Source organism: Polynucleobacter sp. (genome assembly GCF_040400325.1).
In the GTDB taxonomy this organism is placed as follows: Bacteria; Pseudomonadota; Gammaproteobacteria; order Burkholderiales; family Burkholderiaceae; genus Polynucleobacter.
The window spans coordinates 57,672-110,414 of record NZ_JBBAQK010000008.1; the positions used below are offsets into that span (position 1 = coordinate 57,672).

At 43.8% G+C, this 52,743-nt stretch carries 55 protein-coding genes and 1 tRNA gene (1 of these 56 cut by a window edge); 31 read left to right on the plus strand and 25 right to left on the minus strand.

Translation table 11 applies throughout. The annotated features are described in order from the left end of the window. Positions 1 to 169: the 5' portion of an N-acetylmuramate alpha-1-phosphate uridylyltransferase MurU gene (murU, locus tag ABWP14_RS07570; protein WP_353202368.1), read on the minus strand. Its footprint begins 554 nt before the window's first position; 169 of the gene's 723 nt are visible here — the first part of the coding sequence; its start codon is at positions 167 to 169; its stop codon lies beyond the left edge, outside the window. Between the two features lies 1 nt (position 170). Then, positions 171 to 1,166: an aminoglycoside phosphotransferase family protein gene (locus ABWP14_RS07575; protein ID WP_353202369.1), complete on the minus strand. Its 996-nt coding sequence runs from the start codon at positions 1,164 to 1,166 to the stop codon at positions 171 to 173. A gap of 33 nt (positions 1,167 to 1,199) precedes the next feature. On the opposite strand from ABWP14_RS07575, the gene ABWP14_RS07580 reads away from it, so the two are divergent. Genes ABWP14_RS07580 through rsmA form a run of 4 tightly spaced genes read left to right on the plus strand, consistent with a single transcriptional unit; the run spans position 1,200 to position 6,961 of the window. Then, on the plus strand, positions 1,200 to 3,704 hold the full coding sequence (locus ABWP14_RS07580) for an LPS-assembly protein LptD (RefSeq protein ID WP_353202370.1): 2,505 nt from the start codon (positions 1,200 to 1,202) through the stop codon (positions 3,702 to 3,704). Next, the gene (locus tag ABWP14_RS07585; protein ID WP_353202371.1) at positions 3,701 to 5,200 is read left to right on the plus strand and encodes a peptidylprolyl isomerase; all 1,500 of its coding nucleotides are present in this window, start codon (positions 3,701 to 3,703) and stop codon (positions 5,198 to 5,200) included. The genes ABWP14_RS07580 and ABWP14_RS07585 overlap by 4 nt, the downstream gene beginning before the upstream one ends. Further along, positions 5,178 to 6,185 carry a 4-hydroxythreonine-4-phosphate dehydrogenase PdxA gene (pdxA, locus tag ABWP14_RS07590; RefSeq protein WP_353202372.1) on the plus strand — a complete coding sequence of 336 codons (1,008 nt, stop codon included), beginning with the start codon at positions 5,178 to 5,180 and terminating at the stop codon, positions 6,183 to 6,185. Before ABWP14_RS07585 ends, pdxA begins: the two co-directional genes overlap by 23 nt. Next, entirely contained in the window at positions 6,185 to 6,961 is a 777-nt protein-coding gene (gene rsmA / locus ABWP14_RS07595; protein WP_353202373.1) for a 16S rRNA (adenine(1518)-N(6)/adenine(1519)-N(6))-dimethyltransferase RsmA, read from the plus strand. Before pdxA ends, rsmA begins: the two co-directional genes overlap by 1 nt. Before the next feature lie 16 nt (positions 6,962 to 6,977). On the opposite strand, the gene ABWP14_RS07600 is transcribed toward rsmA, so the two are convergent. The 9 genes from ABWP14_RS07600 to ABWP14_RS07640 are packed head-to-tail and all read right to left on the minus strand — an operon-like array spanning position 6,978 to position 16,936. Further along, on the minus strand, positions 6,978 to 7,712 hold the full coding sequence (locus tag ABWP14_RS07600) for a lysophospholipid acyltransferase family protein (protein ID WP_353202374.1): 735 nt from the start codon (positions 7,710 to 7,712) through the stop codon (positions 6,978 to 6,980). Between the two features lie 4 nt (positions 7,713 to 7,716). Next, positions 7,717 to 8,289, minus strand: a complete 573-nt coding sequence (gmhB, locus tag ABWP14_RS07605; RefSeq protein ID WP_353202375.1) for a D-glycero-beta-D-manno-heptose 1,7-bisphosphate 7-phosphatase — start codon at positions 8,287 to 8,289, stop codon at positions 7,717 to 7,719. Beyond that, positions 8,286 to 10,424 (minus strand): glycine--tRNA ligase subunit beta, encoded by a 2,139-nt coding sequence (gene glyS, locus ABWP14_RS07610; RefSeq protein WP_353202376.1) that lies wholly within the window; start codon positions 10,422 to 10,424, stop codon positions 8,286 to 8,288. The genes gmhB and glyS overlap by 4 nt, the downstream gene beginning before the upstream one ends. Before the next feature lie 13 nt (positions 10,425 to 10,437). Next, positions 10,438 to 11,322 (minus strand): glycine--tRNA ligase subunit alpha, encoded by an 885-nt coding sequence (glyQ, locus tag ABWP14_RS07615; protein WP_353202377.1) that lies wholly within the window; start codon positions 11,320 to 11,322, stop codon positions 10,438 to 10,440. 60 nt (positions 11,323 to 11,382) lie between these two features. Then, entirely contained in the window at positions 11,383 to 12,906 is a 1,524-nt protein-coding gene (lnt, locus tag ABWP14_RS07620) for an apolipoprotein N-acyltransferase (RefSeq protein WP_353202378.1), read from the minus strand. Positions 12,907 to 12,914: 8 nt separating this feature from the next. Then, complete coding sequence (locus tag ABWP14_RS07625; protein WP_353202379.1) at positions 12,915 to 13,754, minus strand: CorC family transporter; 840 nt, start codon at positions 13,752 to 13,754, stop codon at positions 12,915 to 12,917. A gap of 56 nt (positions 13,755 to 13,810) precedes the next feature. Then, positions 13,811 to 14,281 (minus strand): rRNA maturation RNase YbeY, encoded by a 471-nt coding sequence (ybeY, locus tag ABWP14_RS07630; protein WP_353202380.1) that lies wholly within the window; start codon positions 14,279 to 14,281, stop codon positions 13,811 to 13,813. Further along, a complete protein-coding gene (gene miaB / locus ABWP14_RS07635; RefSeq protein ID WP_353202381.1) occupies positions 14,265 to 15,617 on the minus strand; it encodes a tRNA (N6-isopentenyl adenosine(37)-C2)-methylthiotransferase MiaB in 1,353 nt (450 codons plus the stop codon). The genes ybeY and miaB overlap by 17 nt, the downstream gene beginning before the upstream one ends. A 56-nt stretch (positions 15,618 to 15,673) precedes the next feature. Next, positions 15,674 to 16,936: a putative Na+/H+ antiporter gene (locus tag ABWP14_RS07640; protein ID WP_353202382.1), complete on the minus strand. Its 1,263-nt coding sequence runs from the start codon at positions 16,934 to 16,936 to the stop codon at positions 15,674 to 15,676. Positions 16,937 to 16,994: 58 nt separating this feature from the next. Here ABWP14_RS07640 and ABWP14_RS07645 point away from each other — a divergent pair, with 58 nt between their 5' ends. Next, a complete protein-coding gene (locus ABWP14_RS07645; protein WP_353202383.1) occupies positions 16,995 to 17,402 on the plus strand; it encodes a rhodanese-like domain-containing protein in 408 nt (135 codons plus the stop codon). A gap of 60 nt (positions 17,403 to 17,462) precedes the next feature. Next, positions 17,463 to 17,852, plus strand: coding sequence for an OsmC family protein (locus ABWP14_RS07650; RefSeq protein ID WP_353202384.1), 390 nt, complete (start codon positions 17,463 to 17,465; stop codon positions 17,850 to 17,852). A 62-nt stretch (positions 17,853 to 17,914) separates the two neighbouring features. On the opposite strand, the gene ABWP14_RS07655 is transcribed toward ABWP14_RS07650, so the two are convergent. Then, a complete protein-coding gene (locus ABWP14_RS07655; protein ID WP_353202385.1) occupies positions 17,915 to 18,202 on the minus strand; it encodes a YMGG-like glycine zipper-containing protein in 288 nt (95 codons plus the stop codon). A gap of 47 nt (positions 18,203 to 18,249) precedes the next feature. Next, entirely contained in the window at positions 18,250 to 18,612 is a 363-nt protein-coding gene (locus ABWP14_RS07660; protein ID WP_353202386.1) for a Rap1a/Tai family immunity protein, read from the minus strand. A 135-nt stretch (positions 18,613 to 18,747) separates the two neighbouring features. Between ABWP14_RS07660 and ABWP14_RS07665 the strand changes: the two genes are divergently transcribed. From ABWP14_RS07665 to ABWP14_RS07675, 3 genes are read left to right on the plus strand one after another with little or no spacing between them, the layout of a single operon-like run. Then, positions 18,748 to 19,950, plus strand: coding sequence for an ammonium transporter (locus ABWP14_RS07665; protein WP_353202387.1), 1,203 nt, complete (start codon positions 18,748 to 18,750; stop codon positions 19,948 to 19,950). A 43-nt stretch (positions 19,951 to 19,993) separates the two neighbouring features. Continuing rightward, positions 19,994 to 20,527 (plus strand): gamma carbonic anhydrase family protein, encoded by a 534-nt coding sequence (locus ABWP14_RS07670; RefSeq protein ID WP_353202388.1) that lies wholly within the window; start codon positions 19,994 to 19,996, stop codon positions 20,525 to 20,527. Continuing rightward, entirely contained in the window at positions 20,527 to 21,867 is a 1,341-nt protein-coding gene (locus tag ABWP14_RS07675) for an NAD(P)H-dependent oxidoreductase (RefSeq protein ID WP_353202389.1), read from the plus strand. Before ABWP14_RS07670 ends, ABWP14_RS07675 begins: the two co-directional genes overlap by 1 nt. Here the strand turns inward: ABWP14_RS07675 and ABWP14_RS07680 are convergent. Both ABWP14_RS07680 and ABWP14_RS07685 read right to left on the minus strand, forming a co-directional pair. Then, complete coding sequence (locus ABWP14_RS07680; protein WP_353202390.1) at positions 21,853 to 22,722, minus strand: DMT family transporter; 870 nt, start codon at positions 22,720 to 22,722, stop codon at positions 21,853 to 21,855. The genes ABWP14_RS07675 and ABWP14_RS07680 overlap by 15 nt on opposite strands. Then, positions 22,722 to 23,615 carry a LysR substrate-binding domain-containing protein gene (locus tag ABWP14_RS07685; protein ID WP_353202391.1) on the minus strand — a complete coding sequence of 298 codons (894 nt, stop codon included), beginning with the start codon at positions 23,613 to 23,615 and terminating at the stop codon, positions 22,722 to 22,724. The genes ABWP14_RS07680 and ABWP14_RS07685 overlap by 1 nt, the downstream gene beginning before the upstream one ends. 113 nt (positions 23,616 to 23,728) lie before the next feature. Here ABWP14_RS07685 and ABWP14_RS07690 point away from each other — a divergent pair, with 113 nt between their 5' ends. Further along, positions 23,729 to 24,568, plus strand: a complete 840-nt coding sequence (locus ABWP14_RS07690) for a class II aldolase/adducin family protein (RefSeq protein ID WP_353202392.1) — start codon at positions 23,729 to 23,731, stop codon at positions 24,566 to 24,568. 62 nt (positions 24,569 to 24,630) lie between these two features. Here ABWP14_RS07690 and ABWP14_RS07695 read toward each other — a convergent pair whose 3' ends face one another. Next, positions 24,631 to 25,296: a GntR family transcriptional regulator gene (locus tag ABWP14_RS07695; protein ID WP_353202393.1), complete on the minus strand. Its 666-nt coding sequence runs from the start codon at positions 25,294 to 25,296 to the stop codon at positions 24,631 to 24,633. A 126-nt stretch (positions 25,297 to 25,422) separates the two neighbouring features. On the opposite strand from ABWP14_RS07695, the gene ABWP14_RS07700 reads away from it, so the two are divergent. The 3 genes from ABWP14_RS07700 to ABWP14_RS07710 all read left to right on the plus strand — a co-directional run bounded on the left by ABWP14_RS07700 (position 25,423) and on the right by ABWP14_RS07710 (position 28,296). Further along, positions 25,423 to 26,982, plus strand: a complete 1,560-nt coding sequence (locus ABWP14_RS07700; RefSeq protein ID WP_353202394.1) for a Rieske 2Fe-2S domain-containing protein — start codon at positions 25,423 to 25,425, stop codon at positions 26,980 to 26,982. A gap of 64 nt (positions 26,983 to 27,046) precedes the next feature. Beyond that, positions 27,047 to 27,334 (plus strand): 2Fe-2S iron-sulfur cluster-binding protein, encoded by a 288-nt coding sequence (locus ABWP14_RS07705; protein ID WP_353202395.1) that lies wholly within the window; start codon positions 27,047 to 27,049, stop codon positions 27,332 to 27,334. 29 nt (positions 27,335 to 27,363) lie between these two features. Next, positions 27,364 to 28,296 carry a ketopantoate reductase family protein gene (locus ABWP14_RS07710; RefSeq protein ID WP_353202396.1) on the plus strand — a complete coding sequence of 311 codons (933 nt, stop codon included), beginning with the start codon at positions 27,364 to 27,366 and terminating at the stop codon, positions 28,294 to 28,296. Here the strand turns inward: ABWP14_RS07710 and maiA are convergent. Next, entirely contained in the window at positions 28,289 to 28,957 is a 669-nt protein-coding gene (gene maiA, locus ABWP14_RS07715) for a maleylacetoacetate isomerase (RefSeq protein ID WP_353202397.1), read from the minus strand. The genes ABWP14_RS07710 and maiA overlap by 8 nt on opposite strands. A 68-nt stretch (positions 28,958 to 29,025) precedes the next feature. Between maiA and ABWP14_RS07720 the strand changes: the two genes are divergently transcribed. Further along, positions 29,026 to 29,655, plus strand: a complete 630-nt coding sequence (locus ABWP14_RS07720; RefSeq protein ID WP_353202398.1) for a trimeric intracellular cation channel family protein — start codon at positions 29,026 to 29,028, stop codon at positions 29,653 to 29,655. On the opposite strand, the gene ggt is transcribed toward ABWP14_RS07720, so the two are convergent. From ggt to ABWP14_RS07740, 4 genes are read right to left on the minus strand one after another with little or no spacing between them, the layout of a single operon-like run. After that, positions 29,642 to 31,240: a gamma-glutamyltransferase gene (ggt, locus tag ABWP14_RS07725; protein WP_353202399.1), complete on the minus strand. Its 1,599-nt coding sequence runs from the start codon at positions 31,238 to 31,240 to the stop codon at positions 29,642 to 29,644. The two genes, ABWP14_RS07720 and ggt, sit on opposite strands and share 14 nt — an antisense overlap. A 38-nt stretch (positions 31,241 to 31,278) precedes the next feature. Then, positions 31,279 to 32,724: a TRAP transporter large permease gene (locus ABWP14_RS07730; RefSeq protein WP_353202400.1), complete on the minus strand. Its 1,446-nt coding sequence runs from the start codon at positions 32,722 to 32,724 to the stop codon at positions 31,279 to 31,281. Further along, positions 32,721 to 33,263 carry a TRAP transporter small permease subunit gene (locus ABWP14_RS07735; RefSeq protein ID WP_353202401.1) on the minus strand — a complete coding sequence of 181 codons (543 nt, stop codon included), beginning with the start codon at positions 33,261 to 33,263 and terminating at the stop codon, positions 32,721 to 32,723. Before ABWP14_RS07735 ends, ABWP14_RS07730 begins: the two co-directional genes overlap by 4 nt. Positions 33,264 to 33,281: 18 nt before the next feature. After that, the gene (locus tag ABWP14_RS07740) at positions 33,282 to 34,367 is read right to left on the minus strand and encodes a TRAP transporter substrate-binding protein (protein WP_353202402.1); all 1,086 of its coding nucleotides are present in this window, start codon (positions 34,365 to 34,367) and stop codon (positions 33,282 to 33,284) included. A 285-nt stretch (positions 34,368 to 34,652) separates the two neighbouring features. On the opposite strand from ABWP14_RS07740, the gene ABWP14_RS07745 reads away from it, so the two are divergent. Further along, positions 34,653 to 36,329: an MFS transporter gene (locus tag ABWP14_RS07745; RefSeq protein WP_353202403.1), complete on the plus strand. Its 1,677-nt coding sequence runs from the start codon at positions 34,653 to 34,655 to the stop codon at positions 36,327 to 36,329. A gap of 53 nt (positions 36,330 to 36,382) precedes the next feature. Here the strand turns inward: ABWP14_RS07745 and ABWP14_RS07750 are convergent, their stop codons facing one another. Both ABWP14_RS07750 and ABWP14_RS07755 read right to left on the minus strand, forming a co-directional pair. Continuing rightward, positions 36,383 to 36,994 carry an MOSC domain-containing protein gene (locus ABWP14_RS07750; RefSeq protein WP_353202404.1) on the minus strand — a complete coding sequence of 204 codons (612 nt, stop codon included), beginning with the start codon at positions 36,992 to 36,994 and terminating at the stop codon, positions 36,383 to 36,385. A gap of 25 nt (positions 36,995 to 37,019) precedes the next feature. Next, positions 37,020 to 37,799, minus strand: a complete 780-nt coding sequence (locus ABWP14_RS07755) for a transporter substrate-binding domain-containing protein (RefSeq protein ID WP_353202405.1) — start codon at positions 37,797 to 37,799, stop codon at positions 37,020 to 37,022. Between the two features lie 205 nt (positions 37,800 to 38,004). Here ABWP14_RS07755 and ABWP14_RS07760 point away from each other — a divergent pair, with 205 nt between their 5' ends. From ABWP14_RS07760 to ABWP14_RS07825, 14 genes are all read left to right on the plus strand, one after another. Next, the gene (locus ABWP14_RS07760) at positions 38,005 to 38,658 is read left to right on the plus strand and encodes a VTT domain-containing protein (protein ID WP_353202406.1); all 654 of its coding nucleotides are present in this window, start codon (positions 38,005 to 38,007) and stop codon (positions 38,656 to 38,658) included. 50 nt (positions 38,659 to 38,708) lie between these two features. After that, positions 38,709 to 38,785: transfer RNA gene (locus tag ABWP14_RS07765), tRNA-Met, on the plus strand. 162 nt (positions 38,786 to 38,947) lie between these two features. Continuing rightward, positions 38,948 to 39,244 carry a hypothetical protein gene (locus ABWP14_RS07770; protein ID WP_353202407.1) on the plus strand — a complete coding sequence of 99 codons (297 nt, stop codon included), beginning with the start codon at positions 38,948 to 38,950 and terminating at the stop codon, positions 39,242 to 39,244. After that, positions 39,235 to 39,810, plus strand: coding sequence for a tetratricopeptide repeat protein (locus ABWP14_RS07775; protein WP_353202408.1), 576 nt, complete (start codon positions 39,235 to 39,237; stop codon positions 39,808 to 39,810). Before ABWP14_RS07770 ends, ABWP14_RS07775 begins: the two co-directional genes overlap by 10 nt. 59 nt (positions 39,811 to 39,869) lie before the next feature. After that, the gene (locus ABWP14_RS07780) at positions 39,870 to 40,133 is read left to right on the plus strand and encodes a DUF4212 domain-containing protein (protein WP_353202409.1); all 264 of its coding nucleotides are present in this window, start codon (positions 39,870 to 39,872) and stop codon (positions 40,131 to 40,133) included. Positions 40,134 to 40,135: 2 nt separating this feature from the next. After that, the gene (locus tag ABWP14_RS07785) at positions 40,136 to 42,280 is read left to right on the plus strand and encodes a sodium:solute symporter family protein (protein ID WP_502930157.1); all 2,145 of its coding nucleotides are present in this window, start codon (positions 40,136 to 40,138) and stop codon (positions 42,278 to 42,280) included. 128 nt (positions 42,281 to 42,408) lie between these two features. Further along, positions 42,409 to 43,668, plus strand: a complete 1,260-nt coding sequence (locus tag ABWP14_RS07790; protein ID WP_353202410.1) for a putative Na+/H+ antiporter — start codon at positions 42,409 to 42,411, stop codon at positions 43,666 to 43,668. A 73-nt stretch (positions 43,669 to 43,741) separates the two neighbouring features. Next, a complete protein-coding gene (locus ABWP14_RS07795; RefSeq protein ID WP_353202411.1) occupies positions 43,742 to 44,275 on the plus strand; it encodes a DUF2878 domain-containing protein in 534 nt (177 codons plus the stop codon). Positions 44,276 to 44,399: 124 nt separating this feature from the next. Next, entirely contained in the window at positions 44,400 to 45,485 is a 1,086-nt protein-coding gene (recA, locus tag ABWP14_RS07800) for a recombinase RecA (protein ID WP_502930158.1), read from the plus strand. Between the two features lie 4 nt (positions 45,486 to 45,489). Then, a complete protein-coding gene (locus ABWP14_RS07805; RefSeq protein ID WP_353202413.1) occupies positions 45,490 to 46,044 on the plus strand; it encodes a RecX family transcriptional regulator in 555 nt (184 codons plus the stop codon). A 188-nt stretch (positions 46,045 to 46,232) separates the two neighbouring features. Next, on the plus strand, positions 46,233 to 47,402 hold the full coding sequence (gene sucC / locus ABWP14_RS07810) for an ADP-forming succinate--CoA ligase subunit beta (RefSeq protein WP_353202414.1): 1,170 nt from the start codon (positions 46,233 to 46,235) through the stop codon (positions 47,400 to 47,402). A 15-nt stretch (positions 47,403 to 47,417) separates the two neighbouring features. After that, positions 47,418 to 48,311, plus strand: a complete 894-nt coding sequence (sucD, locus tag ABWP14_RS07815; protein ID WP_028818728.1) for a succinate--CoA ligase subunit alpha — start codon at positions 47,418 to 47,420, stop codon at positions 48,309 to 48,311. 82 nt (positions 48,312 to 48,393) lie between these two features. Then, positions 48,394 to 49,092, plus strand: coding sequence for a TerC family protein (locus tag ABWP14_RS07820; protein ID WP_353202415.1), 699 nt, complete (start codon positions 48,394 to 48,396; stop codon positions 49,090 to 49,092). Between the two features lie 117 nt (positions 49,093 to 49,209). Continuing rightward, positions 49,210 to 49,722 carry a pilin gene (locus ABWP14_RS07825; RefSeq protein WP_353202416.1) on the plus strand — a complete coding sequence of 171 codons (513 nt, stop codon included), beginning with the start codon at positions 49,210 to 49,212 and terminating at the stop codon, positions 49,720 to 49,722. Positions 49,723 to 49,751: 29 nt separating this feature from the next. On the opposite strand, the gene ABWP14_RS07830 is transcribed toward ABWP14_RS07825, so the two are convergent. Beyond that, positions 49,752 to 50,654 (minus strand): hypothetical protein, encoded by a 903-nt coding sequence (locus ABWP14_RS07830; RefSeq protein WP_353202417.1) that lies wholly within the window; start codon positions 50,652 to 50,654, stop codon positions 49,752 to 49,754. A 145-nt stretch (positions 50,655 to 50,799) separates the two neighbouring features. On the opposite strand from ABWP14_RS07830, the gene ABWP14_RS07835 reads away from it, so the two are divergent. Further along, positions 50,800 to 51,039: a hypothetical protein gene (locus ABWP14_RS07835; protein WP_353202418.1), complete on the plus strand. Its 240-nt coding sequence runs from the start codon at positions 50,800 to 50,802 to the stop codon at positions 51,037 to 51,039. A 12-nt stretch (positions 51,040 to 51,051) separates the two neighbouring features. Here ABWP14_RS07835 and ABWP14_RS07840 read toward each other — a convergent pair whose 3' ends face one another. Then, entirely contained in the window at positions 51,052 to 51,726 is a 675-nt protein-coding gene (locus ABWP14_RS07840) for a Dph6-related ATP pyrophosphatase (RefSeq protein ID WP_353202419.1), read from the minus strand. Positions 51,727 to 51,774: 48 nt separating this feature from the next. On the opposite strand from ABWP14_RS07840, the gene ABWP14_RS07845 reads away from it, so the two are divergent. Then, positions 51,775 to 52,743, plus strand: a 969-nt coding sequence (locus ABWP14_RS07845; RefSeq protein ID WP_353202420.1) for an acyltransferase family protein, incomplete at its 3' end; no start/stop codon positions are given.

Consider the following 52,743-nt stretch of genomic DNA (forward strand, 5'->3'; position numbering starts at 1 on the left):
CTTTTGGAATACCTGCTTTAGCAAGAGACTCTAGGTGCCACGCTAATAGAGATTTATTTTGAATAGTGAGTAAGGGTTTTGGCAAATCATCAGTCAAGGGACGCATTCGCTCGCCTCTGCCGGCGGCTAATATAAAACAAGGGATGATATTGGTAGTTTCTTTAGCCATTTTAAATTGGACGAGTCGCTTCTAAAATACGCGCTAATGGTTTTAATTCAATATAACGATTGGCAGTGGCAATTGCATATTCAAGTACAAGCGGAATATCTTTAAGGTAAGCATCCTTGCCATCGCGATGAAATAGTCTTGCAAAAATACCAAGAACCTTGAGATGGCGCTGTAAACCCATCCATTCAAAATCGCGGTAGAACTGTCCAAAATCACTGGGCATTGGCAAGCCAGCTTTACGACCTTCTTCCCAAAATGTAATGACCCAGTCAATCACTTTTTCTTCTGGCCATGCGATATAGGCATCTTTCCATAAAGAGGATGCATCGTAAGTAATGGGTCCATACACAGCATCCTGAAAATCGATCACCCCAGGATTATTCATTTCAGTTACCATCAAATTACGCGAATGATAGTCACGATGGACATACACTTTTGCTTGCGCTAAATTATTTTGAATAATGAGTTCAAAAGACTTTTTGAGTTGGGCTCGCTGTACTTCACTCAGATCAATCCCTAGATGTTTTTTTAAATACCAATCAGGAAATAAATCTAGTTCACGTTGCAGGAGGGTCTCATCATAGTTTGGCAATACATTGGGTTTGCTGGCCAATTGCATTTGCACTAAAGCATGTACTGCATCTTGATACAGATGATCTGCCGTCTCCCCATTAAGCTCTGCTAAATACGTTTTAGTGCCAAGATCATTTAATAAAAGAAAGCCTTCATTAATATTTTTTTCGAGAATTTTAGGTACGTTTAGACCTGCTTCTGAGAGCAATAAATCGACCTGAATAAAGGCGTCTAATGGCTCATGCTGAGGAGGGGCATCCATCACAATGAACGTAGTAAATTGAGGGTTTTTACTCTTAATTCGGAAATATCGGCGAAAGCTTGCATCAGCAGAAGCGGGGCATAGAGAGCCAAGATCCAATTGCCAGCTAGGCTCAAGGCCTTTTAGCCATTGAATAAGGGTGTTTAAGCGTGCGTCAATCATGGTCGATTCGTATAATAAGACGGGTCTGGAACTATGAGTCATTATCGCCGTTGCGCTGGTCTTTGCGCCCCTCTTTTTATAGCTGTAACCCTGCGCGCAATGTTGGGGTTGGCGTTGCTCCAATTTACATTCTTGGCAAGCGCTCAAACACCCCCACCATTGCCATTCTCGTCCAGGTCAGCAGAGGCTGCACCAATCTTGCCAGATCGTGGCAATGTGACGATTTTGAAGTTAGATGACCAGCTTAGAGTTGGCCAGCCTATTGAAGATAGCAAGGCTCTTACTTTTACTTCTAGCGATTCAATTGAAGGAGTTGTAGATCGCGAAATGCGATTAAAAGATCGTGCCCAAATTCGACGCAATGGCACAGTTGCTAAAGGCAATGAAATTATTTATAACCCAGACACTGATGTTGCTAGATTAATTGGTAATGCAGAGCTGATTAAAGGTAATGCTAATTTCAAAGGCCCCAATGCACGTTTAACAGTTGATGCTCGTGAAGGGGAAATGGAAAGCCCTGTTTATGAAATTGGCGATAGTCGTGCCAGTGGAAAAGCAAAAAAACTGACTATTGAAAGTGGTGATGTGTTTGTTTTTGATAAAGCAACCTATACCACTTGTACTTCTGAAAATTTAGACTGGTATTTCACTGCTAGTAAAATTGAGATTGATAACGAGCGGAAAGAAATGACGGGAAAGGATGGGGTAATGCATCTTTTTGATGTGCCTATCGCATATGTTCCCTACTTTAGTTTGCCCACTGGAAGAGAGAGGCGCTCAGGTATTCTTCCTCCGATTGCTGGATATAACTCCAAGAATGGTATTGATATTACCCAGCCTTACTATGTCAATATTGCCCCTAATCGTGACTTAACAATCATGCCGCGTTACATGAGTCAACGCGGAGTGCAACTGGGTGTCGGCTATCGATTTATTGATACCACCTATAACGGCAACGTGATGGGTGACTATTTGCCAAGCGATCAAAAGGCAGGCGGAATTAGTCGTTGGCGTTATGACTGGCAGCAACGCCAAACTTTGTTGGGATCACCAATGGGCGGTCCGGGTTCAGTTAATGCTTATATCAATGCCGCTAAAGTTTCAGATAATGCCTATCCAACTGACTTTTCGCAAACGGTGGCAGGTGCTGTGACAAGTCAGTTCCGCCAAGAGCTTGGTGCAGTATCGCAACTTCCAGATAGATTGAGTAATTGGACGGTTTCTGCTAAAGCATTAAATTTCCAGACGCTGCAACCCAACTTACCTAGTACAGTTGGGGCGCCATATAACGTTCTGCCTCAAGTGACAGCAATCTATCGTAGCAATTTGGTGCCACCAGCTTCAGGGACTGATGGACGCTATATCACTTTGCCTACTGGCCCTACTTCGATGGTATCAACTGATTTCTCGCGGTTTTCATACAACATTGCAAGTAGTATTCCGAATACGGCGCCTGGTATTTTTAGTCAAGCAGATCGCACCGTAGTGAAAGGTGTTTTGGAGTATCCGACAGTAACGCCTGGTTACTATATCCGCCCTAAGTTAAGTCTTCAGTCCAATAACTATAGTGCAACGGCTTATCAGCCTGGGTATTTGCCAGCCCAAGGCTTCTTAATACCGACCGTTAGTTTGGATACTGGTTTGGCATTCGAAAGGGATGCTTTTGAGATGGGTAGTTTTTTCGGCCAGAATATGTTGCTTAGTCTTGAGCCACGTGCCTTGTACGTATATACGCCTTATGTAAACCAAGCAAATACCCCTTTATTTGATACGGCAGATCAGGGATTTGGTATTGGACAAATTTATAGTGAAAACACTTTTATTGGTAACGACCGTGTCTCAGATAGCAATAAGGTAACCGTTGGTCTGACTAGTCGAATTACAGAATCGAATACGGGCGCAGAAAGGGCAGTTATCACTCTTGCTCAGCAACAACAGTTCACGGCACAGCAAGTTGGGTTGACTGGCAATATCGCTAGCCCAACAGCCTATTCCGACACCTTAGCTGCTGCATCGGTGCGTTTTATGGGTAATTTCAATGCCGATGTTTTTGGCCAATACAACACCCAACTAAATCGCTTTGTACAGACAACCGTTGGTGGTAGTTGGCGCCCAACTCCTGGCCGTAGTCTTAATTTCGGTTATCGCAATGTTTGGCAGCCACCTATCCAGCCATCTCCATTTAATCCTGTTGGAACACCAGGCGGAACAACGACGGATCAATATAATATTTCTGGTCAATGGCCGGTTACAAGAGAGATTTCTTTAGTTGGCCGTTGGGGGTATGATTCGCTTACAACCAAGACTTTGAATACCTTATTAGCAGTTGAGTATATCCGTGACTGTATTGTTTTCCGCAGCGCATATTCTCAATTACTATTAAATAACAATACGACAACCCAAATCTTGTTTCAAATTGAATTCAGAGGTCTTGGTGTTGCGGGAGATAACCCTGTAGATTTGATGAAGTTAAATGTTCCTGGTTACTTACCTACACCTAAGCCATTGCCCGCCTCAACTTATGAGAAATACCAATGATCTTTTGTAAGAAACATCTACGGCGCTATGTTGCTTGCGCTTTTTTGCTGATCAGCTCAGCATTAGTGGGCTCGTCTTATGCTCAAGATGCGAGTCGTAAAACTGCATCTCCTACTCCTACTACTATACCTGCGCCGGCCGCTGCTCCTGCAGATAACAAGATTCGGAATATTGATGGTGTCGCAGCAGTAGTCAATACCGGTTTCATTACTCGTAGGGAAATTGATGATCGCGTTGCCGCTTTGCAAAAGCAGGGTACTAAAATGCCTGATGCTACTGAATTTAGAAAAGCAGTATTAGAGCGCCTAATTGTTGAAAAAATTCAGTTGCAAAGCGCTGAGCAGGAAGGCATCAGAGTCACTAATAAAGAATTAGAAAAAATTATTGATGATATTGCTGCAAAAAATCAATTAAGTCTCGCAGAATTCAAGACTAGAGTAGTTGCATCTGGTCTCGCATTTGAGCGATATCAAGAAAATTTACGAGTAGATGTCGTTCTTACTCGTTTTCGTGAGCGCGAGGTCGATGCTCGAATTAAAATTTCTGACGCTGAGGTTGATAATTTTATTGCGGAGCGTGCGCGTGCCATTGGAGTACAAGGAGTTAAGCCGAGTTCACCAGCACCTGTATCTAGCACTGGACCAGAAGAAATTAATTTAGCTCAGATCTTCATTCCTGTTGATACTGGTGCAGGCCTTAGTGCACAGGCAGAAGCCAAAAAGAAAGCTGATGCCCTTCTAGCCTCTGCTAGAGGTGATGGAGACTTTATGCAGATAGGTAGTGCTGCCGCGAAAGAAAACCCGAAGATCAAATTTCAGGAGCTTGGTTATCGTACCTCAGATCGGCTGCCACAATTGTTCTATGATGCCGTTCGTAATATAGGTAGTGGCCAAACTGCTAAAGCGGTTGTGAAAAGCCCAGCAGGATTTCATATCCTTAAGGTGTTGGACCGTAGAACTTTGGTGGAGATGGCGCCTGTGCAAGAAGCTCCTCCCCCAGAGATTGTTTTAACTCCACCTAAAGCTATCTCCATTACCCAAACTATGTCACGGCACATACTGCTTCGCACTCGTACTGGATTGACTGATCAGGATGCTGAAAGACGCTTACAAGGCTTCCGAGATCAAGTGCGCGCCAAGACCACTGATTTTGCTGATTTAGCCAAGAAATTTTCAGAAGATGGTTCGGCAGCTAATGGTGGCGAGCTCGGCTGGATGAGTCCAGGTGATTTGGTTCCTGAGTTTGAGCAGGCCATGAATCGCCTCCAAATTGGTGAGGTTAGTGATCCTGTTAAATCAGAGTTTGGCTGGCACTTAATCCAGGTGATGGAGCGTCGCGAAGGGCAGCTTACCGTCGAAAAGCAAAGACAGTTTGCCCGCGCTAATATTCGTGAACGTAAATATGAACAGGCATACATGGATTGGATTCGTGAATTACGTGATAGTGCTACGGTGAAAATTCTGAACTCAGAAGATGCCGCATCCAGCGCCCCTTAATCTCGTCATTACTACTGGCGAGCCAGCTGGAATTGGGCCAGAAGTTTCTTTAAGTGCTGCCGCCACTTTCTTAGCTGAGCAAGAAGATGCCGAGATTACTTTACTTGGCGCTTCTGATTTGTTTTCTATGCCAAAGCAATTGAATCCAAATGTATTGGCACGTCTGAAGTTTGAGATTGTAGAACTGCAAAGCCCCGTTCAAGTTGGAATACTCAATTCAGATAATGCAGCTTATGTCATCAAGTTATTAGATCTAGCGCTAGAGGGCTGTAAACAGCAGCGCTTTGATGCCATGGTGACTGCTCCTGTTCAAAAAAGTGTGATCAATGATGCGGGTATTCCATTTACTGGACATACCGAATATTTGGCACAAGCTTGTGGTGTAGGGCAGGTAGTGATGATGCTCTGTGCTCCATTACCTAAAGGTTTCTTGGGCATCAAGCAGCCAAGAGATCTTCGCGTTGCCTTAGTGACAACTCATATTCCTTTGCAGGCAGTTGCAGCCACCCTCAATCGAAGTTTGATTTTAAGTGCCATCCAAATTGTTGCTAAAGATTTACAAGACCGCTTTGGGATTACAAACCCAATGATCCGTATGGCAGGTTTGAATCCGCATGCAGGCGAATCTGGTTATTTAGGACGCGAGGAAATTGAAGTAATTGCTCCTGCGATTAAAGAGGCTCAGAGTTTAGGTATCGCAGTATCAGGGCCTTATCCCGGTGACACCATGTTTGATCCAACAGCTTTAGAGAGAGTGGATGCATTTATTGCGATGTATCACGATCAAGGACTTGCACCTTTTAAGTTCGTTACATTTGGCGGTGGAGTGAATGTCACTTTAGGTTTGCCAGTGATTCGTACTTCAGTAGATCACGGCACGGCTTTGGATATTGCAGGCTCTGGTACTGCTGACCCCGGTAGTATGCTGCAGGCTTTACGCCTAGCTTATCAATTAGCGATGAACCAGAGAAGACATCCTCAATAATGCATCGTGCAAGTAAACGTTTCGGCCAAAACTTTTTACAAGATGGCGGCATTATTCATTCGATTGTTACTTTGATTCAGCCTAGCGATGATATGCATGTCATTGAAATTGGCCCAGGCCTTGGCGCCTTAACTAGGCCTTTATTGAGTAATTTAGATCAATTGGATTTGTTAGAAATTGATCGTGATTTAGTAGCTTATTGGAATGACCAAAATTTAAAAGGGCTGAAGATCATCGAGGGCGATGCTCTGAAATTTGATTTCTTAGAATGGGCTAAGCAACGATCAGGCAGACTAGGTCTTTGTAAAGTAGTCGGTAATTTACCTTATAATATTTCATCCCCTTTACTATTCCATTTGGTAAGCGCAGCCAATGAGATTGACGAGCAGGTTTTCATGTTGCAGGCTGAAGTAGTAGAGCGTATGGTTGCTCCAGCTGGGAGTTCAGATTTCAGTAGGTTATCGGTGATGTTACAAGCACGCTATGACATGGAGCAGGTATTAGAGGTGCCACCTGAAGCTTTTGATCCCCAACCAAGAGTGAACTCAGCAGTAGTGCGGATGATTCCGCGTCAGGATTTCAGTCTGAATAGTGCCCAGTGGAAATCTCTCGAGAAAGTTGTTGCAGCAGCATTCTCCCAAAGAAGGAAAATGCTTCGCACCAATTTACAGTTATTTTCGGATCGATTGAAATTAAGCGAGGTAGAGCTTAAGTCTAGAGCTCAAGATATTTCAGTAGATCGTTATATCGAGTGGGCAAAAATTCTAGCCGCTTAATCTAGCTGTGCAGGCTTTACTGATATGCGCTTGGATCTATGATGCGCATTTCCGATTCAATCCAACCTTCGACTTCCTGTTGTAGTGCTTCGGCAGACTTTCCATCTGAGCGAATGATTGGACCAATGGAGAAGATCACAGTTCCTGGTTTTTTGAGAAAGCTATTTTTAGGCCAAAAACGCCCTGCATTGTGCGCAATCGGAATAACGAGTGCGCCCGTTGCGCTCGCAAGGCGTGCGCCGCCTTTGCGATAAGGTTTATTAGATCCTATAGGTGTTCTTGTACCCTCAGGAAAGAGCATGATCCACTTGCCTTCGCTCAGACGTTTACGCCCTTGGCTCGCCACGGATAGAGCGGCAGTTTGTTTACTGGCACGATTGATCTGAATCATCTTCAGCAAGGCTAAGGCCCAGCCAAAAAAAGGTATCCAGAGTAATTCACGCTTAAATACAAAACAAAGTTGTTTCGGTAGTAAAGCGATATAAGCAATAGTTTCATAGGCAGACTGATGCTTACTCAGAATGACTACGCGCTCATTTAGAGCTGCTTCCATATTTTCCATTCCGCGGATTTCATAATGGATGCCACATAAATGTTGGAGCACATAAATCACGACTTTGTTCCAAATACCAATGAAGCTATAGCGATTTTCAGGACTCAGAAATGGAAAAGCTAGCATACATAAAACTGACCAGATCGGGGTAAAGATCAGTAGAAACAAGGCAAAGAGAGTTGAGCGTATCAATAGCATTACCTTAAACCTTATCTTCTAGCACTGCCTGGGCAAAAGCCATGAGATCAGCATGTATCTTTGTTCCCTCGGGTAGAGTGCCCTTTGCCAACGTTTTTTCACCCTTGCCAGTAAGTACTAGGTGAGGTGTCGCGCCCAGGGCAATACCCGCCTGTAGATCGCGTAAAGAGTCACCTACTATGGGTACTCCGAGTAATGGGGTAACGCTCTCTGCTTTTTTATAACGAAGGGCAATTTCCTTCATCAGACCTGGAAGAGGTTTACGACAATCGCAGCCATGAGAATCAGCATGCGGGCAAAAGAAAATACTATCGATATGACCACCCAAGGGTTTGAGTAGCTTATCCATCTTGGCATGCATTGTATGTAAATCATTGATCGTGAAAAAACCTCTTGCTAGGCCAGACTGATTGCTTGCAATTGCAAGCTGATATCCAGCTTGATTGAGAAGGGCAATAGCCTCCAAACTTCCTGGAAGTGGGACCCACTCATCTGCTGACTTCACATAATCATCACGATCTTCATTGATCACTCCATCGCGATCAAGAATAATCAGTTTAGAAGAGCTTAGGCTCATGCTAATTTGCCGAGATCGGCAACGAGATTCATTTTCTGGTGAAGTTGTTGCAAGAGCGCTAGACGATTGTCGCGTAGCTCAGGATTAGGATCCATCACCATGACATCTGCAAAGAACTGATCAATCGGAGCGCTTAAGGAAACTAGCGCTTTTAGTAGCTCCACAAATTGACGTTTGTCGTATGCGCTATTCAGTGCTGGGGTAACTGCTTCCAAGGCTTTAAAGAGTGCAGTTTCTGCTGGGATTTGTAATAAGCCCTGAGAGCAACTCGCAGGTATAGCAGTGGTTGTTTTCTTCAGAATATTACTAATACGCTTATTGGCAGCCGCAAGTTGAGGTGCTTGTGCTAAGGCATTGAATTCACGCAATGCTGTTAAGCGCTCAATCAGATCATAAATATGAGCAGGCGATTGACTCAGCACTGCATCTATCTCAGCACTGGTAAAGGGTTTGCCTGCTATCGCTTGATCGCGTAAATAAGTACGCAGGCGATCAATGATGAAGGCATAAATATCAGCTACTTGGGCTTTTTCTTGAACTTCCTTTTGTGGGAACTGTGCACGGGCCAGCTCAATTAACGCAGGTAAGCTTAAAGAAAGATTCTTTTCAAGGAGTAAACGGCAAATACCTAAGGCATGACGACGCAGTGCATAGGGGTCTTTATCGCCAGTAGGCGCTAGACCTACTCCCCAGATACCAACTAAAGTTTCTAGCTTGTCAGCAATAGCCAAAATCGTACCGGTTTGAGTCTGGGGTAAAGCATCACCAGCAAAGCGAGGCATGTAGTGCTCGCTACAAGCAGCAGCTACTTCCGCATTTTCTCCGTCATGCTTGGCATAGTAATTTCCCATAATGCCCTGAAGCTCTGGGAATTCACCAACCATATCGGTGAGCAAGTCAGTTTTTGCAATTTCTGCTGCGCGATGAGCCAGTTTTTCATCTACACCTAATTGTTTCGCAATTCCAGTGGCAATTCCTTGGACGCGTTTAGTGCGATCTAATTGGTTGCCTAATTGGTTGTGATAAACCACCCTCTCTAAATCTACTATTCGTGATGCTAGAGGCCGCTTTTGATCTTGCATGAAGAAAAAACGTGCATCAGAGAGACGGGGCCGAATCACACGTTCATTGCCCGAGATGATGGCGTTGGGTTTATTGGTTTCAATATTAGAAACAATTAAGAAACGGTTGCGTAATTTCCCTTGTTTATCGGTTAAGGCAAAATATTTTTGATTTGTTTGCATTGTCAGAATTAAGCACTCTTGTGGAATTTCCAAGAATTCTTGATCAAAATGGCATTCATAGACTGCAGGCCATTCAACCAATGCAGCCACTTCATCCAGAAGGCTATCGGGCATCAGAACTAAGTCGTCGCCAGCAGCCTTGAGGAGTGCTGCTGCAATTTGAGCGCGACGCTTATTAAAGCTCGGAATGACTTTAGCTTTAGTTTCTAGGTCTGCTTCATATTGATCGGCAGAGTGAATAGTGATTGTGCTTGGCGCCAAGAAGCGATGACCCTCAGTCTGATTGCCAGCATCGATACCTAGGCTGCTCAGATGGAGAATATTTTGACCATGTAAGGCAATCATCCGATGTGCAGGGCGTGCAAACTGTACGTCTGCGAGTACGCCATTTTTTTGCTGCACTTGGTAGTGCATCATTTTTGCAATCGGTAATTTATTTAAGGTTTGTTCAAGTGCTATTTGAGCGGTTTGCTCTAAAGCAGCACCTTTGGCAACAACATTTAGATAGAGAGCTTCGTTCTTTCCATCGCCGGCTTTTTCTAAGGTAGCTAAATCAATATCGGCATAACCTAGGGAGCCTAATTTCTTCAGTAGGGGTGGCGTTGCTTTGCCATCTGCACCAAAAGCAATACTGGTTGGTAATAATTTTTCCCGCACCGGGTAATCGGGCGCCTGATTAAGCACGTCCGTAATGAATACTGCAAGGCGACGTGGCGTTGCAAAGCCTGTTACTTTGGATGCGTCAGAGGCTAATCCTGCGGCTTTCAAGGAGGCATAAATGCCTTCGCTAAAGGCATCTCCGAGACGGCGGAGTGATTTGGGGGGTAGTTCTTCTGTAAATACTTCAATCAACAAACTATCTGATTGGGAAAGAGAATGGCTTGGACTCATAAATGGATCTTGCTTATGCATTAGCTTGGCGTTGACACATTGGGAATCCCAGTTTTTCACGGGATTCGAAATACGCTTGGGCAACGGCGCGAGAAAGATTACGGATACGGCCAATATAAGCAGCACGCTCGGTAACAGAGATAGCACCGCGGGCATCTAAAAGATTGAATGTATGAGCAGCTTTTAAAACCATTTCATAGGCAGGCAAAGCTAAGGGCACCTCCATCAGGCGCTTGGCTTCACTTTCATAGTTTGTAAAGTTGGCAAACAGTAAATCAGCATTTGAGTGTTCAAAGTTATAGCAAGATTGCTCCACTTCATTCTGGTGATACACGTCACCATAAGAAATACCATCCGTCCAAACAAGATCAAACACGTTTGAACAATTTTGAATGTACATTGCCAAGCGTTCGATACCGTAAGTAATTTCACCGAGCACTGGTTTGCAATCTAAGCCACCAACTTGTTGGAAATAAGTGAACTGCGTCACTTCCATGCCGTTGAGCCAGACTTCCCAGCCTAAGCCCCATGCACCTAATGTGGGATTTTCCCAATCGTCCTCAACAAAGCGCACATCGTTTTCTTTGAGGTCAAGACCAAGAGTAGCAAGTGAGCCAAGATAGAGCTCCAGAATATTTTCAGGGGCCGGTTTCAGAACAACTTGATATTGATAGTAGTGTTGCAAGCGATTTGGGTTTTCACCATAGCGACCATCTTTTGGTCTGCGTGATGGCTGAACATAAGCTGCTTTCCAAGGTTCTGGTCCGATAGCCCTTAAGAAAGTCGCCGTATGAGAAGTGCCAGCACCTACTTCAAGGTCAATAGGCTGCAATAGGGCACAACCTTGTTGGTCCCAATAATCTTGAAGTTTGAGAATGATTTGCTGAAAAGTAAGCATGATTAACCTGGCTAAGCCATTGATTTTACATGGCTAGGGTAGCTTAGTAGTTAAAACTGACTAAAAACGTCTGTGACGAATCAGGCCCCAGAGCATTAGGATGCAAGAAATACTCAAAATTGGGAAGTTCCCCCAGCGAACATAGGGCGTTATGCCTGAGTAGGCCTGAACTTTAGCGCTTAAGTTTGCTTGGGTAAATTCAGGAATGGATGACAGTACCTTTCCATCTGGACCAAGTACTGAGGTTATGCCGGTATTGGTTGCTCGAAGAGCAGGAAGACCGGTCTCTAGTGAGCGTAGCTGCGCTAGGCGTAATTGTTGTGATGAGGCCTGCGATTTTCCAAACCAAGCTAAATTAGTCATATTGATGAGCAAATGAATCGGTTTTTCACGATTACTGATACGAGATGCTAATTCACCCCCAAAGATATCTTCATAACAAATCATTATTGTCGCGTTGATATCCGCTTGACCTAAGCGAGCAATAGAAAAAGGCGCTTGCTCACTACTGCCCCTAGCAAAATCGCTCATTGGTACGCGAAAGGCATCCACAAACCAACGAAAGCCTGGAGGAATAAATTCACCAAAGGGAACCAGATGCACTTTATCGAACTGGTATGGGGCAGCATTTGGTGAAAGGCCGGTAGCGCGATTGGTGTATTGCAATCCTGTTTTACCAGGTACATCACCAATTAGTCCTAATAAGATATTACTAGCACTTAAGTTAGAGAAATTTTGTAAGTAATTTAATAAACCAGTTGGTAGATTATTTTGTGGCCATGGAAAAGCGATTTCGGGAGTAATGATGAGGTTTGCTGCCTCTTTTTTTATTTCATCAGTATAAAAAGCAATTTGCTGACTAATGGATTCAGGATTAAATTTAAGTGTTTGCTCAAAATTACCTTGGATAAGGCGAACAGTGATTGGCTCGCTAAATGGTTTGGTAAAGGCAATGAGCCCGGCTGCCTGAGACAAGGTAATCACAGCTGCAATACTCACTAAACTCATTGCGGGATGTTTTTTGACCTGCAAAATTTGCCATGAGGTCCAAATGACCAGGAAGGTACAAGCAAGGCCGCCAAAATAGGGTGCGATCGGTGCAAAAGGCCCATTCAATTGACTTTCGGCAAGGCCCATCCAAGGAAAACCAGTAAAGATATAGCCACGCAAAAATTCCATGATGACCCAACTCGCCGCTAAAAATAAGCCCGTCAAGCGAGATTGATGCAGTAATGAGATGGTTAGCGTAGCCAGTGAGAAGTAAATGGCCATGTATGCAGAAAGCAAAAAGACTGCCATACATGAAAGCGCTACGTTCATACCACCAACATCATGTAGGCTGATGTAAATCCACCACAGACCAATCACAAAGTATCCCAAGCCAAATATGAGGCCAGATACAAACATTTTTCTTACTGAAGCAACATTTTCTTGCTTGAGCCACCACCAAACGATGCTAAGAATTGGAATTTGTATCCAACCGCCATAAGGTAATTCGGCAGCACCTGCGAGAATGGCGCCCAAGATCAATAGCACTAAAAAATGAATACTTTGATGGCGATCGCGAGAAAGCTGATCAATCAAGATGAATCTCAGTCAGTTTTTTTAGGAATTTGGCGCGCAAGCAAAATATGCACTTGACGAGGATCGGCGCGCAAGATCTCAAATTCAATACCATCGATCAAAATGAGCTCGCCTACTTTTGGAACTCTGCCCAGATGTTGAATGACTAGACCAGCAACTGTTTCAATTTCATCCTGAGAAAAATGGGTTCCTAAGGTTTCATTAAATTGATCAATTTCTGTAATCCCTTTGACCCGGATATCACCATTATCTAGTGCTATAAGGTTATCAGCTTCTTCATCAATATCATGCTCATCCTCAATATCGCCTACGATTTGCTCAAGCACATCTTCAATCGTGATAATGCCTGCTACACCGCTATATTCATCCACCACAATTGCCAAGTGATTGCGATTATCTTTAAAGTCACGCAATAAAATACTGAGCCGTTTTGATTCGGGAATGAAAACAGCCGGTCTTAACCAGTCACGTACTTGAAAGTCTTTTTCAGTGGCATGCCGCAGTAGATCTTTGGCCAATAAGATGCCAATCACATTGTCTTTGCTGCCTTCATACACAGGAAAGCGTGAGTGAGCTGCTTGAATGACGCTCTGAATGATTTCGGCAAGACTGCGATTGATATCAATCCAATCGATTTGGGCTCTGGGTACCAAGATGTCACGTGCACAAAGTTGCCCCACTTGAAATACACCCTCAATCATTGATAGGGCATCTGCATCAATCAAGCCTTCAGATTGGGCTTCACGAAGCGTTTCAATCAGCTCTTTACGGCGCTCACTAGAGCTAATTGGTTGGGGTGTTAAAAAATCAGTTAGGCGATCTAAGAGGGATTTATTGGGGTCGGGCATATAGTAAGAATAGCGTAGAAAGATGTCAATTTTTCAATTGCGCACATAAATGAGGTCTAGGTATCTAAATAGGGATTAGAAAAGCCCAGTTTTTTGAGAATTTGCACTTCAGATGACTCCATCTTTTCTGCATCTTTTTTTGTTTCGTGATCATGCGCTTGAGCATGAAGGCAGCCATGTACAACTAAATGGGCTAGATGGGCTTTCAGTGTTTTACCTTGTACTTTTGCCTCTTTTTGTAGCACTGGCAGACAAAAAATAATATCGGCATGCACATTTGATTTTGTGAACTCGTAAGGAAAAGTTAATACATTCGTAGCCGCATCTTTTTTCCGAAAAGCACAGTTTAATTTTTTACCCTCAACCAGATTCACAAATCGTAATGTCAGTTGTCCGCTAGGAGGGCTTGCTGCTTTGACCCATTTCTTGATTAAACTGGTAGAGGCTTGCGTAGCCACCAACACTTCAATCGCTGGACTTGCAAACTGAAGCTCAATCATGAGTTTAGATTTAGATAGAGATGGCATGGGCTTTTAGAAGTGCGCCTCTTAAAGTGTAGTTGAGGACTTCGGTTACTTCAATGTCTACCATGCTACCAATGAGTGCATCTTGATCTTGATTTTCTGCCATAAAATGAATCACCCGATTATTCGCGCAGCGACCCTGGAGATTAACGCCATCTTTCGCCAGACCTTCCACTAAAACTTTCTCGGGACTACCCAGCATTTTTTGGCTAATTTGGCTGGCTTGACCTTCAAGTAGGGCCAATAAAGTTTGTAAGCGCTTCAGCTTCACTTCATATGGGGTGTCGTCGCTAAGATTAGCGGCAGGGGTACCAGGGCGTGGGCTGAAAATAAAGCAAAAGCTATTATCAAATTGCAGATCCTGAACCATCTTCAGTAACTTTTCAAAGTCAGCTTCGGTTTCACCAGGAAAACCAACAATAAAGTCACTCGATAATGTGAGATCGGGGCGTACTGCGCGCATTTTACGAATGATGCTCTTGTACTCAAGGGCAGTGTAGCCTCGCTTCATCGCAGATAGCATGGAGTCAGAGCCGTGTTGCACAGGTAAGTGTAAATGACTAACGAGCTTGGGAACTTTTGCATAGACGTCGACTAAACGCTGCGTAAATTCTTTAGGGTGACTGGTCGTAAAACGAATCCGCTCTACTCCCGGAATTTCCGCGATATATTCAATCAGCAAGGCAAAGTCTGCGATTTCATCAGTACTGCCCATCTTTCCTAAATACGCATTGACGTTCTGACCTAGCAGAACAATTTCCTTAACGCCTTGACTAGCTAGGCTAGCAACTTCAGTTAAGACGTCATCAAATGGACGCGACACTTCTTCGCCACGCGTGTAAGGAACCACGCAATAGCTGCAGTATTTCGAGCAGCCTTCCATGATGGAAACATAAGCAGATCCCCGAGTTTGGCGTGATGCAGGAAGATGATCAAACTTTTCTATCTCCGGAAAAGAAATATCTACCTGTGGGATACCAGTTTTACGACGTTGTGCAATTAAGTCGGAGAGGCGATGAAGCGTTTGTGGACCAAACACGACATCGACATAAGGAGCGCGACTGACAATTTGCTGACCTTCTTGACTGGCTACGCAGCCACCAACACCAATCAATAAATCAGGCTTTGTTTTTTTGAGTTCACGTAAGCGCCCAAGATCAGAAAAGACTTTATCTTCTGCTTTTTCCCGAATCGAGCAGGTATTAAGTAGAACGACATCCGCATCTTCTGGGGTATCCGTCATGACCATGCCCTCATTGGCATGTAAAAGATCGGCCATCTTGCCCGAGTCGTACTCGTTCATCTGACAACCAAAGGTCTTGATATATAGCTTTTTCATATGCCGTTCTCAGGTTTGTAGCTGGGGGCGAAGCACCGATTTTACGGGATATGGTTTTAACTCAGGCGGAAAGCCAAAATAGCAACCAAAGTAGGCGGTATAGCCGCTATTAAAAGGTACAGGGCTGAGACTTTGGCGTTAGGGAAGTAGTCCCGCAAAATGGCCATACCCGCTGGATTGGGGGCGTTAGCAATCACGGTTAATCCTCCACCAGCAACCGCACCGCCTACTAAAGCCAACTTAAATTCGGGAGAAGTGCCTGTCACTAAAGAGCCGAGATAAGTAAGGGCAGCATTATCAGTAATGGCAGTCAGTGCAAGGCTACCGTAAAAGACTGCAGTTGGACTCATGCTTTGTAAAGTTGGTTGTAACCACCACCCTTGCAGTGATCCTAAGACGACTAAGCCGCCCAAGAAAAATCCAACTAAGAGTGCTTCTTTCAGAATTAATGGGCTTTGATGTTTTGGATAGGCGGTAGTGTAGCCAATAAAAAAAAGCAGTAACCACAGAAAGATGATCATGTCATGAGCAAAGACCACGATACCAAGCAAAAAGAGTAGGTGTACAAAGACCACAGTAAAGGGAATATTTTCGGGCTTGCTGCTATCTTGAGGATCAAGGAGTTGACGATGAAATAAGAGCGTAGCACCAAGCGAGTTAATAAAAATTGCAATACTAGATTCAATGCCGAAGTTGGCAAACATAAAAGCAGAGCTCCAGTCCCAGGTTTTGGCAACCATGAGTACAGGAGGCGCAGCAAAATTAGTCAGTGTTCCACCAATGGAGATATTGACGAAGAGAACGCCAATCGTTCCAAACATTAAAGTGGCTGACGGTTTGTTTTTATAGACCAGATCTCGCAATAAAAATGCGGCAAGCGTCATCGCTGCTGGTTCAGTGATGACAGATCCTAATAATGGCGTGACTGCTAAAGTCAAGAAATAAAGAGCGGGTGCACTTCGAATTCGCAATAGTGTCTGTAAACCCTTGCCTAAGTGATGAAGAATTTGCGTAGCAAAATAGAGAACCGGTTTGCTCGCTGCCACAATCATGATGGCGAAAACAAACAGGGGTTCTGTGAAATTGCGACGATCTAAAAATGATTTAGCAGCACCTAAGCTTTCATTAAAGCTCATATAGATAACAAGAATGGCCGCCCAAAAACCAAAGACAACTTCAACTTCACCTAGTAAATGCCATAAACCAGCATGTTTTGGCGATTTACTGGCAAGCATTTCAAAATAGCCAGTACAAAAGGTATGCAAGACGGCAATAGCAAAAATAATGCTTGCGACTAGTTCGGTCGGGGTAAAGTTCATAGCAGAATATTAGCAGTTGCTTCAATACATAAAGAGGTTGTTACTTAAGGAGATTATGGTGAAATTAAAGATTGGATATCAAGAGCTGATTGCTCGGGCAATGGGGGAAATTGAAACATTAACGCTTGAGCAAGCGGAGCAACTATTAGGCAATTCCAATACGGTTTTTGTGGATATTCGTGATGTTCGCGAATTAGAGCGAGAGGGGATGATTCCGAACGCATTTCACGCCCCGAGAGGAATGTTGGAGTTTTGGGTTGACCCTGATAGCCCCTATTTCAAGCCCATTTTTGGGGAAGGTAAGAGTATCGTTTTATATTGCGCCTCTGCATGGCGCTCTTCCCTATCCACTCAGACCTTACAAAACATGGGTTTGTCAGATGTTTGTCATTTAGAGGGTGGATTTAGCGCTTGGAAAAAAGCAGGCTTACCAGTTCAAGAAAAAAGTGCCAAGCCACAGTCGTAAAGCAAACCTAGAATAGATTGTTTTAATACATATATTACTTAAAAATATTGAAAGGTCCTTATGAGAAAAGTAGTGTCACAGTTTGGTGAGGGTCCACTCCAGCAAAAACTGAGTACAGGTGATTTACATTATTTATCTGATGCTGAGATTTCAAAAGGTGGAAGTGGGACAGGACCATCACCCCATGAATATTTAGGCGCAGCATTAGCAGCTTGCACTAGCATGACCTTAAAGATGTATGCAGAGCGAAAAGCAATGAACTTAAAAAATGCAATAGTGACTGTAGATATCGAACGTCATAATGATGTTGAAATATTGACACGACATATTGAGCTGGTGGGTGACCTAGATGATCAACAAAGAGAGCGTCTTTTAGAGATTGCTCAGAAATGCCCTATTCATAGGGCGCTGGCTGGTGAAATTCAAATAAAAACCCAGCTAGTCAATTAATACGAGCTGGGTTTTTTAAAACAATCAATCAACAGAATTGGTTGAGTCTGTCATCAGAAAACTTAGTTAGGTGCGTTAGCAGGCTTTTTGTTTTTACCAGCGTCATAGCCAGCGTTGTATTCAGAAGCCTGTTCCTTTTTGTATGCATCATAGATATAGCCAGATGCTGCACCCACTGCTGCACCACCCACTGCACCCCAGATTGGGTTACCGTGGAAAATGGCTGTGCCGATAGCACCAGCAGTAGCACCAATAGCGCTGCCGGAGACAGTGCGTTGTTCTGTATTGCTCATGTTAGAGCAACCTGTAATCGCTAATATTGCTGCGGTAATTGCAATAATTTTTTTCATATCAACTAATCCTCTGAATGTAATTTGTATAGGCTCGTGCGCTTAGATTATTTTTTTCCACAAGGAAAGCGCATTGCTAGGTAACCAAGTGCAGTTCCTGAAGCAGGCTTATCAGCAGTCTGTGGATTTTCCCCAACCCACTTCACAAAATCAGCAATCACATCGTCACGCTTTGGTGCGGGTTGATTGACGCAAATAAAAGGTCTAGCGCGCTGGGGGTGACGTGTTGCGAGATAGGTGTCATAAATTGCGCTGGTGTAGCCAATGCAAAAACTACGAGATTCTGGGCTTGCAGGAAGTTTGCAAGTGTTCACTAATTCCTGGGTGCTCAAAACTTTGATTTGTTCCTGGGCCTGGACAGCACCAGAAATTGCGCCAAGAGCGGCTAAAAGAACGAGGATTTTTTTCATTAGTTTTCCTTGGAGTGTATTTAAATCAATCATAAACCATCTTAAATATTGAAATATGCACTATCTTAGTGCGTATTCTACCTAAACAGTTTTTTGTATTCCCCATAATGATGCATAAAAAAGAGGGGAAATTTCATGGAAGTCTTGAAATCAGGGAGTGATGCTTTATTCATTTTGCTAGGTGCCGTCATGGTCTTAGCGATGCATGCGGGTTTTGCTTTCTTAGAATTGGGCACTGTTCGTAAGAAAAATCAAGTCAATGCCCTAGTTAAAATTTTGGTGGACTTTGCAGTCTCGACCATTGCTTATTTTTTTATTGGTTACAGCATCGCTTACGGTGTGAACTTTTTTTCGGGCGCAGAATTATTAGCCCAAAAGAATGGTTATGAGTTAGTCAAGTTTTTCTTCTTACTCACATTTGCTGCTGCGATTCCAGCCATTATTTCTGGGGGCATTGCTGAGCGAGCCAAATTTAATCCGCAACTGATCGCTACTTTCATATTAGTTGGCTTTATATATCCCTTCTTTGAAGGGATTGCTTGGAATCAGCACTATGGAATTCAGGCTTGGATCAAGGAGCTCACTGGCGAGGAGTTTCATGACTTTGCGGGCTCGATCGTAGTGCATGCAGTCGGCGGTTGGATTGCCTTACCCGCAATCATTCTTTTGGGTGCTCGCCGCGGTCGCTATACCAAAGAAGGTCAAGTCTCAGCGCATCCGCCATCTAGCATCCCATTTCTAGCATTGGGCGCATGGATATTGGCGGTAGGTTGGTTTGGTTTTAATGTGATGAGCGCGCAGACGATCGACAAAATTAGTGGCTTAGTTGCAATGAATTCTTTAATGGCGATGGTTGGCGGAACCTTAGCGGCATGTGTGGTGGGTCGCAATGACCCTGGATTCACCTACAATGGCCCACTTGCTGGATTGGTGGCAGTATGTGCGGGCTCTGATTTAATGCATCCCATCGGAGCATTGTTTGTCGGTTTAGTTGCTGGTGCTTTATTTGTTTATATGTTCACCTTGGTACAAAACCGTTGGAAGCTCGATGATGTATTAGGTGTCTGGCCGCTACATGGTTTATGTGGTCTTTGGGGTGGCTTGGCGGCAGGTATTTTTGGCACTAAAGCACTGGGTGGTCTTGGCGGTATCACCTTTGCCGGCCAATTAATTGGTAGTGCGATAGGTGTTGGCATTGCTGTAGTTGGTGGTTTTGTAGTCTATGGTGGGTTAAAAGTCATCATGGGCATTCGGATGTCGCAAGAGGAAGAATATGAAGGTGCTGATTTAAGTGTGCATCGCATTTCTTCAACACCAGATCGTGAGCCAAGCTGGTAGTACTTGCTTGCATATATAGCCTGATTCATCCCTATAATGAGTCATGGCCATATATGAACTAGACGGAATATCTCCCCAGTTATCTGAGGGTGCATGGGTTGCTGAAAGTGCCGAAGTCATCGGCAAAGTAGAGCTTCATCACAATGCCAATATTTGGCCAAAAGTGGTGGTTCGAGGCGATAACGATCTCATTCAAATCGGGGAAGGTAGCAATGTTCAGGACGCCTCAGTTCTGCATACTGACCCTGGCTACCCTCTCATCATTGGTAAGAATGTTACGGTTGGTCATCATGTCATGCTTCATGGATGCCAAGTTGATGATGGCAGTTTGATTGGTATCGGTGCAGTGATTTTGAATGGTGCCAAGATTGGAAAGCATTGCTTGGTGGGAGCAGGGGCACTGGTTACTGAAGGTAAAGAGTTTCCGGACGGCTCAATGATTTTGGGTTCTCCAGCCAAAGCAGTCAAAACTCTAAGCCCAGAGCAAATATCAGATATCGAAGCGATTGCAAGACGCTATGTTCAAAATGCACAGCGCTATCTCAAAACGCTGAAAAAGATTTCTGGAGATTTTTGATGTCCCTGATTCAAAAGCTTAAAGCACGGGCTGCTAATAATAATCCTGTGCGTGTAGGCATTATTGGTGCAGGTAAATTTGGTTCTATGTATCTTTCACAGGCGCCAAGGACTCCAGGCATTCATTTAGTTGCAGTAGTTGATTTATCTCCGACGCGCGCGAAAGAATCTCTTGCTCGTGTGGGCTGGGATGCATCGCGATATAGCGCTACGTCACTTCAAGATGCTGCTAAGTCAGGAGCCACCTTTGTGACTGACGATGCAGAAAAAATGATTGCCAGTGAGCATATTGATATCGTAATCGATTCCACCGGTAGCCCGGCGGCTGGTATTCGTCATGCTTTACTGTGTTTTGATCATCGTAAGCACATCATCATGGTCAATGTGGAGGCAGATGTTTTAGCAGGACCTTTGCTTGCACGTAAAGCTGCAGAGGCTGGCGTCATTTACTCGATGGCTTCGGGTGATCAGCCTGCTCTGATTGCAGAATTAGTAGACTGGGCTAGAACGATTGGCCTAGATGTGGTGTGTGCAGGTAAGGGTACTAAATACTTGCCAATCTATCATCAGTCTACACCCGAGACAGTTTGGGGACATTATGGTTTTTCCAAAGAGCAGGTAGCGGGGGGTGATTTCAATCCACAAATGTTTAATTCATTTTTGGATGGAACAAAGTCAGCACTTGAAATGGCTGCGGTATCAAATGCTTGTGATTTAAATCCCCCTAGTAATGGTTTGGAGTTCCCACCTTGTGGAGTAGATGATTTGCCACATATTTTTCGGCCAGTATCTGAAGGTGGCATCCTGACTCAAAAAGGTACTGTTGAAGTGGTGTCTTCGGTTGAGAGAGATGGTCGTCCGGTATTTAGAGATCTGCGTTGGGGAGTGTATGTAGTTTTTGAAGCACCGAGTCAATATGTAGTCGATTGTTTTTCTCAATATGGTTTAAAAACAGATAGCACGGGTAAATATGCCGCAATGTATAAACCGTATCACTTGATCGGTTTGGAGTTAGGTATTTCCGTTGCGAGTATTGCAGTTCGCGGGGAGGCAACTGGAGCTACTGGTGAGTGGAAGGGTGATGTTGTGGCCACTGCTAAGCGCACCCTCAAAGCTGGAGAGAAGTTAGATGGAGAGGGCGGCTTCACGGTTTATGGAAAGATCATGACTGCTGCTGATTCACTCAAGCTGGGAGCGCTGCCTATTGGCTTAGCTCACAATATGATTCTCAATAAAGATATCTCCGTTGGTAAGCCAGTATGTTGGGTTGATGTTGATTACGATGCCAGCTTGCAGGCGATTCAATTTCGACGGGAAATGGAAAAACTATTTCTTATCTAAATTATAAGTAGATGGAGTGCGATGGTTCCAGATGAGCCATATTCCAGATGAGGCGATGAGGACCATACCGACGATGCTTAAGCTGTCAGGAAGCTCTCCAAAGATAAGGTAGCCATATCCAACGGCCCAAAGTAATTGCAAATAAACCAGTGGGGTTAATTTGTAAGGGCGTGTTGTATAGAATGCCAACACAATCAGAAGATGTGCAATGCCACCTAAAATCCCAATCATTCCCAATATGACATATTGAAATGTGGGTAGCGAAGGCAATGGTTCTGCATAAGGGAGCAAAATGCTAGAGATCGCAAGACCTACTAATCCGCTGTAAAAGAAAGTGGTGTAAGCTGAATCCTGTACTAGCTTTCTGGTGGATAGCTGAAAAATGGCATTGAGAAACGCCATGAGTACTAGTAGCGTTGCAGCGATATGAAAAATAGCTGAGCCCGGTCTAGCGATAAAAAGTATTCCTAAAAACCCCACACCTGCAACTAGCCAGTCTTTGAGTTCGACTCGCTCGCCTAATATAGGCCCTGATAAGATGGCCACCCAAATGGGTGCTGTAAAGGTGATGGCTGATGCTTCGGCTAGTGGAAGCCAATGTAATCCAGTGAAAAATAAAGCAGAGGTTGCAACTAGTAAACATGATCTAAATAGTTGTAGTTTCAAGTTTTCGGTCTTCCAAAACCTCCTACCTAAAAAATACCAAGCGATTGGAATTGCAATCAGTGTCTGGCCTAAAAATCGAGACCAAATGATCGTAATTAAGCTGATATCTTGAATCAGAATTTTGGCGATGGCATCCACCGTTGAAAAGCAGATACCACTCAGAATAAAAAGAAAGATAGGAGATTTCATTATGGAGTCACGCCTGCTTTAGAAAAAATCCACTCATTAAAGAGTTTAATTTTTTGACTATTTTTAGTATTAGATCGATAGGATAGAAAATGGGTTCTATCAGTAGTGGGTAAAAAGATTTGCTGTCCTATCTCAACCAACTCTCCTCGTGAGAGCTCTCGTTCGGCAAATCGCACGCTCTCAAGAACGGCGCCAATACCATCTACTGCAGCTGATATTGAGAGCGCCGCACGATCAAATGACATCTTTCTAGAAGAGGGGTTGTGGAGATGGTTGATTTCAAACCAACGTTCCCAGGTGTGATGATTGAGAGAGGACTCTATGAGCGTTAATTTACTCATTAATTCTTCTGCGGAAACTGTGGGGTCGATTAACTCCGGAGAACACATTGGAATAATTTTTTCTTCACCTAAAGATACAGAAGTGATTCCTGGACCTGTATGGGTAAATTGATAGGAGATGGCAACATCAATTTCTTGGTTACGCAATAAATCAATTGGTTCCGCACCTGATGTCATGCGAATCGTAATGTCGGGATTGGCTTTAATGAATTCTGGCAACCTTGGGCTCAGCCACTTTGCAGCAAAGCTGGGAGAACAGTGTAAGGCAAGTACTTGTGAGTTTGGAGCAAGCGTTACTTCAGTACAGGCTGCTTCAATCACATCAAATATTCTTGAAAGTGAGTCTAGTAGCCGACGTCCTTCCAAGGTGGGTTCAACCTTGCGATTCTTACGAAAAAATAGGGGCTTGCCAAAATAATCTTCAAGTTCTTTAATTTGATGGCTTATTGCTGATTGAGTGAGATGGAGTTCTTTAGCAGCCAAAGTGAAGCTTTCAAGCCGCGCTGCTGCTTCAAAAGCCCGCAAAAGGACATAATTTGGCATCTTTCTCATGTAAATAGAATATACATGATTTATATTCATCTATAGATGAATGTTTATCGTTTGTCAAAACCACATAGAAAGACCATGATGGTGACTCAAGGCTGATACGAAAAGGAATTCACATGGCTCAAGTAATGGAGAAAGAAAGTAAATTGGACTTGGGTGGAAGAGAGTCCATTTATCAACCTGAAGATCAATCGCAAATATTTCCTTATCAGCCTAAATTCGATAATTTTGCGCAAGAGCGCCAGTATCTAAAAGAGCGTTTGGTTGCTGCTTGCCGTGCCTTTGCTTTAGAGAAGTTTGATTATGGTTTTGCAGGGCATTTGACGATTCGTGATCCAGAGCATCCAAATCTATATTGGACAAATCCAATGGCAGTACATTTTGATCAGGTCAAAGTTTCTAACTTAATTTTGGTAGACCATGAAGGTAATCTAGTAGAAGGTAAGCATGCATTAAATCGCGCCGGTTTTGTATTGCATGCTGCAGTACATGAAATGCATCCAGATATTCTTGCTATGTGTCATGCGCATACCGTTTATGGAACGGCATTTGCTGCGCTTGGTAAACCATTGGATCCCATTTCACAAGATGCGGCTGCATTCTTTGAAGATCATATGGTGATGGCAGAGCAGGCCGGTCAAGTGGCTGTTGAAGATAATGCTGGCTATCACTTTGCTGGTTCTTTGAAGAAGGTAAAAGCGGTTATTCACCGTAATCATGGTTTGATAACGATGAGTCGTCATAGTATTGAAGCTGCAGCATTTTGGTTTATTGCATTAGAGCGCTGTTGTAAGCAGCAGATGTTAGTTGAGGCAACTGGTATCAAGCCTAATCTTTTGCCACCTGAAGTTGCACGCTATAGCCGCGAACACGTGGGTAGCGAGTATATTGGGTGGCTGCATTTTCAGCCAATCTGGGGCTATTTAAAAGATAAACAGCCGGATATGTTTACTTAATTAGAAATAACTAAGGAGAAATAACTAAGTAGAAATAAAAATCCCAGCATGACTGGGATTTTTTAATTGCTTGACATCGATTGTTCAAGCTGGCGGATCAAATTTTTTCTTGCGTGCACAGTATGTAATTCAGAAAGCTCCGCAGCTTTTTGCTCATCGCCATTTTTAATGGCATCGGCAATGGCTTGATGTTCATCCCAGATAGTTGAGCCTCGTGAGGATTGCAACACTGCACCCATCACCCGACGCAGGTGCGCCCAGTGTAAATGCGCGCTCTTGGCGATCAGTGGGTTTTCAGAGGCTTCATAGATCGCACTATGAAAAGCGATATCTGCATCAATCAATGCTCTGACATCTCCTTTTTCAGAAATAGAGCGGCCATATTTTATTAATGCCGGATCAATCACACATTTCTTTTGGGCTGCAAGTTTTGCAGCCAAAGAATCCAGTGCACCACGTACTTCATAGAGTTTGTCGATCCATTCAATATTTAAGGCAGTAACCTGTAATCCTCTACCAGGCGCATCTTCAACAAAGCCATCATTTTTCAACATGCGCAGAGCTTGCAGGACAGGTAAGCGAGAAATATTCATTTGCTCAGCAATTTCTTCCTGGGTAATGCGGGTTTTGGGCGGTAGAGATCCATCGCTAATAGCATCAAGTAAAGCCTTATAGACCGCTTCAACGTAATCGGTTCGAGCTGGAAGTTTGTTGAGTTGAGACAGCATCTTTTTGGGGATTTAATTACCTGAAATGGTGGGTTTTTGAGACTGCGCCTACTTTAAAAATATTATATACTCTGTATACAGTATACAAAGTATATAAAACCAGTCAAAAAACAGGAGAAGCACGCAATGTCAGGTAAACAGGAACAAGCAGAGAAAAAAGTCGGAGCCTCTGCAGGAACTTCTGAAAAACCAAAGAAATTAGTTCCCTATGGTGGTTACTACACTAATAAAGTCTCTGGTCACGATCCGGAACTCACAGAAGTAGGTCCAGGCACGCCAATGGGCGAATACATGCGTAGCTTTTGGCATCCCGTCTGTATGTCTATTGAATTAACCGACACACCAAAATTCTTAACCATCTTAGGTGAAGAGTTAGTGGCGTTTCGTGATGGTAGTGGAAGCGTTGGTGTCTTACATGCGCACTGTGTTCATCGTGGCGCTTCGCTTGAGTATGGCCAAATTCAAGAGCATGGCATTAAGTGTTGTTACCACGGCATGGTATTTGATGTAGATGGCACTTGCTTGAATGCACCTTTTCCTAAAGGTGAAGAAGCTGAAGCTGAAAAATATGCTTGTTCCATTCAACAGGGCGCCTACAAAGCATTTGAAAGAAATGGCTTGGTATTTGCCTATATGGGCGCTCCAGATAAAGAACCTCCGTTCCCAGAGTGGGAGTCTGATTTCACAGTAGCTCCCGGTGATGAACTCGTTCCTTATAGCAATTTCCAGCACTGTAATTGGTTACAAGTTCAAGACAATGCTGCAGATAACTTTCATACCGCTGAATTACATTCCGCTAAAAACGTAGTAGGAGGCCACTTTCAGGGCACAACGTTTGATGAGGTCGGCTCTCCGACGATGGAAGTTCACCCAGATATGCAGTTTGTACCAATTCATGGTGGGCGGGGCTTAGCCTGCTCTGGTGCGCGTCGTGTGAATAATGACAGATTGTTTATCCGTGTTCAGCATCAGGTCTTACCCAATTTGAGTTTGCATGCCTACACATCTGAAGATGGATCGCGTAAAAAATTATTTAGCCGCTTTCATATCATTCGCTGGACGGTTCCTGTCGATGACTTTAATAGCAAGATGATTGGTTGGCGTGTTATGGGTCCTGGCATCGATACACGTGGTATTGGAAAGAAAGAGTTAGTCGGATATGAATCGATTGATTTCTTAGATGGCCAGGTTGCATTAAGAAGGCCTGAGCGTTTTGGAAATCACACCATAAACGATATTGTCGATATTCCTTCAGACCACAGAGCCCGTCCAAATTACAAGATGGCACAATATGCGCCTGGTGACTATGAAGCCATCATTAGCCAAAGACCCATTGCGATTCATGCTCTAGAGAACCCTACGAAGTTTGATGCGGGTCCTTATTTGTTTAGAAAGATATTGCGTGATGCCGTTCGTGGTTCTAATGCAGCGGCCAGTGCAGAAGCTTTTGCTGAGTGGTTAAAAGACTTTAATGGCGCACCGAATAGTTATTGCTCTGGGAATGTTTTTGAGTTGCCCATTGGAGCCACTACTGAAGAAGAGGTGGCACAAAGACGTTTTGTAGCCAAAGGCGTCATTACCATTCTCACTGAAAGTGAACAGTACAAAGGTGAAGAGCGCATCAACTTTGTGAAGCAAAAAATGGAAGAGCTTGAGCAAACTGCGAAAGCACAATTTAAGCATTAATCTATCAATCAGAAGAGATGGGCTGCGATTGCAGCCCATTCTTTTTATGGAACGAGACTAAAAAGTGAATCAAATTTCCAGTGCGGGCTCTGAAGACTTAGTGATTGAGGTTCAGAGTACTGGCCAGAAAATCACGCTGACACGTTCTGAGTCAATCATTGACGCTTTGGCAAGATCCGGTATTGAGATACCCACTTCATGCCAATCGGGTTTATGCGGCACCTGTAAGACAAGATATATTAGTGGTGAGGTAGAGCATGGGGATTGTATATTGAGTGATACCGAGCATCAAGAATACCTAACGCCTTGTATCTCACATATCAAAAGTGGAACATTGCTACTTGATTTATAAATTAGTAATCCAACAGTATTAAATCTCCATTGCCAAGCGATCAAAAAATATACGTATTAGGCGCAGGTGCGGTTGGCTGCTATTTCGGCGGCATGTTGGCTCGCGCACATCACGATGTCACTTTCATTGCCAGACCAAAGCGTGCTGCAGCCTTAAATGATTTTGGCTTAGAAATGGATTGCAAGGCATTTCATGAGACCGTCAGGGTCAAAGCGAGCCCAGAAATTTCTTTGCTTAGGGATGCAGATTTAGTTCTTCTGAGTGTCAAGTCGCTCGATACTGAGAAAACGCTTTCAGAGGTGAAGTCGATTTTGCCAAGTAAGGCAGTGATCCTAAGCTTGCAAAATGGAGTGGCCAATATTGAGATTGCCTCCAAAATACTGAGCAATCCTATCTATGCAGCAGTAGTCTATGTTGCCGCAGGAATGATTGGTCAAAGAACGATGAAGCATCACGGTAGGGGCGAGCTTCTAGTTGGTAGCATTGGCAATACATCACCGAATGATCATGAAAATCTCCAAGAGATTTGCCAACTTTTTGAAGGGGCAGCAGTCCCGTGCTCTATTGCTCCTGAGATTAAAAGAGATATGTGGCTCAAGTTTTTGGTGAATTGTTCTTTGAATGCGATTTCAGGAATTGGTCAGATTTCTTATGGGGAGATGTTCAAATCCCCTGAGATTGTTAAGCTCATTGAAGACATTACAAAAGAGTTTCTGACGGTCGCTACATTTGAAGGTGTCAATATTAGTATGTCAGAGGCGCTTGCTGCAAACGACTCGATTGCGACTACGATGGTGACGCAGGTTTCCTCAACTGCTCAGGATTTAGCGAGAGGAAAAAAGACAGAGATTGATTTTTTAAATGGCTATATTGTGGAATTGGGTAGGCGCCATGGAATTGCGACGCCGTATAACGAGTCTGTCCATGCTTTGGTCAAGATGATGGAATCCAAAATCACTTAGAGGGGTTTGGCCCTTCTGCATCAACCTGCTTCTCCCAAGAGGCGTCTATAAAAGCTGGTAGTTTCATACACTCATCGAAGATGCTCATGAGCCTTGGATAGGGGCTCATATCCATCTTGCTACTTAAAGCATTAAAGAGTTGTGGCACTAAACAAATATCAATCAGGCCAGGCTGATCGCCAAAGGCAAAGCGACCGACTCGTGGATCTGTGCTGAGTTGTTTTTCAAGACTCGTAAGGCCTAGCTTGATCCAATGTTGATACCAAATCTCTTTTGTTTCATTATTGGCGCCCACCGTTTTAATTAAATAACGCAGCACTCGCAAATTACTAATCGGGTGAATATCAACGGCGATATCCATAGCAATTGAGCGCACCCACGCGCGATCAATAGGAGTCTTTGGTAAGAGCGGGGGCTCTGCTTGGATTTCTTCTAGATATTCAATAATGGCTAGGGACTGATGAATACTGTTTTGACCATCCTCCCAAAGGGGTACCAAGTGATTTGGATTCTTTTTTGAATATCCTTCAGTCAGTTGCTCTCCCCCATTATTAACAAGGTGAATGGGAATGATTTCATGACCTATGCCTTTTAGATTTAGGGCAATACGAACTCGAAAAGCGGCTGAACTCCGCCAATAACTATAGATCTTTGGTTTCATATAAAGTCTTTCAAGGAATGGCATTAAATTTAGGATAAAACAAAATAAAGTGCTTTAGACTGATCATTATGGAAGAGATTAATTTTTGGATCAGCATTATTGCAACAATGGCATTTGCGGTCACGGGAGTATTGGCCATCTCAGACCGTGGGGTAGATCTATTTGGAGTATTGGTTCTTGGCCTGATTGCGGCGATCGGTGGCGGAACGATTCGCGACATTATTTTGGAAACCCCAATCTTTTGGTCTCAGAGTCAAATCTATGTATGGCTTGCCTTGGGCGCAAGTATCTTAGCCTTTTTTGCTGAATCACTTTTTACTCAGCCGCAAATTTATCGCTCAATGCTCTACATGGATGGATTTGGAGCTGCATTATTTGCCATTCAAGGAACGGATAAAGCTTGGAATATGGACTTTGGCTTGCCAGTGGCTCCAGTGATTATGGGAGTCGTTACTGCAATTGGTGGTGGTTTATTACGCGATATATTGGCTGGACGTAAAACGCTATTAATGTCTGATGAGCTATATGCAATTCCAGTGAGCTTTGGATGTATTGCTTATGTGCTAATACTCAATTTTTTGCCGCAATATACCCTTGAGGGTTCTGTCATCTGCATGTTAGGTATTTTTGGCTTACGCGCAGCCGCCATTCATTGGGATCTGCGCGTGCCAAAAGCATTCATTACTAAAACGCGCTGACTGCACCATCACTTCGGGGATCCCAGCCGCCACGTAAGGTGCCCGATGGATCACGAATGATGCAGCCTGCATGACCTACAGTTTCATCAAAAGCATCTAGCATTTCTACCTCGTGACCTAAGGCATGGAGTTCTTTTGCAACCCATGGGCTAAAGCGAGATTCGAGCTTTAAGCTGTCGCTGGTTTGGCCCCATGTACGTCCGAGTAACCAACGTGGGCGACTAATGGCATCTTGTGGATCAAGTCCGTAGGTAGCAGTGCGAGTAAAGATCGCGCATTGTGTTTGAGGCTGACCATCTCCACCCATCGTGCCGTATACCATCGAGCGTCCATCTTTAAATAATGCCAGCGCTGGATTGAGCGTATGGAAGGGTTTTCGATAAGGCTCAAGGTGGTTCAGTGTTTTTGGATCAAGAGAAAAACTGCAGCCACGGTTTTGCCAATTCACGCCAGACTTAGGTAGCACAATACCAGCCCCAAACTCGTGATAAATGCTTTGAATAAAGGAGACGCAGTTGCCAGCGCCATCAATCACACCCATCCAGATTGTGTCAGCCGGTCCTTTACCTTGACCCCAAGGCAGCGCTTTATTTGGATCAATGTTCTTGGCCAGTTTTTTCAGAAATGTAGGCGATAAAAATGATTGTGCATTTTTTGTCATATAAGCAGGATCAGTGACAAACTGATCCCGAATCTTAAATGCTTGTTTGGTTGCCTCAACGCAATGATGAACATACTCAGTACTATCCACCTTAAACCGTTTTAAGTTCAATTGATCCAAAATACCAATGATCATTAATGACACTACGCCTTGAGTAGGTGGCACCATGTTGTAAACCTTACCCAAGCTATGTTTTAGCTCGAGCGGATCAATCAACTTAGCATGATGACGCTGTAGGTCAGCCAGCCGAAGTGGCGCACCAATATCAGTTAATTCTTTGGCAAGTAATTCTGCTAAATCGCCACGGTAATAATCATCCGTTCCTTTTGTGGCAATTTGACGCAAGGTCTTTGCTAGACGATCCTGTTTAAAGATGCTGCCTACCGCTGGCGCTTTACCATTGATTAAAAAGGTTTTTGCAAATCCAGGAATGGCCAAGAGTTCTTCACGCTTTTTTGCAGTCAGACTTGATTGGCTATAAGTGACTGGAACGCCAGATTCTGCATAATGTATGGCGTCTGCTAATAAACGAGATAAAGGTATCTTGCCACCTAGACCTTGTTTAGATAGTTTATGTGCAGCGCCCCATCCAGAGATTGTGCCGGCAACGGTATTGGCAGCTACGGGTCCACGAAAAGGGATTGCTTTAGTAATACCTCGATCTGCATACCATTGTTTAGTAGCTAAACCTGCAGCTGCTCCACAGGCATCAATACCACCCATCGCTTTGCCAGGTGAATGGATGACCCAAAAAGAGTCGCCACCAATTGAATTCATATGGGGGTAAACGACAGCAATGGTTGCTGCTGCAGCCACCATTGCCTCTAGAGCATTGCCACCTTCTCTGAGAACTGCTAGTGCCGATTCAGATGCAAGGGAATGCGGCGCAACCGCCATCCCTTGAATACCCCACTTTGCCTGCATTAAAAACCCCTCTATTTTTTTCTACTACTATTTTTATATTATTTATTTTCGCGTAATTGCCGTTCGATCTCTGCACTAGAGTCTACCTTGATCTCATTTTGCTCGACGCCAGCTAATGGATCAACGGATGGACCACTAGCATCAAAGACAGCTGTCGGCTTATCAACAAAGTAGGTCACTGTCTCTGGAACGAAGATGATGATCGCTACTAAAATCAGTTGTAAACCTACCCATGGCAGGGCGCCATAGTAAATATCAGAGCTCTTCACTGATGGCGGTGCGACCCCTCGCAGATAAAACAATGCAAATCCAAAGGGTGGATGCATGAAGGAGGTTTGCATATTGGCACCGAGCAGTACACCAAACCAAATAAGGTCAATTCCTAATTTTTGCGCTACTGGAGCAAGCAGTGGAATGATGATAAAGGCGATCTCAAAGTAATCTAAGAAGAAAGCTAAGAAGAAGATAAACAAGTTCACCGCAATCAAGAAGCCGAGTTGGCCACCTGGCAAGCCTGAAAGTAATTCTTCAATCCACAGATCACCATCCACACCACGGAACGCTAAGCCAAAAACAGTAGAGCCAATCAGAATAAAGATCACCATGGCGTTGATGCGCATCGTGGAAGTCATTGCATCCCAAACCAAAGTCTTTTGTAAGCGCCCATTCATAGCGGCGAGAACCAAGGCTCCCACTGAGCCCATCGCACCACCTTCAGTTGGCGTTGCTAGACCCATCAAAATCGTACCAAGCACTAAGAAGATGAGGGCAACGGAAGGAACAATACCCCACAGAATTTTCTTTAATAACTTCCAATCAATTTTTGGACGCGCTTCTGGTGGAAGTGCTGGTACATCTTGTGGTCTAAAAATCGATAAGAAGAAAATAAACAAACAGAACAGTGCTATTTGAATGATGGAAGGTCCAATAGCACCGGCATACATATCACCAACTGACTTGCCTAACTGGTCAGCCAACACAATCAATACCAGTGATGGTGGAATCAATTGGGTAATCGTTCCTGATGCTGCGATCACACCGGTCGCTACACGCGGGTTATAACCATAACGTAGCATGATCGGCAGGGAGATTAGACCCATTGCAATCACGGATGCAGCAACGGTTCCAGTGATTGCACCCAGAATTGCACCAACAATAATGACGGCATATGCTAAGCCACCCCGGACTGGGCCAAATAACTGACCCAAACCTTCGAGCATGTCTTCTGCTAATCCACACTTCTCGAGAATCGCACCCATAAAGGTGAAGAAGGGGATCGAGAGCAATAAGTCATTCGAAAGAATGCCAAAGACTCGGTCTGGTAGTGCTTGCAAGAAAGTGGGCTGGAACATGCCCATTTCGATGCCAATAAAAGAAAAGAATAAGCCAACAGCACCGAGCGAAAACGCGGCTGGGTACCCAATTAATAAAAATACAATCAGCCCGCCAAACATGATGGGGGCCATCAAATCATGGTTAATCATTGGAGCGGTCTTTCGTACTTAGGATCGATTTGAATCATGCCAATAATGGCTGCATAGCGTTTGATGATTTCAGAGAGGCCCTGAAGGGTTAATAAAAAGAAACCTAGGGTGATTGCACCTCGAACTGGCCAGCGAATAAGACCTCCTGGATTACTCGAAGTTTCATTTTGAATCACCGAAGTAATAAAAAATTCCCAGGAGTAATAGCCAATGATAGTGGTCATGGGTAGAAAGAAAACAATGCCACCCAAAAAGTCTAACCAGAGGCGAACTTTATTGGGGTACATCGCATAGAGCACATCTACTCGCACATGTTCATTGAGGCGGAAGGTCGTTGCAGCACCAAACATCACCATGCCGGCAAATAAATACCATTGGGCTTCAAGCCAGCCATTAGAGCTCAAATTGAAGCCATACCGAATCAGCGCATTTGCTGTGCTGACCAGTACGGCAATCAAAACCATCCAACTTGCTAATACACCAAAACGGTCGTTTAAGCGATCAACGAAACTTGCAAAAACTAATAATTGTTTTGGCATATCAGCCTCTCACTCCATTTATTTGACTGGATTAGTCAACATGAAACTCATGAGAGTTTGCTCAGCAACTTTGTTCCACAGCATCTGATCATTGCGGAACTTTTTCCAAGGCTCGTAAATCTTCTTAAACGATGGATTTTTTGCCGCCTCTTCTTCATACATTTCAAAAGCGGCATTAGAGGCTGCCTTCATAATATCTGTGGAATAAGACTGCAATTTGACGCCATTCTTAATTAAGCTTTGCAAGGCAATTGGGTTTTTGTAGTCGTACTCGGCCATCATGTCGATGTTGCATTCTGCGCATGCTGAGATCAAAGCTTCTTGATATTGCTTAGGCAACTTTTCCCATTCCTTAATGTTCACGTACATCGAGTACATCGAACAGGCTTCCCACCATCCTGGGTAGTAATAGAAAGGGGCAATTTTGTAAAAGCCCAATTTTTCATCGTCATAAGGACCCACCCACTCAGCTGCATCAATCACGCCTTTTTCAAGGGCTGGGTAGATATCACCACCAGCAATTTGCTGCGGAATTGCGCCAAGGCGAGACATCACTTCACCACCAAGTCCAGCAATACGCATTTTCAGACCCTTAAGGTCAGCAACTGTTTTTACTGGCTTTTTAAACCAACCACCCATCTGGGTTCCAGTGTTGCCAGCTGGGAAAGAAATAATGTTGTAGTCACGTAAAAACTCGCGTTGCAGTTTTAGGCCGCCACCCCAATACATCCAGGCATTTTGTTGGCGCTGATTCATACCAAACGGAACGGTAGTATCAAAGGCAAAAGTTTTGTTCTTGCCAACAAAGTAGTAACCAGCAGTATGAGTACATTCCACAGTACCCTGTTGAACTGCATCAACAGTACCAAAGGCTGGAACAATCTCACCGGCTCCAAAAATACGGATCTGAAATTTACCATCAGTTAGTGCAGCAATTCGTTTAGAGATATATTCACCACCACCATAAATAGTGTCTAAGCTTTTAGGAAAGCTAGAGGCACAGCGCCATTTCACTTCAGGCATTGATTGGGCAATAGCAGGGGCTGCCAATACGCCAGCAGCAGCTCCGAGCGCGGTCTTACCTAAAAAGTCACGTCTTTTCATGGTCTTACTCCTTAATAAATTATTTTTTTGGGCTTTAGATGTTGATGCTTTAAATGTTATTAAATCATTCAAATATTCTTGAGTAAATAAGCTTGCACCTTAATTGGGCTACATGCAATGCTTTGGTGCAGAAAGCCAAAATAGGAATGCACCAAATGCACGCAGAAAATCCACTTTGCTCGGGAAAACCCGAAGTTAATTTAATGGGCATATACCCTTACTAATAGTATGGTAAAGCATACTCCACCTTGCTTTTCACTTTATAAAAATAGTTAGGAGTTTCTGATGTCGGCATCTACTAAAACTAAAGCAGCCCCAATGACCGCTGAAGAACGCAAAGTTATCTTTGCTTCTTCCTTAGGTACGGTTTTTGAGTGGTATGACTTTTATCTTTACGGTTCATTGGCTGCCGTAATCGCCAAGCAGTTTTTCTCAGGACTAGATGCAGGTTCTGCCTTCATTTTTGCTTTACTAGCTTTTGCTGCCGGCTTTATCGTGCGTCCATTTGGCGCTTTAGTGTTTGGCCGCCTAGGTGATTTAATTGGTCGCAAGTACACCTTCTTGGTAACCATCCTGTTAATGGGTGGTGCAACCTTCATCGTGGGTATTTTGCCGAACTATGCAACCATCGGCGTTGCTGCTCCTGTCATCTTGATCGCCTTACGGATGCTTCAAGGTTTGGCATTGGGTGGTGAGTATGGTGGTGCAGCAACTTACGTTGCTGAGCATGCTCCTCATGGTAAGCGTGGAGCCTACACGTCTTGGATTCAGACAACTGCTACTCTCGGTTTGTTCCTGTCCTTACTCGTGATTTTGTTCACACGTGAATTCACCGGTCCAGACTTTGATGTTTGGGGTTGGCGTATTCCTTTCATCGCTTCTATCGCATTGTTGGCTATTTCTGTATGGATTCGTTTGTCCATGAATGAATCCCCAGCTTTCAAGAAGATGAAAGATGAAGGTAAATTGTCTAAAGCACCTTTGACAGAATCATTTGGTGAGTGGAAAAACTTGAAGATTGTGATCTTGGCATTGTTTGGCCTGGTCGCAGGTCAGGCAGTAGTTTGGTACACGGGCCAGTTCTATGCTTTGTTCTACCTCACCCAAGTATTGAAGGTCGATCCAAAAGCGGCAAACTTATTGATTGCAGCTTCATTGGTCATTGGCACACCATTCTTTGTGGTATTCGGTAGCTTGTCAGACAGAATTGGTCGTAAGATCATCATCATGGGCGGTTTGTTATTCGCCATCATTCTGTATATCCCGAATACACCAGTGTCCTTATTTAATGGCTTAACCCACTTTGCTAATCCAGCATTAGAAAAAGCAATGGCAACTGCACCAGCAAGTATTACTGCTGATTTGAACGAATGTACTTTCCAGTTCAACCCAACTGGTACTGCAAAGTTCACTAGCTCTTGCGATATTGCAAAGCAGGTGATGGCTTCTAATTCTGCAAGCTACACAACAATTGCTGGCCCGGTTGGTGGAACTGCTGTTGTGAAAATTGGTGATACTGAGATTCAGGGTTACTCTGCTAAAGGTCTAGCTCCAGCGGATGCGAAAGCAAAAGACGCAGAGTTCAAGAAAGCCATTCGTGAGTCATTGAATGCTGCTGGTTATCCTGCAAAGGCTGATCCTGCTGCCATTAACTATCCTGCAGTTCTTGGTATCTTGGTAATTTTGGTGATCTTGGTAACCATGGTTTATGGCCCAATTGCTGCGATGTTAGTTGAGATGTTCCCAACCCGCATTCGTTACACCTCTATGTCCTTGCCGTATCACATTGGTAACGGTTGGTTCGGTGGTTTGTTGCCAACGATCTCCTTTGCCTTGGTGGCACAAAACGGTAATATTTACTACGGTCTCTGGTACCCAATCATCATTGCTGCAATTACATTGGTCATCGGTACCTTGTTTGTTAAAGAAACTAAAGATGTAAATATTTACGCTAAGGACTAAGTTGCTTTAGTCTGTATGCAATAAGAAACCCGATCAGAAATGGTCGGGTTTTTTTATTCCCATAAATCGCGTTGATTGTGTTGCGTAAATAGGTTTTGGTTTTGCTGAGCAATAGAAGTTTGTCTTGTACCCGGAATGACTGTAATCTTCGAGCCTGGTACTAGAAACCCAGCTTTGTTCACTCTCATATACCAGCCGGAGAATCCTGATTGCAACATCGCTTTGACGGCACCTTTGTAACCCATCGCAGCATTGAACTTAAAGCAGGGCTCGCGTAATTTGACTACGGAAAACTCGAGCTTGCCTATTAGTAGTTTGTCACCAACAAATATTTCTGTTTCTAGCAGACCTTCAATGGTGAAGTTTTCACCAATGGCCCCAGCTTGAAGATTGACTGATTTTTTTGTTTCGCGGGTGAGTAAGTTATTCCAAAAAGAGTAATGCTCAAAGGGGTATACATAGATCGCTTTTTCAAGACCTCCGTGGGCGCTCAGATCAGCCTGCTCATCGCCTTGAACACCAAGCTGGGTAATTTCAATTAAGGTCGGATTACTAAGATCGCTGACCGTCTTTTTACGAATTGCTGAAGGAACGGATTTGTAATCAGGATGGTGATTGCCAAATAATGGAGCTACCTTGCCACTGGAGATAGAGAGAAGACGCATTAGATCGCACCCAAGTGACTGAGCATTACTTACTCCATTTTTCTTCCATCGCTTTGATTTTGTCTTGACCTAATTCAGCGAGGTATTTATTAAAGTCTTCTCTAATAGGAGAGCCCTTTACAAAAGCAAAGCCTAACTTATCGGCATAAGGAATCTCATAGCTACTGGTCAAAGGCATCTTCATCTTGTTGACATAGGTTAGTAGCATAGAGTGATCGACAAAAGCTAAATCCAAGTTACCGTTATTCAGGTCGGTGAGCACCTCGCTCATTGATGGGTAGAGCTTGACTTTATTAACAGGGTAAATTCCTTTGGGCGCCCATTCACTTTCAATGTAGCCCATAAAGACTGCGCCACTTGGAAAGCCAATAGAGTAATTTTTAATTTGTGATAGTTCGGTGATACGAATATTACGTTTGGTGAGGCTGATTAAGTCCCAAGCATTTTGTACATATGGATTAGAAAAGTCCATCACTTCCATGCGTTTTGGTGTGATCGAAATTCCAGAGAAGGCAACATCTGCTTGTCCACTAGCAACAGCGCCAAGCATCCCTTGGAAGTCATATGCTTTTAATTGGTAGGTATAGCCACGCGATTCACAAAAGCCTTTGAAGATATCCAGATCAACCCCAACTGTCTTGCCATTTTCTTCATAGGTAAATGGCGGAATAGAGGGTGAGATCGCAACTTGCAAAACTTTGGAGGATTTGTTGTCTGATTTAGAGCAACCCATCGTCAATAGGGTGACTAAAACGCAGGCACTCAGCAAAAGAGTTTTTGTAAATAGATTAGATATCTTGATCATGTCGTTTTTCGTGAAAGTAAGAATAGATGCAAGAAGAAACTTCCTAAATACTTTAGTACCTGTATCTCAAATGAGTCTAGATCGGAAAACTGTAACATTCTTCAATGCCAAAGACGATCGAGTTAATTTAAACGGCTCCTAGATCATCATTTGTTACAATTTCAGCGTCACTCGGTAGTCGCCGCCCCCCTTCAAGGACTCTCTTTTGGACTTCTCTTACCTCCTAGATTTATTTCTTCACCTCGATAAAAACTTAGCGCTTGTGGCTAATGAGTGGGGCATGTGGATTTACGCCTTACTATTCGCCATTATTTTTGTCGAGACAGGCTTTGTAGTGATGCCGTTTTTGCCTGGAGATTCTTTGTTATTTGTGGCAGGTGCGATTGCTGCGGTTGGTGGTTTGGATTTATTTTTGCTGATGGGCTTGCTAACTACTGCAGCCGTCGTTGGTGATGCCTTGAACTACTCCATCGGACGCTATATTGGAGACAGGGTTTTTTCTTGGGAAAACTCACGTTGGTTTAATCGCAATGCCTTTGACAAGGCCCATGCTTTTTACGAGAAGTACGGTCCAATAACGATTGTTCTTGGCCGTTTTATGCCATTCATACGAACCTTTGCCCCTTTTGTGGCAGGTGTTGCCCATATGCGTTACTCGGTATTTGCTTTTTATAATATTGCTGGCGGCATTCTTTGGGTTTGTAGTTTGACTAGCCTTGGTTTCATCATTGGCGATCATCCTTGGGTAAAGAGTAATTTTTCCCTAGTCGCTCTTGCAATGATTGTGATTCCAGGTTTGCCTGCCCTCTGGATTTTTGTTCAGGAGGTCTATAAAAAGCTCTCCTCACGCACTAAATAAAACTAATTTAAATTGATCGGCTTATCCAAATAAGCTAAAATCGATCCTTTGGCGAATTAGCTCAGCTGGTTAGAGCGACGGAATCATAATCCGCAGGTCCGGGGTTCAAATCCCTGATTCGCCACCAAACACTTAAAGTGCTTATAAATCATAGACTTGTAAGCACCCAATGGCCCCTATAAACCTTTGATATCGTAGGGTTTTATAGGGGAAAGCACCCATTTTTTAAGCAAAATAAATTTAACATAATTCGGTTTATTAGTACGAATGTAATTATCGGAGATTCTTTTTGCTTTTATTTTTAAATATTGCTCAATTGCTTTTATATATTGGTGGTCTTGGTCTAGCCGGCCAAGGCTTACTTTATGTTCTAGCCGGACAAGGCAGACATACCAATTTATTTTATCAACTGATCGGCATGGTCAATAAGCCTTGGACATTACTTGCACGCCTCATTGCACCAAAGCAAATTGTGGATAGCCAAATACCATTTGTGGCATTTTGTATTGTTGGTGTTCTCTATATAGCGGTGACGATAGCGAAGATTGAGCATTGCCTTTCAATTGGAATCGCAAAATGTCAGTAAAAAGACACCCACTCGCTTGGCATATTTTGAAGTGGCGTGCCATGGCAATGATTGTGCTTGGCATGAAAAATCAGGCAATGGAAGTATTTGAAGAAATGCTCGAGCAATTTCCAAACGATGCTTATGCAATCAATAGTCTTGCCTATCTGAAAACCGAGTGCGGCGACAAAGCAGGCGCTATTGCTGACTATAAGCGACTGACTTTATCTCCAGACGTCACAGCAGCCACCTGGTACAACCTCGGCTTCTTGCAAGAGGAAGTCGGTCAAATTAAGGATGCTGAACACAGTTTTCGGCAAGCCATCAGAATCAATGAAAAGTTAGATCAAGCTTGGTATGGTCTGGGCTTGGTTCTGATTCAATTGCAACGCTCTGATGAGGCAATTAAAGCCCTCAAGAAGAATACCCAACTGCAGCCAATGAGCCCGTACGCTTGGTATCAACTTGCGCGGGTTTATTTCGAGCGCAATCAGCCTGACGAAGCGACCAAAATTATTCGTCATTTAAAAGAGTTTGAACCTAAATTTGCTAAGCAGCTGGAGAGGGAAACTGGTTTAGCTGCTTAGAAGTTTCTAGTAAAGGCAATTGGTGTAGAAGTATTTTATTAACTTAAGGAGAAACTGTTATGCAATTAACAGAATCACATAAGCAATATTGGCAAAAAAATCTGAGGATGACAGCATTCTTGTTAGCCATCTGGTTTGTTATCACCTATGTTGTTGGATATGAAGCGCGTGAGTTGAATTTCAACTTTTTTGGCTGGCCGTTTAGCTTTTGGGTTGGTGCACAGGGCGCACTGGTGATTTACGTTCTGATTATTGGCTACTATGCGCACTACATGAACAATCTTGATAAAGAGTATGGTTGCGCTGAAGGGGAGGATGATTAATCATGGCCGAAATGATACCTAGCGGTAAAGGAAGTATGTTTAGCAGCGTCGGCGAAAGTAATGCCGAATTTAAAAAGCAACTAAACAAGATCTACGGTTGGTATACGGGGGGTTTTATAGCCTTCGTTGTGATTTTGGCCATTGCAGAGCAAATGGGCCTGGGTCGCGCGATGATTGGCTACATCTTTTTGGGCGCAACTGTTTTGCTTTACGCCGGTATTGGCGTAATGAGCCGAACCAGTGACGCATCAGAATACTATGTAGCTGGGCGTCGAGTCCCAGCACTCTATAACGGTATGGCAACGGGTGCTGACTGGATGTCGGCTGCTTCGTTTATCGGTATGGCTGGTACTTTGTACTTAACAGGTTACGGCGGTTTAGCCTTCATTATGGGTTGGACAGGCGGCTACTGTTTAGTGGCTTTGTTCTTGGCTCCTTATCTTCGTAAATTCGGTCAGTTCACGATCCCAGACTTTTTGGGCGCGCGCTATGACGGTAATCTTCCACGCTTTATCGGAATTTTTGCGGCGATTTTATGCTCCTTTACTTATGTGGTTGCGCAGATTTACGGTGTTGGTTTGATTACAACCCGTTTGGCTGGTGTGCCATTTGAGATCGGGATTTTCGTAGGCTTAGCTGGTATTTTGGTCTGTTCATTCTTAGGTGGTATGCGTGCAGTGACTTGGACTCAAGTGGCTCAGTACATCATCTTGATCATTGCTTACATGATTCCAGTGGTTTGGTTATCAGTAAAGCAGACGAATAATCCAATTCCACAGGCTATCTATGGATACCAGTTGGAAAAAGTCACAGCGAAAGAAGCGGAATTAATTAAAGATCCAAAAGAGTTAGAAGTGCGCGCTATTTTTAAAGCCCGCGCTGACGCTTTTGCTGAAAAATTAAAAGATGTTCCTGCTGCACTGGCTGCTGATAAAGAAGCTGCTACTAAAAAAGTTGCTGATCTGAAGGCTGCAAATGCACCTGCGGAAGAAGTGGCTGCTGCTGAAAAAGCACTGGCTGCTGTACCAAAGGATGCTGAAGCTGCTAAAAAGGCTTGGACAGCGGGCAGAACTGGAGCAGAGAATCGCTCTAAGCCGCTTGCTAATATGCCACGCCATGCTCAGCAGTTTGCAGGTGATCCTGCAGGGGATGAGAAAGCACGTACGGCATTTGATACATCACGTCGTAACTTCTTAGCATTGATCTTTTGTTTGATGGTGGGTACAGCGGCATTGCCACATATTCTGATGCGCTATTACACGACTCCGTCGGTAAAGCAAGCACGTGAGTCTGTGACATGGTCCTTGTTCTTCATCTTCTTGTTGTACTTCACTGCGCCTGCTTTGGCAGTCTTGGTGAAGTATGAGGTCTTTACGATGCTGGTCGGAACGCCATTTGATCAATTGCCGGCCTGGATCGGGCAGTGGTCTAAGGTTGACCCCGCCTTATTATCGGTAGTAGACGTTAATAAGGACGGCATCTTCCAGCTTGCTGAAATGACCATTGGCGGTGACATTGTTGTGCTGGTAAGTCCAGAAATTGCTGGCCTACCATATGTCATTTCAGGTTTAGTAGCTGCTGGCGGTTTAGCGGCAGCGCTGTCCACTGCTGACGGACTACTATTGACCATTGCAAACGCCTTATCGCACGACTTGTACTACAAGATGATTAATCCAAATGCACCTGCTGCACGGCGCATTTTAATTTCAAAAGTCTTGTTGCTTCTTGTTGCGTTGGCTGCAGCCTATGTAGCGGCTCAAAAGCCAGCAGATATCTTGTTCTTGGTATCTGCAGCCTTCTCATTTGCTGCCGCAGCGTTCTTCCCAGCTCTGGTGCTCGGCATCTTCTGGAAACGCGCTAATAAGGCGGGCGCTTGCGTTGGCATGGTGCTTGGACTCGGAGTCACGTTCTATTACATGGCGACGACTCAGCCGTGGTTAAGAGGTGTTTTCGGTGTCACTTCACCAGTTGAACTTTGGTGGGGTATCCTGCCGATCTCTGCTGGTTTGTTTGGCGTACCTCTTGGGTTTGCAGCGATTATCCTTGTGAGCTTGCTAACCCCAGCCCCACGTAAGGATATTCAAGAGCTGGTCGATCACGTTCGTTACCCAACGTTGCGTGGTGATATCAATACGCTAGCCACTTAAGTAGTCAGACTGCTTCTCGGGTTCATTCCCGAGGCTTTATCAACCCGCTCTCCGGAGCGGGTTTTTTATTGCCCATCAAATGATTGAGAACCTCAAGTAATTGAGATTTCATCTTTATACTGATCGATATGACTCCAACCATAATTAATATTGTCAGTAGCGCCATCTTTGCAGTGGCGGTGATACATACTTTTTCAACGAAGTTTTTTGAGCACCTCGCGCATCAATATCCAAACCATTCTGGTGTTTGGCATTTGCTTGGTGAGGTTGAGGTGGTATTTGGTTTTTGGGCGATGGTATTGGTGTCATTCTTTTTCGTCTACAGCGGGCATGATGCGACTATCGCCTACCTTGATAAACTGAACTTTACCGAACCGCTATTTGTTTTTGTGATCATGATCATCGCAGCGAGTAAACCAGTTCTAGAGTTTTGCCTTTTCTTGGTGTTACGTGTGACTGCCTTACTGCCCGTTAATAAGTCGGTTGGATTTTTGTGGGTCACACTCACGCTAGTGCCCTTGCTTGGTTCATTTATTACAGAGCCCGCTGCCATGACGGTAGCCGCTTTGCTGCTACGCAATTACTATTTTTCGAAGAATATTTCACCTAAGTTGATGTATGCGGCCCTTGCCGTACTGTTTGTGAATATTTCGATTGGCGGCGCATTAACTCCTTATGCAGCCCCTCCCATATTGATGGTAGCGACTACCTGGAACTGGGATCTCTTGTTTATGCTTCAGAACTTTGGTTGGCGTTCGGCACTCGCAGTGGCTACTAATTCCACCTTGCTTGCATTGATCTTTTTTAAAGAATTAAATGCTTTTAGCATCGCGCCTAGTGAGAAAAAAATTGATGCGATTCCGTTTGGTGTGATTGCAATTCATTTAGCGTTTTTAGTTGGGGTGGTGATATCAGTGCACCACTCGGTTTTATTTATGGGCTTGTTCTTGTTTTTTGTGGGCTATACCGCAGCCTACGCACGCTATCAAAATAAGCTGATTATTCGCGAAAGTTTATTAGTGGCATTTTTCTTAGCTGGTCTTGTGGTTCTGGGCGGACAACAAAAATGGTGGTTGCAATCCCTTCTGGTCAATTTAGATGCGACTTCGGTTTATTACGGCGCTACCGTCCTTACTGCAGTGACTGATAATGCTGCGCTGACCTATTTAGGATCGTTAGTAGAAGGACTCTCTGATGAATTTAAATACTCATTGGTTTCGGGTGCGCTCACAGGTGGTGGCTTAACGGTGATTGCTAACGCCCCCAATCCCGCAGGCTTCTCTATTCTGAAGCCCAGCTTTGAAGAGGGCGCGATTAGCCCACTCTACTTATTTTTATATGCGTTACCACCAACAATCATCGCCATCATTGCATTCCGTTTTATCTAAGTCTCGGCCCAGAAAGTTGAAAGTTCATTACACACTCTGTGGCGACCTTTTTCTTTGCAGATAAAATCAAGTTATGTCTAAATTCTGGAATTTCGTTTTTTTTCAAGCAGGTTGGTTTGCTTGTGTCTTGGGCGCTGCTCATCAGCAGGATCTCTGGGCAGTGATCGGAAGTCTGGCATATATTGTGTTTCATATTTGGCGCTCTCAGGCCCCAAAGCTGGAGCTCAGCTTGCTGCTCAAAGTACTATCTTTTGGGATCGTGACCGATAGCCTTCTGATGTATCTTGGGCTCGTCGACTTTAAGGATGCTTGGCCCTCTCCTTACTTAGCACCAGCATGGATGTGGGCACTCTGGCTTTTAGTAGCCAGCACCCTCAATAGCTCCTTATCTTGGCTGCGGGGTAAGCTGGTTCTGGGGGTAGTTTTAGGGGCAATTTGCGGCCCCCTGTCTTATGAGGCTGGAATTCGATTAGGGGCAGCCAACTGGGGGTCTGGGTCCCAAATCCTGGGTTTAGGCCTGATTAGCCTAATTTGGGCAGTAGCAATGCCCCTCTTTTTCTATTGGGACAGGCCCAGAGTCGATGGTGCCCTAGTAAAAAATCTGTAAATTCCTTTAAAAAGTCGCTTGCAAATAGTACTGTTTTTATATACAGTAACTTCTAAGTTGTCAGGTAGTCGATAAAACTTCGGGAAAAAGCCCAATACAAAGCGAAAAGGAATCAAAAATGGCCTTGGATGATAAGAAAAAATCAGCCTCCTCAGAATTCGAAGGAATGAGTGGAGATAAGCAAAAAGCGCTAACAGCAGCTTTAGCTCAGATTGAGAAGCAATTTGGTAAGGGCTCAATCATGCGATTGGGCGATGCTGAAATCAGTGAAGATATTCAAGTGGTATCAAGTGGATCATTAGGTCTTGATATTGCGCTTGGAGTTGGTGGTTTGGCACGGGGACGTGTGATTGAGGTCTATGGACCAGAGTCATCCGGCAAAACAACCTTAACCTTGCATGCGATTGCAGAGATGCAAAAGTTAGGCGGCACTTGTGCCTTTATTGATGCTGAGCATGCTTTGGATGTTCAGTACGCATCACGTCTTGGCGTAGACGTGAACAATCTTTTAATTTCTCAGCCTGATACTGGTGAGCAAGCTTTAGAAATCGTTGACGCTTTAGTGCGCTCGGGTTCAATTGATCTGATCGTGATTGATTCGGTTGCCGCCTTAGTTCCAAGAGCTGAGATTGAGGGTGACATGGGTGATTCATTACCAGGTTTGCAGGCACGTTTAATGAGCCAAGCTTTGCGCAAACTCACTGGTGCTATTAAACGTACTAATACAACTGTCATTTTCATTAACCAAATACGAATGAAGATTGGTGTCATGTTCGGCTCCCCAGAAACCACAACTGGTGGTAATGCACTCAAGTTCTATGCATCGATGCGTTTAGATATTCGCCGCATTGGTAGCATCAAGAAGGGTGATGAGGTGGTAGGTAATGAGACTCGTGTAAAGGTTGTCAAAAACAAAGTGTCTCCTCCATTCCGCGAAGCCATTTTTGACATCATGTATGGCGCAGGTATTTCGCGCGAAGGTGAGATTATCGATATGGGTGTAGAAGCCGATCTCGTTGAAAAGTCTGGCTCTTGGTATAGCTATAACGGCGATCGCATTGGTCAAGGTAAAGACAATGTGCGGGAATTCTTAAAAGAGAATCCAGCAATCGCTAAAGATATCGAGGCAAAAATACGTGAGAAGTTAGGTGTCAAAGCGGGCTTAGCCGTAGTTACCGATGTACTGAGTGAAGAAGAGGAAGTCGAATAGTTTGATGTCAGAACTAGGTGGTAAAGAAAAAAAAGGCGCTAAACAAAGCCCGAGTCTCAAAGCTCGGGCTTTGCGTCTTTTATCGCTACGAGAATATAGCCGTAAAGGCATGGCTGCCAAACTAGCTGAGTCCGAGCAACGATGGTTAAGGCTTGCTAGGACAGATGCGGAAGCAGGTTCAAGTGCCGATCTAAATAGCCTTCCAGTCAAATCTACTGCAATAGAGATCGACACGATTTTGGATGACTTTGAAGCGCGCGGCTGGCTTTCGGATGAGCGTTTTGCGGAGGCCTTGGTTCGTCGTCGCGGTGAGCGATATGGCATCCGCAAGATCCAAGATGAGCTCGAAAGAGCTGGTGTAGATTCCAGTAAATCGGCGCCTCTTCTCAAAACACTCAAAGAGACCGAATATCAGCGGGCTTATGACTTGTGGTCCAGAAAGTTTGGTGAGCCTGCCAAGGATCAAAAGGAGAAAGCCAAGCACTATCGCTTCTTAGCCTCTAAGGGCTTCAGTTCTGAGGTGGTAGTAAAGGTCGTCTCTGGCCAGCCCCAAGACTAGGGCAATCACGGAGCACAAAATTGGGTTTGCGGCGATGCAACATGATAGACTTGTGTAGTCGGTCAAGCCGTTCGCATTTATTCAAATTTGGCTAATCTAGCTATTTTCAGGGTAGGGATGAGATTAAGGCGACATCGATTTTGCTAATCCTCATCACTTGCTAATAAAGATACTGTTTCGGAGTCATTATGAAAATTCACGAGTACCAGGGCAAAGAACTTCTGCGCCAATTTAATGTGCCTGTTCCAAATGGCATCCCTGCTTTAAGTATTGATGAGGCAGTAAAAGCTGCTGAAAAACTAGGTGGTCCAGTTTGGGTTGTCAAAGCGCAGATTCATGCGGGTGGACGTGGCAAGGGCGGTGGTGTGAAATTGGCCAGAAGCATGGATGAGGTCAAGAAATATTCTTCTGAGATTTTGGGTATGCAACTCAAAACTCATCAGACTGGACCTGAAGGTCAAAAAGTCAATCGTCTCTTAATTGAAGATGGCGCAGATATTAAAAAAGAGTATTACTTCAGTATCGTGACAGACCGTGCTACACAAAAGAACGTGATCATGGCTTCTAGTGAAGGCGGTATGGATATTGAAGAAGTTGCTGAATCACATCCAGAAAAAATTATTAAAGTATTTGTTGATCCATTGATTGGTTTAACAGATGCTGATTGCGATATTGTTGCCAAAGGCATTGGCGTTCCTGATGCCTCCATTCCAATGGCGCGAGATGTGTTTAAGAATTTATATAAAACCTACTGGGATACTGATGCATCCCTGGTAGAGATCAATCCATTAATCCTGGAAGGTAATGGCAAGATCAAGGCGCTTGATGCTAAATTTAATTTTGATCCAAATGCACTGTTCCGTCATCCAGAAATCGTGGCTTACCGCGATATGGATGAAGAAGATGCAGCAGAGATTGAAGCTTCCAAGTTTGACCTTGCTTATATTTCTTTAGACGGCAATATTGGTTGCTTAGTGAATGGTGCTGGTTTAGCAATGGCCACTATGGATACGATTAAGTTGTTCGGTGGCGAGCCAGCCAATTTCTTGGATGTTGGTGGTGGTGCCACTGCAGAAAAAGTGACTGAAGCATTTAAGATCATGCTTAAGAACAAGAGTGTTGAAGCTATTTTGGTGAATATCTTCGGCGGCATTATGCGTTGTGATGTGATCGCTGAAGGGGTTGTGACTGCTTGTAAGGCAGTGAATTTAACCGTTCCTTTGGTTGTGCGTATGAAGGGTACCAATGAAGAGTTAGGCAAGAAGATCCTAGTTGACTCTGGTTTACCGATCATTAGCGCAGACTCAATGGCTGAAGCCGCTACTAAGGTAGTTGCTGCTGTTGCCAAAAACAAATAATCCAGGAATTTCAATATGTCTATTTTGATTAATAAAAACACCAAAGTCATTACACAAGGTATCACTGGTAAGACCGGTCAGTTCCATACAGAAAAATGTCAGGAATACGCAAATGGCAAAAATTGTTTTGTTGCTGGTGTGAATCCTAAAAAAGCGGGTGAATCGATTTTTAATATTCCAATTTATGGAACAGTGAAAGAAGCTGCCCAGCAAACTGGTGCAACTACCTCTGTCATTTATGTTCCGCCTCCTGGCGCAGCAGCAGCTATTTGGGAAGCGGTAGAGGCTGATCTGGATTTTGTTATTTGTATTACTGAAGGCATTCCAGTACGCGATATGCTGGAAGTACGCAATAAGATGAAAGCCAAGGAAGCGGCTGGCGGTAAAAAGACTTTATTGCTAGGGCCAAACTGCCCTGGAATCATTACGCCTGATGAAATCAAGATCGGCATCATGCCTGGCCACATTCATAGAAAGGGTCGTATTGGCGTTGTCAGTCGCTCTGGTACTTTGACTTATGAGGCTGTTGGTCAATTAACCGCTATTGGCTTAGGTCAGTCGACTGCAGTGGGTATTGGTGGTGATCCTATCAATGGCCTAAAGCACATCGATATCATGAAGATGTTTAATGATGATCCAGAAACCGATGCAGTCATCATGATTGGTGAAATTGGCGGACCTGATGAGGCAGAGGCAGCTCGCTGGTGTAAAGATAATATGAAAAAACCAATAGTCGGCTTCATCGCTGGTGTGACTGCACCTCCTGGAAAGCGAATGGGCCATGCTGGCGCATTGATCTCTGGTGGTGCTGATACTGCTGATGCTAAGTTGGCTGTAATGGAAGAATGTGGCTTCACAGTCACAAAGAATCCATCTGAAATGGCTGCTTTATTGAAAGCTATGTTGTAATTAAGACTCAGGAAAAGGATGCCAAACATCATCTTTTTTTGTAACAATCAGAAGTTAAAACATAAAAATGTAAGAGGATGACATGGAGTTTTTAACAATGTTGGATTGGTCTGTCATCGCACAGATCATCTTGATTGACATTCTATTGGGCGGTGACAATGCTGTTGTGATTGCCTTAGCCTGCCGCAACCTACACCCTAATCAGCGCCGTAAAGGTATTTTGTGGGGTACTGCCGGTGCAATTATTCTGCGCATTCTTTTGGTCGCATTCGCGGTCACGCTGCTGCAGGTCCCATTCTTAAAGTTTGTTGGCGGTATTCTGCTGCTGTGGATTGGTTATAAGTTGATGGTGGATTCAGGCGGTGAAGAAGATCATGCTATGCAAGCGCCTGATAAATTATTTGCAGCAATTAAAACTATTATCGTTGCTGACATTGTGATGAGTCTAGATAATGTATTAGCAATTGCTGGTGCCGCAGGTCAGGTAGAGGATCAAGCGCATCAATTGGGATACATTGTTTTTGGTTTGCTAGTTTCTGTACCTCTGATTATTGGTGGAAGTCGGATTGTTTTATATCTAATTGATCGTTTCCCGATTATTGTTACAGCCGGGGCTGGTTTACTAGGTTGGATTGCCGGCGGAATGATTCTCTCAGATCCGGGTGTCATTAAGTACCTCGGAGCAGGGGTTGAGTCATATGGCTTACTAGCAGGTGCTATAGGTGCTATTGGAGTGATGGTCCTAGGCGAACTTGTAAAGCGCAGTCAAAAAAAAGCCTAAATGGCTGCTGTTGATTACCTGACGGCAATAATCAGAAATTTCTGACAGTATTTTTCCCTTGGATGAAGGATGACATGATGGATCATGAATTCCGATCAACCAGGGGATTTTTATTTTATGAAAACAATTTTCAATGACAAAGTAGAGCAATCTAAAGCAGCTGGATTTACCTTAATTGAAGTGATGGTGGTGGTGGCCATTATTGGCATCTTGGTGGCTGTAGCGGTGCCTCAATATCAAGATTACATTGCCCGTAGCCGCATCGTTGAGGGCATGAATTTATCCTCTAGCGCTAAGTTGTCTGTCACAGAAGCTTTTGCTAGTCGCGGTACGGTCCCGATGGATGAAGCAACTAATGGTTCTTTTACCTTTACGCCAACACGTAGCGTCAAGCTGATTGAAATTACACCCTCTGGTGCTATCGCGATTGATTTTCAGAATAGCGTTGCTCCAGAAGGTAAAAATACCTTGCACCTATTTCCGACCAATGAGCCAGTTGCAAATTCTCCGAAGCCAGTAGATCTCTCTAAGTCAGAGGGATCTACTTGGTCAGGCGGTTGGTCTTGTCGCTCAACAGAAACGAATTTGATCCCTCAGTTACTGCCATCTGAGTGCAGAATTGGCAAGTAAGCAGTAAGGGCTAGAGAATGGTGGAGCGCTTAAGAGTTTTTTAGAAAATCTAAATACTTATGAAAGCGTTCTTGTCCAAATAGAGCAATCCCTATCTTTTGCAAGAACTTGATTCCCGCCATTGTTCTGCCTTTTGGGAGCGGTGGTGGGGGATCAATATGATGTGCACTGTTGACCAGCGCGCAATTGATGTATATACGATACCCAGCTTTTCTTAAATCATTGTGAAAACTGACATGCTCACAGGCTTCGTTACCAGAATGATCAAGTCCGATATAGTGCCCTGCTAATAAGGCCTCACGCTTATATATAGCCAGACCACCAAACGCAGAATCCACTTCAATCATTCCAGAGGAAGGTAATACAACTTGCTTAGCTTTAACGGCTATGGTGTTTGCTGCATCTTTACCAATGACTTTTTCTAAGCGAGATCTGTGAGTGAAGCAGTCAATCGGACTCCAATCGGGATGCCTCAGCGCCCAAATATCGTAGTAGCGTTCTGATTGAATAGCAGTAATCACATCCCAGGGTTCAGTCAAATCCCAGCATGACTCAATTTTCTCTCGAGTAACACTGCGATTGATGCCATCCAAATCAGCCATGACAATAAAGTCAACATTGGTGTACATGGGATTGGACCGAACTTCTTCCAAAATACGGTTACGGGCAAAGGCTAAGCGTTCAGTACGCTTAGGCATTTTTTTAACAAGATGCCCCAAGGAAATGAAATCAAATAAAGGAGTGGACCGCTTAAGTTTCTCTAATTCGCCAACAGTACCGTCTGTAGAATCGCTTTCTATGACTAGGAAAAATGCTTTTTTGAAGCCCACAACACTATTCAGAAGGGTGCTAAGCTCTGTCGCAAGGGTATCTTCGTTATTACGAGCGGGCCCTGCAATGAGAATTTCTGATTGAGAGAAGGGTTTGAGCATTCTTGTATTAAATAGGATGCTGGAGCTTATTTCAACTGATTTACATAAAACATTCATGAAATCCCTAGCCGCATTATGGGGTTTATCATTGTAGAATTATTCGAACTGGCATTTGATCTAGCAATATAAAAGAGTGAGGCATTAAATGAATAAGAAAACAATTATTTTCATCATAGCGACTGTTTTAGTGCTATTTGTTCTTGTGAATATCGTCGCAAAAAGCTTTTGCGAGCCCGCTAAAGGCGATGCTGCGAGCGCAATTACTTCCTATGTAGAGAAAAATATTCCTAAGCCAGATGGTTTAGATGTTTCTAGTATGCGTATGAGCTGGATTTTATTATTCTCTAAGTTTTGCGGTAATGGGGCTGCTACCCAACGTTTTTGATAGACCAAAAACTTAGACGCTGTCTAATAAATCAAAATAGAAGGTCTGTTCCCCATATTCAGGCGGGGAGATATATTTTTGCTTCCCCAGACTCTTCCACTTGACTGGCCCTGAGAAATTGGGACCATCATATACAAAGGTATGAAATTCCCCATTTTCGCCACAGGCATCTACACCCTCTGGTAATCGAGCAATATATTGAGCATCGAATTCCACGCCGACAAATGATTCATCTAAGAATCGCCCATCTACACAAGTTACCCTTGCTTTAAATCCAGCATCAAGAAACTCAGTTACGAGTGCGAGGCGATTTTCATTCCAGAGTGGAAGCATTGCCACAATATTTGCAGCTGAACAGACTTTTTCTTCCCACTCCCGGTGGGCCATCAAATCAATATCACCAAAGATGGCTTGTGTAATACCTTCATGATGAAGTTGTATTAACTTGGCGATGAACTCTTGTTCATAATCTTGCCAAGATGCTGAAATGAATTCATTATGTAATCCTAAGGATTGTCCTTGAGAATGAATGAGTGATTTACTGACACCGTGTGAGCGCGTTTTAAGGCCTGACTCATCTAGAGCTGTAAGAAGATGGGTGACAGTTATCCCGAGCTTCTGGGCTCGCCAAAGAGCTAAACAAGAGTCCTTTCCTCCACTCCAGGATACCAATGCTTTGTTATTCATTAGATTGATTATATGATCTGTGCATGCGAGAAGATGTAGCCAAAATATATGATCACTAACAATAGTAGAGATGCATTTCTAGATATTGCTAAAGGCTTGGCAATTATCTTGGTCGTTGTTGGCCATGTGATCCAAGGTAGCTCAGAAAAATTTGATGATCTACTATGGTTTAGGGTGATCTACTCGTTTCATATGCCCTTGTTTGTATTTCTATCTGGAGCCGTTGCAGCTATTGCCTTTCGCTCGGACAGCATACAGGACGGGGTTGGCGGCATATTAAAGCGGGCACAAACGAAGATATCTAAGGCAGCACTTCGGCTGTTATTACCTTTTCTTGCTTGGTGTGTCATCAATCAATTGATCTATCACCATAGCGATAGTATCTTTTCTGCATTGATTCTGGCATTTAGGCGGCCTGATACTGCACTTTGGTTTTTGCTGGCTATTTTTTATTGCATTGTTCTTGCATCAATTTTTGAAATCATATTCTCTGCATTGAATCTTTTATTTCAAAAGGCAGGGTTAAAGACAGCATCAAAACTGCTTTGTGATGGAAGAATTCAAATCATTTTGATGATTTTAATATGGTGGGTAATTCGTGAACACACTCCACGTGGAGCAGGTATTGGCTTGTTAAGACCATACTTCATCTATTACTTACTTGGAATGGGTTTCTATAAATACGTTTATCTAAAGTTATCAACATGGAAGTATTTGCTGGCATGGATTATTTTTATTGGACTGATTCCATTTTGGTCTAGAACGGCTGTAGATAATATTGATGGATTAACGCTGGCTCCACTAGGACTCATCTATTTTTATGCTGGAGTAGTGGCCCTGACTGGTTCATTAGTCATTCTCAGTGCGGCGAAGTGGATTAGTGAAACAGAGATTAAACCGATCAGAAATTTTTTAATTCTGTGCGGGAAATTATCGCTAGGTGTTTACGCTATTCATTATTTCTTTTTAGCTTATTCACCCAAAGTAATTGCCCCATTACTCATTAGCATAGGGCTA

Bases quoted from the DNA above. Each gene is read 5' to 3' on its own strand.
- ABWP14_RS07755 (WP_353202405.1), bottom strand. From the start codon at position 37,799: ATGATCAAGATATCTAATCTATTTACAAAAACTCTTTTGCTGAGTGCC.
- ABWP14_RS07575 (WP_353202369.1), bottom strand. From the start codon at position 1,166: ATGATTGACGCACGCTTAAACACCCTTATTCAATGGCTAAAAGGCCTT.
- glyS (WP_353202376.1), bottom strand. From the start codon at position 10,424: ATGAGTCCAAGCCATTCTCTTTCCCAATCAGATAGTTTGTTGATTGAA.
- ABWP14_RS07805 (WP_353202413.1), top strand. From the start codon at position 45,490: ATGTCAGAACTAGGTGGTAAAGAAAAAAAAGGCGCTAAACAAAGCCCG.
- ABWP14_RS07775 (WP_353202408.1), top strand. From the start codon at position 39,235: ATGTCAGTAAAAAGACACCCACTCGCTTGGCATATTTTGAAGTGGCGT.
- ABWP14_RS07675 (WP_353202389.1), top strand. From the start codon at position 20,527: ATGTCCCTGATTCAAAAGCTTAAAGCACGGGCTGCTAATAATAATCCT.
- ABWP14_RS07680 (WP_353202390.1), bottom strand. From the start codon at position 22,722: ATGAAATCTCCTATCTTTCTTTTTATTCTGAGTGGTATCTGCTTTTCA.
- sucD (WP_028818728.1), top strand. From the start codon at position 47,418: ATGTCTATTTTGATTAATAAAAACACCAAAGTCATTACACAAGGTATC.
- ABWP14_RS07820 (WP_353202415.1), top strand. From the start codon at position 48,394: ATGGAGTTTTTAACAATGTTGGATTGGTCTGTCATCGCACAGATCATC.
- ABWP14_RS07700 (WP_353202394.1), top strand. From the start codon at position 25,423: ATGTCAGGTAAACAGGAACAAGCAGAGAAAAAAGTCGGAGCCTCTGCA.
- pdxA (WP_353202372.1), top strand. From the start codon at position 5,178: ATGCCGCATCCAGCGCCCCTTAATCTCGTCATTACTACTGGCGAGCCA.
- ABWP14_RS07745 (WP_353202403.1), top strand. From the start codon at position 34,653: ATGTCGGCATCTACTAAAACTAAAGCAGCCCCAATGACCGCTGAAGAA.
- ABWP14_RS07685 (WP_353202391.1), bottom strand. From the start codon at position 23,615: ATGAGAAAGATGCCAAATTATGTCCTTTTGCGGGCTTTTGAAGCAGCA.
- ABWP14_RS07840 (WP_353202419.1), bottom strand. From the start codon at position 51,726: ATGAATAACAAAGCATTGGTATCCTGGAGTGGAGGAAAGGACTCTTGT.
- ABWP14_RS07790 (WP_353202410.1), top strand. From the start codon at position 42,409: ATGACTCCAACCATAATTAATATTGTCAGTAGCGCCATCTTTGCAGTG.
- ABWP14_RS07670 (WP_353202388.1), top strand. From the start codon at position 19,994: ATGGCCATATATGAACTAGACGGAATATCTCCCCAGTTATCTGAGGGT.
- ABWP14_RS07600 (WP_353202374.1), bottom strand. From the start codon at position 7,712: ATGCTATTGATACGCTCAACTCTCTTTGCCTTGTTTCTACTGATCTTT.
- gmhB (WP_353202375.1), bottom strand. From the start codon at position 8,289: ATGAGCCTAAGCTCTTCTAAACTGATTATTCTTGATCGCGATGGAGTG.
- ABWP14_RS07730 (WP_353202400.1), bottom strand. From the start codon at position 32,724: ATGATTAACCATGATTTGATGGCCCCCATCATGTTTGGCGGGCTGATT.
- ybeY (WP_353202380.1), bottom strand. From the start codon at position 14,281: ATGCCATCTCTATCTAAATCTAAACTCATGATTGAGCTTCAGTTTGCA.
- ABWP14_RS07825 (WP_353202416.1), top strand. From the start codon at position 49,210: ATGAAAACAATTTTCAATGACAAAGTAGAGCAATCTAAAGCAGCTGGA.
- miaB (WP_353202381.1), bottom strand. From the start codon at position 15,617: ATGAAAAAGCTATATATCAAGACCTTTGGTTGTCAGATGAACGAGTAC.
- ABWP14_RS07830 (WP_353202417.1), bottom strand. From the start codon at position 50,654: ATGCTCAAACCCTTCTCTCAATCAGAAATTCTCATTGCAGGGCCCGCT.
- ggt (WP_353202399.1), bottom strand. From the start codon at position 31,240: ATGCAGGCAAAGTGGGGTATTCAAGGGATGGCGGTTGCGCCGCATTCC.
- ABWP14_RS07780 (WP_353202409.1), top strand. From the start codon at position 39,870: ATGCAATTAACAGAATCACATAAGCAATATTGGCAAAAAAATCTGAGG.
- ABWP14_RS07665 (WP_353202387.1), top strand. From the start codon at position 18,748: ATGGAAGTCTTGAAATCAGGGAGTGATGCTTTATTCATTTTGCTAGGT.
- ABWP14_RS07655 (WP_353202385.1), bottom strand. From the start codon at position 18,202: ATGAAAAAAATTATTGCAATTACCGCAGCAATATTAGCGATTACAGGT.
- ABWP14_RS07585 (WP_353202371.1), top strand. From the start codon at position 3,701: ATGATCTTTTGTAAGAAACATCTACGGCGCTATGTTGCTTGCGCTTTT.
- ABWP14_RS07695 (WP_353202393.1), bottom strand. From the start codon at position 25,296: ATGCTGTCTCAACTCAACAAACTTCCAGCTCGAACCGATTACGTTGAA.
- ABWP14_RS07650 (WP_353202384.1), top strand. From the start codon at position 17,463: ATGAGAAAAGTAGTGTCACAGTTTGGTGAGGGTCCACTCCAGCAAAAA.
- glyQ (WP_353202377.1), bottom strand. From the start codon at position 11,322: ATGCTTACTTTTCAGCAAATCATTCTCAAACTTCAAGATTATTGGGAC.
- ABWP14_RS07690 (WP_353202392.1), top strand. From the start codon at position 23,729: ATGGCTCAAGTAATGGAGAAAGAAAGTAAATTGGACTTGGGTGGAAGA.
- rsmA (WP_353202373.1), top strand. From the start codon at position 6,185: ATGCATCGTGCAAGTAAACGTTTCGGCCAAAACTTTTTACAAGATGGC.
- ABWP14_RS07750 (WP_353202404.1), bottom strand. From the start codon at position 36,994: ATGCGTCTTCTCTCTATCTCCAGTGGCAAGGTAGCTCCATTATTTGGC.
- ABWP14_RS07625 (WP_353202379.1), bottom strand. From the start codon at position 13,754: ATGCCCGACCCCAATAAATCCCTCTTAGATCGCCTAACTGATTTTTTA.
- ABWP14_RS07720 (WP_353202398.1), top strand. From the start codon at position 29,026: ATGGAAGAGATTAATTTTTGGATCAGCATTATTGCAACAATGGCATTT.
- maiA (WP_353202397.1), bottom strand. From the start codon at position 28,957: ATGAAACCAAAGATCTATAGTTATTGGCGGAGTTCAGCCGCTTTTCGA.
- ABWP14_RS07640 (WP_353202382.1), bottom strand. From the start codon at position 16,936: ATGAACTTTACCCCGACCGAACTAGTCGCAAGCATTATTTTTGCTATT.
- ABWP14_RS07835 (WP_353202418.1), top strand. From the start codon at position 50,800: ATGAATAAGAAAACAATTATTTTCATCATAGCGACTGTTTTAGTGCTA.
- sucC (WP_353202414.1), top strand. From the start codon at position 46,233: ATGAAAATTCACGAGTACCAGGGCAAAGAACTTCTGCGCCAATTTAAT.
- ABWP14_RS07580 (WP_353202370.1), top strand. From the start codon at position 1,200: ATGAGTCATTATCGCCGTTGCGCTGGTCTTTGCGCCCCTCTTTTTATA.
- ABWP14_RS07740 (WP_353202402.1), bottom strand. From the start codon at position 34,367: ATGAAAAGACGTGACTTTTTAGGTAAGACCGCGCTCGGAGCTGCTGCT.
- ABWP14_RS07735 (WP_353202401.1), bottom strand. From the start codon at position 33,263: ATGCCAAAACAATTATTAGTTTTTGCAAGTTTCGTTGATCGCTTAAAC.
- ABWP14_RS07660 (WP_353202386.1), bottom strand. From the start codon at position 18,612: ATGAAAAAAATCCTCGTTCTTTTAGCCGCTCTTGGCGCAATTTCTGGT.
- ABWP14_RS07795 (WP_353202411.1), top strand. From the start codon at position 43,742: ATGTCTAAATTCTGGAATTTCGTTTTTTTTCAAGCAGGTTGGTTTGCT.
- ABWP14_RS07785 (WP_502930157.1), top strand. From the start codon at position 40,136: ATGGCCGAAATGATACCTAGCGGTAAAGGAAGTATGTTTAGCAGCGTC.